The sequence below is a fragment of the Prosthecobacter sp. genome, assembly GCF_044226605.1.
Lineage (GTDB): Bacteria > Verrucomicrobiota > Verrucomicrobiia > Verrucomicrobiales > Verrucomicrobiaceae > Prosthecobacter.
The window spans coordinates 230,687-288,357 of sequence record NZ_JBGAGS010000012.1; the positions used below are offsets into that span (position 1 = coordinate 230,687).

Consider the following 57,671-nt stretch of genomic DNA (forward strand, 5'->3'; position numbering starts at 1 on the left):
GAGGCAGGCGTTCATAGCAGTCTGAGCTGGTGATGAAAAGCCGTGCAGCCTCCAACGATGGGAGCGTGAAAGTCTCTATTTGATTCCCCCAAACCTCCTTCCAGGAGCTTTGACGATCAAAGTTGGCCCATGTTTCCACAAGCAGACCCTGTGCATAGATTTTTATTTCTATACCGGTGTAGTCCGTATCCGCGATCTCGTGATAGCTCCAGTGCAGTGTGACCATGCGCGAAGCATTTCACAGGCGTCCATGGACGATGAGTCAAGCTGCCCATGCGTGCTGCCATTTGCCCTGGTTGCCGAGTTGCCGTGCTTAGGTACGGCAACTCGGCAACCAAGAATTGGGGGCCGCGCTACGGGCGCGCGACCAGCACTTCGAGGGGCTGGATGGCGTCGGAGTCGGCGGGGAGGTGGAGGGGGCCGGTGAGCATGACTTGGCCGGCGGAGTTGAGCAGGTCCACGCGGTAGTGGCCGGGGGAGATGAGGGCGAAGGAGCAGTCGGGGTCTGTCTTCCGCAGGATGGGCGAGCGCTCCACGAGTCGCCAGGGCTTGCCGGAGGCGTCCACCGTTGGGTTTGTGCCTGTACCAATGGCGGTATCCTTGCTGGTGGCGGGTCGCAGCAGGAGGACATCGCCGCCGATGAGGGTGTAGCGCCAGTAGTCCGCCTCGCTCAGCTTGTGGTCGGCGATGCGGAAGGTGACGCGGAGGGCATTGCCGCCGACGGTGAGGTCCACGCGGCGGCTGTGGCGGGCGAGGGTGTCGAAGTCAGTGCACAGAATTTCGCGCTTCCACGGCTGGGGGATGCCCAGTTTGTCGCGCAGATCGAGGCTGAAGCCGGCGCACTCGGCGGGGTCGAGCGTCCAGACCTTGAGGTCGGGCTGGCTGAGGGTGGGCTCTGGCGTTTTGAACTTCCAGTCTCCCGCGCCTGTGTCTTTGCTGAGGTTGAGCTCCAGCATCTCGAAGTGCTGCCGTGAGAGGGGGCTGGAGTGCTGCAGGTGGAGGGTGATGACGAGCGGGCGTGGCTGTCGCTCGCGTGCATACCAAACTCCGCCTGCGACGAGGATGCCGATGAGCAGGCCCGCCCCGAGAAGGAGCCTGCGCCGGCTGCGGACGGGGCGGGTCACCGCGCTGGGCGGAGCGGGGGTGGGGGCGGAGGACATGGGGGAGAAGGATGAATTATAAAGGATGAAACCGGAGGGGGCTGCGGCGGTGTTTTCGCTTTGGCAAGATGTCTCAAGGGGACGGTTTGGAATGGATTGAAATGCCCACCCATGGCATCATTTGAAGATGGAGAATCTAGGCTTATTCGAGGGTTCACCCAAGCAGGTCTTGCCGAAAGAGCAGGCCTTGGCCTTGTTTCGGCAGAATCAGCAAGGCCGGACACTTACGCGGGTGCCGGGAGGGCAGTTCGAGTGTATGGCGAAGAAGCCCGACTTGAGCCGAGGGGACGAGATGGGCGATGCCAATCCGCAGACTCTAGACGTCTAGCATGGAGTTCTGGCCGCCACTCGCTTCGGCGGAGCGCTTTGATCGAGGACGAGTAGGAGTAGGAGGACGAGTAGGATTGGCAGCGTATCCGCCGCCGGGCTTCACGGCCTGCGCGTCTGCTGCAGGGCTTCTTCCTTGAGCTTCTGAATGGCTTCGTCGCCCTGGGCGATGAGGGGGTCGAACATGGGGATTTCTTTGGCGTTCTGGCCCTGCTCGTGTTTGCGGAAGCCGAAGAGGTAGGTCTCGTTGTGCGGACGCCAGCGGTTGAAGAAGAGGGTGTCTTTGGCGATGACGGCGCGGCGGAGATTCTCCAGCGCGGGGGTGGGGGCTTCGGGGAGCTTGAGGCCGAGGCCTTCGATGAGCTTGGCGCTGAGCTTTTCATACCCGGCCTTGGTGTAGTGCACGCCGTTTTCGGTGAGTGGCTGGCGGATGACGCCGGGCTTGGGCAGGCCGCCCATGAGCTCGAACCAGTCGATGAAATAGGCGTTCTGGGCGAGGGCGAATTTCCTCAAGGCATCGCGCAGGGAGGAGAGGTTTTTGTTTTCGGCGCTGAGGTCGGGCAGCGGGGGCGGGAGGGTCTCGAGGGGCGGCGGGGTGGCGATGATGATGCGGACGCCGGGGGACTTGGCGCGGATGAGCTCGATGAGGCTGCGGTAGCCGCTGAGGAAGTCGGGGAGCTGGCCGAGGCGCTCGAAGGCGAGCTCGCTGCCGTAGCAGAGGAGGACGACGGTGGGCTTGAGCATCTCCAGGTGGGTGGAGAGGCGCTGCAGGCCTTCTTCGGGCGGGCCGAAGTAGGAGCGGGCGTGGCCAAAGACGGTGTCGCCGCTCCAGGCGAGATTGCGCACGGTGACTTTGTCTTCGCCGAGGGCGAGATCGAGCCGCGGCTCAAAGGAGCCGTAGTCGTGCTCGCGCTCGAGGACGGTGTTGCCGAGGAGGACGAGGCGGTCGCCGTCTTTGAACTGAAAGGTGGCGGGCTGCGCAGGGGAGCCTGTGCCGTCAGCGGAACCAGCGGCTGCAGGTGCGGCGGCGGCACCAGGGGCCGCAGGCTCTGCGGGGGCTTGGGCGCACGCGGCGGCGGGTGCCAGTGCCAGTGCGAGTACGGATGCGAAGGTCGCGCCAGCGAGCGCGCTGTGTCCGGCCAGGGAGGTGAATTTCATGCGGGGCGTATTGGAGCGGAGAGCGCGGGAGGTGTCTAGGGGGAGTTTGGGGTGGATGGCGGTTGTTTGCGGTGGATGGCGGTTGTTTGCGGTGGATGGCGGTTGTTTCTCGGAGGCGCTTGGGCGAGGTGCGGAATGGTGAGTGCTGCGGGGCGTTCCCAGAGCGAACTAAAGTTCGCGAGTACTTTGCTGCGGCTTGCGGTGCGCCTGGTTTGCGGTGGATGGAAGGCGGAATCTTCCTCCTCCTCTTACTCCTACTCCTCCTCCCTTTTTCGAGTGCTTCGTGTGGCCGAAACGTGAACGCGACGCCCCCAGCTTCCCCAAACCAAGGGAGTAGGAGGAAGAGCAGCGCCCCAGGTGCGGCAGTGCGCTGACATTCCTCATTCCATTCTCGCACAGCGCCGGGTTTGCTCCATCATGCGCCCATGCCCACCACTTTGCGCGACTGGTATGACACGCCTCTTTATTACGACATCGTCTTTGACGACGGCACGGTGCGGGAGGCGGATTTTTTGGAGGGTGCCTATGCGCGTTATGCGGTGGCAGCGGCGGCGGGTGGGCGTGGTGGTCGGGTGCCGCAGCGGCGGCGGCTGCTGGAGCCTGCGTGCGGCAGCGGGCGGCTGGCGCTGGAGATGGCGCGGCGCGGGTGGGAGGTGTGCGGCTTTGACGGCAATGCCAACATGATCGCCTTTGCCCAGGAGCGCCTGGCTGAGGCCGGGCTGCGGAAGAAGGCGCGGCTGTGGGAGGACTGGATGCAGAGCTTTACGCTGCCGAAAGGGGTGAAGGGCGGCTTCGACATGGCGCACTGCCTGGTCAGCACGTTCAAATACCTGCTGGCGGAAAAGGATGCCGCCGAGTGCCTGCGGCGCGTGGCGGCGGCGCTGCGCCCGGGCGGTGTGTTCTTCCTCGGCCTGCACCTGACGGATTACGATCGCGAGGGCGATGAGCACGAGCGCTGGGTGGCCCGCCGCGAGGACGTGCATGTGGTGTGCAACACCCATACCTGGGCCCCGGACCCCAAGGCGCGCCTGGAAAACCTGCGCACGCGTTTGAAGATCACCGATGCCGGCCGCACGCACACGCAGGAGACGCGCTGGCAGTTCCGCACCTACAGTGCCGCCCAGCTCAAGGCCCTGCTGCGCAAGGTGCCGGAGCTGGAGTATGTGGAGTGCTACGATTTCACGTATGACCTCGCGGAACCGCGCCGTTTTGACGATGCGTACGCGGATGTGCTGCTGGTGCTGAGGAAGCGGGTGGGGTGAGAGGGGGGCGGTCGTAGCGATGTCCGGAGGTGGGCAAACTCTCGCGCCGTGAGCTCGCGGCGGCGGCTTTTTCCATGCGGCAAGGACGGCGGACCTTTTTGGGCGCCTGCGTTGACATAGAGCATTTTAAATAATTATATAGCCATTGTGGCGATGACATGCTATGAAGGCACATGGCCACACTCTCCCTTGATTTGCGTGAACGCATCCTGAGTTCTTATGACAAAGGCGAAGGCAGCCGCGATGAGATTGCGCACCGCTTTCAGGTCTCCCTTGGCATGGTCAAAAAGCTCCTGCAGCAGCGGCGCCACACCGGATGCATCAAGCCACGGCATCACCTTGCCGGGCGCAAAAAGCTCATTGTAGCCGCACACCGCATGGCCATTCGGCAGCATCTCAAGGGCAAGCCCGACATGACACTGGCCGAACTGCGTGATGCATTGGGGCTGGAGTGCACCCTGCCCGCGATCCACTACGTGCTCGTGGACATGGGGCTGACATATAAAAAAAGACGCTCCGCGCTGCCGAGCAAGAACGCGAAGACGTCCGCAAAGCGCGCCGCCTCTGGAAGCGCAAGCAAGGCGGGCTAGAGCCTTGGCGGCTGGTCTTTCTCGACGAGAGCGGTGCCAAGACCAACATGACCCGCCTGCGTGGCAGAGCTCCGCGCGGTCATCGGCTGCATGCAGCAGCGCCGTGTGGCCGGTGGCAGAGCACCACCATGATCTCCTCCATCCGTCTCGATGGCACCACGGCTTGCATGCACCTCTCTGGAGCGGCCGACACCGCCGCCTTCGTGGCTTACATCGGCCAGGTGCTCTGCCCAACGTTGCGGCAGGGCGACATCGTTGTGATGGACAACCTCGCGGTGCACAAAAGTCCCGTAGTTTTGGAGCTGGTGAGGGCGGTTGGCGCTGAAGTGCGGTTCCTGCCGGCCTACTCACCGGATCTCAACCCGATTGAGAAGATGTGGAGCAAGATCAAGGGGCTGTTGCGCAGCGCGGAGGCACGCACGCCCGCGCAGCTTGATGAAGCCATCACCATGGCGTTCTCAAAAATCACGGCCAAAAACGCCATGGGTTGGTTTGCCTCTTGTGGCTATAGTATTTTTTAATATGCTCTAGACCCGGATCTACGGACCCGGCGCAGCGGTTCCCTACCAGTCCTGTGGCTGCGCGCTGTCGCGGGCGGGGGTGCGACCGCTCAAAGCGTTGCGCGCCCTCCAGCGCGGGTAGGGACGCGTTGCGCCGCGTCCCTGGAATCCTCGTCCCAGCGCAGGCTGCCGCCCCTTCGCCATCCCCCTTTCCAAAAACTCCCGTCGCCCAGCGCCTGCGTGCGCGCCCGACCGGAGCATCTCGTCCCCGCAGCTCACATCGCGGCATGAAAATTTCTTTTTGGGGTCTGTCCCGGCTGCCGCCACTTCTAGTCTTGCCTTTTCGGCCACGTTCCGGCTATAACGGCTAAAGATTTTCCACCCGCGGATTCCGAAATCTTGAACAAATGTTCTAATAAATCGGACAGCTGTTGGTTGAATCTTCTGACGCCCAACCAACCACCATGCGTTTTCGTGCTTTTTTGATCCCTTTCGCGGCTCTTTTCGTCGCCGCCGTATTCTATGTGTTTTTTGTTCATGAGCCTGCCGGGCCGGAGGGCGGGGCAAGCAGGGGACGGGGCTTGCGGGGGCGGCCTGCGGCGGGCGGCGTGGACTTGAGCGCGACTGCCGAAGGAGTGGCACGCACGGCGGCGGCGGAGGCTGCGCCGGCGGACCTGGATGAGAAGGTGCGCATGAAAATCAAGGCGCTGGGGGAGATGGCGGCTTTCACGGAGTGGAGCCAGAGCTACCTGAAGGCGGATGACGCGCAGAAGGCGAAGCTGCTGGCGGAAGGCGTGAAGCTGGCGGAGGCGCGCCGCCCGGTGATGAAGGCGCTGATCAAGGCGGACCCGCGCAAGGCGCTCACGGACGCGGTGCCCATGGTGGTGCGCCAGAAGCTGCCGCCGGAGGTGCTGCAGCAGCTGGAGCAGCGCCTGAACCAGCGCATGGCGGTGACGGTTTACCAGGGCACGCCGCCTCCGGGTTCTCCGCCGCTGGCGCCGGGGGAGACGCTGACCCACCGCATCGCGCAATCGGAGAGCGACGGGGCTTTCAATCTGTATGTGTATGGCCGGCGCGACCAGATCGTGATCAACACGCCAAACGCCGCCATCAATGGCGTGCGGCTGGACCGCGAGATCGCGGCCAATGAGTCGCCTCTGCGCGTGCTGGAGGTGGGCGAGGTGCCGGACGCTTCGAAGGCGCAGGTCACGGTGTGCCCCATCAGCGGCATCACCTCGGCGGCCGAGGATCAGACCTCGCAGGCGGTCACGGAGGCGCAGGCGGACACGGTGGTGGAGACGCCGGAGGAGGTCGTGCATCTGTGCGGTGGTTATCACCGCGATGCGTACTCGCAGCAGCTCGTCTATGGCGAGGGCGCCACGGGCGGGCCCACCAGCATCAGCGGGCCGCTGCCGGCGGCTCCCACGCCCGCGCTGGGGCAGCTGAAGGTGCTGTACATTCCGCTGACCTTTCAGGACACCAATGCCGTGCCCTCCACCGAGGCGGCCAGCTACCAGGTCATGCGCGATGTTTCCAACTACTACCTGCAGTCCTCCTACGGCAAGCTGACCACGCTCACCACCGTGACGCCGCCGATCAAGCTGCCGAAAAACGAGGCCTGGTACGTGCAGCGGGACACCTCCAATGGCGGCGATGTGGACGGCCTGGGCCTGGAGATGACGCATGCGCGCGAGGAGGCGCGGCGCATCGGCTTTGACTACAATGACTACGACGTGACCGTGGTGCGGCTCAATGGCGGCGCGCGCCCCACCGGCGGCTGGGGCGGCGGCAGCAATGTGTGGGTGTATGCAGACAGCGTCGGCATCTGCGCGCATGAGATCGGCCACTCCTTCGGCCTGGCGCATGCCAACTACTGGGACACCTCCGGCACCAGCGCCATCGGCCCAGGCACCAATGCGGAGTATGGCGATGTGTATGACGTGATGGGCAGCGGCGGCGTTCCGATCGATCAGTACAACGTCTCCGCCAAAAACCAGATCAAGTGGCTGCCGGACAATTTCGTGCAGAACATCACCACCAGCGGCCTGTATCGGCTTTATGCCTTTGACCAGCCGAGCCTGGACCCGAAAAACCGCTACGCGCTGACCATTACGAAGGACAGCACCCGCGTGTATTGGGGCGAGCTGCGCCAGCAGTACACCGGCAATGCCACGCGCCCATGGGTGGACCAGGGCATGCTCCTCGGCTGGAAGTTTCCCGCCGGAGCCTCCGGCAGCCTGCAGCTCATCGACACCACGCCCGGCTCCCCTTATGGCAAGGACGACGCGCCCATCGCGCTCGGGCAGACTTTTGCAGACACCGAGTCCGGCATCTACATGACGACGGTGAACGTCAGCAGCACCACGCCGAAGTACATCGATGTGCAGGTGAACCTGGGCGACTTCAGCAGCAACACCGAACCCACGCTCACGCTCGCCTCCTCGGCAGACTCCATTCCGCTGGGCGGCACGGTCACCTTCACCGCCACCGCGGCGGATGTGGACGGAGACACGCTGGCCTACCAGTGGCAGCACTGGGGGGACACCTCCGTGCGCATCGTTTCTCCGAACTCAGCGGTGATCTCCCGCACCTTTCCGACGGCCGGCGCTTATGTGGTGAGCTGCACGGTGAGCGACATGAAGGGCGGCAGCATCACACGGGAGAAAATGGTCATGGTGGGAGCCTACACCACGAAGTTCACCATCTCCGGCCGCGTCACCTCCGGCGGCGTGGGCCTGCCGGGCGTGCTGCTCAATGCGAACGGCACCAATCCGGTCATCACCGACCAGGACGGCTACTACACCATCACCAATCTGGCCGCGAACACCTATGCGGTGACACCCCTGCTCTACGGCTACACCTTCAGCGAGCTCTTCAACAACGCCATCACCGTGGGGCCAAACTACAGCGGCGCGAACTTCACCGCAGACACCCTGCCCACGGTGGCCCTGAGCGTGGTGGACGGAACGGCCACGGAGAATTCCGGCGCGGCAGACACGGCGAAGTTCCGCCTCACGCGCACCGGAGACACCTCCCTGAGCCTGGACGTGAGCGTGGCCACGGCGGTGGGCACCGCCAGCACGGGCGACTACACGCTCTCCCCCGCGCTGGCTGCGGGCTCGCCTTTCAGCACCTTCACCATCCCCGCGGGCAGCGCCACGCTGGATGTGGTGCTCACCACGGTGAATGACTCCACCGCGGAAGGGCCGGAGACGATGACCCTGGTGCTTGCCAGTGGGTCCGGGTATCTTGTGGCATCAAATACCGCCGCGGGCACCATCACGATCGTGGACGATGACACCACGCTGCCGCAGGTCGGCGTGGTGGCGTATCCTTCGGCCATCAATGAGAACGGCACGCCCGGCGCCTTCACCTTCACCCGCACGGGTGCCACCACGAATCCGCTGAACGTCGTGTTCACCATCAGCGGCTCCGCGGTCAATGGCACCGACTACAGCGCCATCAGCAGCCCGGTCACCATCCCCGCCGGCGCCAGCAGCGCCACGCTGACGGTGACCCCGGTCGACAACACCACCATCGAGTCCATGGAGACGGTCACCGTGACCATCCCCACGGCGGCGGGTTACGTGCTGACCAGCGGCCAGACGACGGCGACGATCAACATCCTCGACGATGACACGCCGACGGTGAACGTGACCGCCACGGACAGCATTGCCGCGGAGGTGGATCTTTCGCAGTCCGGAGCCATCGCAGACACTGGCACCTTTGTGGTCACGCGCACCGGAGACACCAGCCAGTCGCTGACGCTTTACTACTCGGTGGCGGGAAATCAGGGCTCCGGCGTGCCAGCGCTCAATGGCGTGGACTACGAGGCGCTCTCCGGCGTGGTGGTCATCCCCGCAGGAGCCACGCAGGCCAGCATCACCATCATCCCGCGCTGGGACAATCTGGGGGAAGGCACCGAGCAGGTGGTGCTGCAGCTGGGCGCGGGCCCCACCAACTACCTCGTGGGCAGCTCCGCCTCCGCGGCTGTGACGATCACCGACGCTTCTGCCAACACGCCGGACATCGAGCTGGAAAACATCTCCAGCGCGGCCGAGCCCTCCACCAGCGGCACCTTCCGCCTCACCATCCGCGGCGGCACCGGTGCGCCGCTGGTGGTGCGCTACACCATGGCGGGCACCGCGCTCAATGGCACGGACTATGACAATCCCGCCACGTGGAATGCCGAGAGCTCCGGCGTCAGCACCGCACTCTATGGCGTGTGGGCCGCCAGCACCAGCAGCCAGTGGGCGGTGGGGGACGCGGGCGTCATCCTGCAGGGAAATGGCAGCGTGTGGGCCGCGCAGACCTCCGGCGTGGCCACTCCGCTGCGCGCCGTGTGGGGTGCGGATGCCAGCAATGTGTGGGCGGTGGGAGATGGCGGCGTCATTCTAAAATGGAACGGCACGCTGTGGAGCGCGCAGACCTCCGGCACCACGCAGAACCTCCGCGGCGTGTGGGGCGCAAACAGCACCAACGTGTGGGCCGTGGGAGACAGCGGCACCATTCTGAAATGGAACGGCACCGTCTGGGCGGCGCAGACCTCCGGCATTTCCACCACGCTGAACGCGCTGTGGGGCACCGCCGCCAACAGCGTCTGGGCGGTGGGAGACGGCGGCGTGGTGCGCTTCCACAACGGCACCACCTGGGCCGCGCAGACTTCCAACACCTCCCAAGCCCTGCGCGGCGTGTGGGGCAGCAGCGCCACCAGCGTCTGGGCGGTGGGCACCGGCGGCACCATTTTGAAATTCGGCGGCAGCACCTGGGCCGCGCAGACCTCCTCCTCCACGCAGGACCTGAACGCCGTCTGGGCCGCGGATGCGAACAACCTCTGGGCCGTGGGCACAAACGGCACCATGCTGCGCGCCACCAATGGCAGCAACTGGTCCGCGCAGATCTCCAACGCCGCCTCCGCCCTCTACGGCGTGCGCGGCACGGACGCGAACAACGTCTGGGCCGCGGGCGCCGGCGGCGCGATCGTGAACAACACCGCCGTGGCGGGCCAGCCTTTCAGCGGCACGCTCGTGGTGCCATCAAATACCACAACCTATGACCTGACGGTGCGCCCCATCAATGACGGCGTGGCCGAGGACATCGAGACGGTCATCCTGTCCATCACCCCGGACGCGGCGTACCAGACCTTCAGCGCCACCAGCAGCGCCTCCATGTGGCTGCGGGACAGCAGCAACCCCACCGTGTGGGCGGACGCGCAGATCAACACCGGCGGCAGCGTGGTGAACCGCATCACGGAAAACTCCGCCACCTCCCCGCGCAAATATTACATCTCGCGCACCGGCGCCACGACGGCGGCTCTCGCGGTGAATTTCCAGATGCTGGGCAGCGCCACGGCGGGCACGGACTACAGCATCGTCACCAGCGCCACGCTGACCTTTGACAATGCCACCAGCACCGGCGTGCTCACCATCCCCGCCGGCAGCGCGGGCGCGGACGTGGCGTTCAATCTCATCGACGACCTGGCCTTTGAAGGCACGGAGACGATGATCTTCCACACCACGGACGGCGCCTACTCCAAGACGGCGGACGCGCTCATCTACATCGATGACAACGAGACCAGCTCCCAGACCGTGCAGTTTGGCACCGCCGGAGTGGGGTCCAGCGGCGCTGCCGGAGCGGAAGGCGTCACGACGGTGAATGTCCCGGTCACGCTCACCACCGCGGCGGCGGGTCCGGTGAGCGTGGACTACATCGTGGACAGCGGCTCGCGCAGCTCCACTTCCGGCACCCTTTCCACGCTGTCCCCTCCCTACTGGGTGCGCGTGGTGCGCAGCGGCACCGCGCTGAGCAGCTACTACTCCATGGATGGCACGGCATGGACTCAGGTGGGCACGACGCAGACGGTCTCCTTTGCCGCCAACAACTACACCGCAGGCATCTGGGCCGCGTCAAACTCCAGCGGCACCTCCTGCGTGGCCACCATCGACAACGTCAGCGTCACCGGCCTGGACGCCGGCGTCACGCCCGGCGCGCTCACCTCCGTGACGGTGGGCACCTCCAATCCCACCAGCAGCAGCACCGGGCCGGATGCCAATGGCGTCTACACCATCACCGCAGGCGGCACGGACCTCTCCCAGAGCAGCACCACGGACATCTGCCGCTACCTGGAGTTTCCCATCACAGGCTCGGTGGGCTGCACCGTCACCGCGCGCGTGGTCTCCATCACCGGCGGGGTGAACACCTCCAAGGGCGGCGTGATGATCCGCGAGACCACGGCCAACACCTCCAAGCACATGGCCATGGCGGCGGAAAAGACAGGCTCTGCGCGCACCGTGTACCGCAGCGGCACCACCGGGGCCAACGCCGCCGTGACGGTGCAGCGGCCCTACTGGGTGCGGCTTACCCGCGCAGGCACCAGCTTCAGCGGCCACATCTCCACAGACGGCAGCACCTGGCAGCAGGTGGGCAGCACGCAGACCCTCCCCCTCAGCAGCAAGGTGCAGGCCGGTCTGGCCGTGAGCGCCCGCAGCGACGGCACGCTGGAGACGGCCGTGTTTGACAACGTAAGCATCAGCACCGTGGCCAGCCCCAGCCTCGTGGGCCGCACCATCGGCTTTGTGAATGCGCAGGGCTCCGATGCGCTGAGCGGCGGCGTTTACACCGTCATCGGCTCCGGCGCACAGATCGGCGGCACGGAGGACGAGTGTCACTTTGTGGCCATGCCCGTGACGGGGGACTTCACGCTGGTGGCGCGGGTGCTCAGCCAGAGCGGCGGCGCCGCCAATGCGCAGGCCGGGGTGATGATCCGCGAGTCCAACACCTACCGCTGCCGCAGCGTGTACATGGGCCTGGTGGAAAATGCGCTGGGAGAGTTCATCTCCCGCAGCTCCACCGTGACCACCGCCTTTGGCGATGGCATCGACTACACGCTGCCCAGCGGCTCCGTGACCTTCGCCGCCGGAGAGCGGGACAAAAACATCGTGCTCGCCATCAACCAGGACTCCCTCCCCGAGACCGATGAAACGCTCGTGCTGGTGCTGCGGGACCCCAATGGCGCGAGCCTCGGCACCGCCTCCACCTATACCTACACCATCATGGATGACGACACGCCGCCGCAGGTGCCCAGCGTGGGCTTTGCGGCCAGCACCAGCTCCGTGGCGGAAAATGCGGGCACGGCGGGCATTCTCGTGTCTCTCAGCGCAGTCTCGGCCGCCAGCGCCAGCGTGGACTACAGCGTGACCGGCGGCACCGCCACCAGCGGGACGGACTACGTGCTGGCCAGCGGCACCGTGACCTTCGCGCCCGGAGAGCTGGTGAAGTCCATCCCCATCGCGCTCACGGACGACTCCAGCATCGAAGGTTCCGAGACGGTGGTGCTGTCTCTGGCCAATGCCATTGGGGCCAATGTGGGCACGGTGACCGTGCACACGCTGACCATCACCGACGATGACTCCCCGGTGGTGAGCATCTCCGCGACGGATGCCAACGCCTCCGAGGCCGGTCTTGATCCCGGCACTTTCACCGTCACCCGCACCGGCCCCACCACGGCCTCTTTGACGGTGACTCTGGCACGCACGGGCACGGCCACTTCCGGCACCGACTTCACCGCCATCGCCACACCGCTGAGCCTCACCATCCCCATCGGAGCTTCCAGCGCCACGGTAACGGTCTCCCCCCTCCAGGACACCACCGTGGAAGGTCCGGAGACCGTCATCGAAACCATCAGCGCCAATGCCGGCTACATCGTCGGCACGCCCTCCACCGCCACCGTGACCATCGCCGATGACGACCGCAGCACGGTGAATCTGGTGGCGAATGACGACACCGCCACCGAGACGCCTGGCAACACCGGGCAGTTCACCCTCACCCGCACCGCGCCCTCCACCGCCGCGCTCACGGTGAACTACACCATCGCCGGCACGGCCACCAACACGACGGACTACGCCACGCTCGCCACCAGCGTCTCCTTTGCCGCCAATGAGACCAGCAAGACCATCACCGTAACGCCGGTGGATGATGCCGTCACAGAGGGGGATGAGACGGTGGTGCTCTCGATCACCACCAACGCGAGCTACGACATCGGCGCGGGCGCCTTTGCCACCGTGACGATCAAGGACAACGACTCGCCGCCCGTGGTGTACATCACCAGCCCGGCGGGCAATGCGCCGCTGGTCTCCAGCGGGCAGGGCCTGATGGTGGGCGCCAGCGTGACCGATGACGGCCTGCCGCAGGCGGTGACCATGCAGTGGACGCAGGCCAGCGGCCCCGGCACCGCCACCTTTGCCACGCCCACGCAGGGCTCCTCCGCCGTGACCTTCAGCGCGGACGGCGTCTACGTGCTTAAAATCACCGCCACAGACACGCAGTTCACCGTGAGCGATCAGGTGACGGTGATCGTGGGCAGCGTGGTGAATGCGGCGGACTACATCGCCGAGGACATGAGCCCCACCACGCAGCAGCGCGGCGCCAGCTGGAAGGTGGGCACCAGCTACATCCTCACCGGCATGGGCGCAGGCTACGCCAGCACCGGCACCGATGGTGCGCACATCATGGCACGGCAGGTCGCCGGAGACGGCAGCGTGGTGGCGCGCCTGACGAGCCTCGGCGGCGCTGCGGCCACACCGCTGGCGGGCGTCACCATCCGGGACAGCTTTGCGCGCTCGTCCAACCGCGCCGTGCTGGGCTACAGCGCCGGCGCCCTGCAGTTCCGCACCCGCACCACCCTCAGCGCCAGTGACACCGTGGTCACGCAGAGCAGCGTCACGCTCCCCGTGTGGGTGAAGCTGGACCGCACCGGCAGTGTCATCACCGCCTCCTACGCGCCGGATGTCAGCGGCTCGCCCGGCTCCTATACCGTCATCGGCACCGCCACCACCATCACCATGGCGGACGCAAACACGCAGATGGGCCTCACCGCCACCGGAAACAGCAGCACCGCCGGCCAGCTCTGCACCGCCACCTTTGACAATCTCACGCTCACTCCCACGCCCACCGGCCCTGCCGTGCTCACGGAGGATTTCGGCACCACCACGCCCACCGCCAGCACCTTCGGCTACAATTCCAGCACCGGCACCTACAGCATCGGCGGCAGCGGCAGCATCGACGGCCAGGGCGCCTTCTACGGCTGGCAGTACTACGGCGATCTCATGGTCACCGCCAAGCTCGCCACCGCCAGCTCCTCCGCGCTCAGCGCCATCTCCGGCATCGAGCTGCGGGAGAGCATGGACAGCACCGCCGGGTACATCCACATCGGCCGCAAGCCCTCCACCGCCTTCGGCGGCTTCCAGTGGCGCACCCTGGCCAGCGGCGGCACCGGCAGCGTGCCCGCCTTCAACAACACCGTTCGCTGGATCCGCCTGGTGCGCCAGGGCAACCGCGTCACCGGCTACCACGCTGCGGACAATTCCGGCAGCCCCGGCGCCTGGACGCAGCTCGGCCAGCCGCAGACCATCATCATGCCCGCCGCCGTGCTCGTCGGCTTTGGCGTGGACAACAGCGGCGGCACTGCCGGTGTGCTGAACAACTGCACCTTCACCAACCTCAGCATCGTGCCGCTGAACAAGGCCCCCGTGGTCGCCTTTGCCAGCATGGCCACCTGGCCGCTCTCCCCCGTCAGCCTGCCCGGCACCGTCACCGACGACAACTTCCCCGCCCCCGTCTCCCTCACCAGCCTGTGGAGCAAGGTCAGCGGCCCTGGCACCGTCTCCTTTACCAGTCCCACCGCGCCGACCACCACCGCCACGCTCGGCCAGGCCGGAGCCTACGTGCTGCGCCTCACCGCCACCGACAGCAGCGCCCAGACCTTCCGCGACCTCTCCTTCACCGGCTACACCAGGCAGTTCGAAATCTGGCAGGCGCAAAACTGGATCGCCAACGGCTTCGCGGACCCCAACGCCGCTCCCGACTACGACGCCGACCGCGACGGCCAGGCCAACCTGCTGGAATACGCCTTCGGCACCGCGCCCCTCGCCGTCAACCGCTTCCCCGTGGTCTATGACACCGCCACCGTCAGCACGGACAAATACCTGCGCATGACCGTGCCGAAAAACGCCGCCGCCACGGACGTGACCTTCACCGTCGAAGCCACCAGCGACCTCAGCGATCCCCTCGGCTGGAGCAGCGCCGGCCTCGTCATCGAACAAAACACCGCCACCCAGCTCATCGTCCGCGACTCCCAGCCCATGACCAGCAGCGCCAAGCGTTACATGCGCGTGAAGGTCGTACGCAACTGATCCGGCTCCTGCTCCAGGCTGGTCCGGAGCGGCCACTCCGGCTCCCTCTCCCCGCCCCTGAAAAACGAAAGCCACCAGTGTTCTCTTCGGGGAGAGGGGATACGGCCATCCCCGCATCCCCATCCGGCAATCCACCACTTCTTTAGCCCCAAAGTAGCGCCCTGACCCACACGCCAGCCAAAAAACTCGCCATGGCTGGCACCCGAAATGCTGCTTGATTGTTGGTGACAGGTGGAGATTGGTTGCGCCCCCGTGCCTTGCCTCCCTTTCCCGATATGATTGTGTGGGATAACTTCTTCTGGTTTACCAGCTATATACTAGTGTTCACCGCCCTGTCCGCCTTCGGCGCGCACAGAATCAAGGTGTTATACCATTTTTGGAAGCACCGCAAAGACGTGCCCGTGCCCCAGCGCGAGTTCGCGGAACTGCCCGTCGTCACCGTGCAGCTCCCCATCTTCAACGAGCTCCACGTCGTCGAAAACCTCCTGCGCACCGTCAGCGCCCTCGACTACCCGCGCGACCGCCTTCAAATCCAGGTGCTTGACGACTCCACCGACGAGACCGCCCCCCACGCCGCCAAACTTTCCGCCGATCTCAAAGCCCAGGGCTACGACATCGAGTACCGCCACCGCACCAACCGCAACGGCTTCAAGGCCGGTGCCTTGGACGAAGGCATGGCCACCGCCAAAGGCGACTTCATCTGCATCTTCGACGCCGACTTCCAGCCGCAGTCCGACTACTTGAAGCAGGTCATCCACCACTTCACCGATGAGAAAGTCGGCATGGTGCAGGCACGCTGGGGCCACCTGAACAAGAACTTCTCCCTCCTCACCAAACTGCAGGCCCTCTTCCTCGACGGCCACCTCGTGCTGGAGCAGACCGCCCGCAGCCGCCACGGCGAATTCCTCAACTTCAACGGCACCGCCGGCATCTGGCGTAGAGCCGCCATCGAAACCGGCGGCGGCTGGCAGCACGACACCCTCACCGAAGACCTGGACCTCTCCTACCGCGCGCAGCTCAAAGGCTGGAAATTCATCTACCTCAAGGACGTCGTCGTCCCCGCCGAACTTCCCCCCGACATGGACGGCTTCAAGAGCCAGCAGCACCGCTGGACCAAGGGCAGCATCCAAGTCTGCAAAAAGATCCTCCTCAACGTCTGGCGCAGCGACATCCCGCTTCGCCTCAAGATCGAAGCCACCTCCCATCTCACCTCCAATTTCGCCTACCTGCTCACCCTCTGCACGCTGGTGCTCATGTATCCCGCGAATTTCGTCATGGGCAGTTCCTGGCACAAGGCCGTCTTTGTGGACGTGCCCGTGTTCTTCTTCGCATCCCTTAGCGTCATCATCTTTTACATGACCGCGCAGGGCGCGCAGCAGCGCGGTGGCTGGCTCAAAACCCTGCCGTATGTGCCCATGCTTCTCGCCCTCGGCATCGGCATGAGCATCAACAACGGCAAAGCCGTGCTGGAAGCCCTGCTCAACCAGTCCTCCGAATTTGTCCGCACGCCGAAATACGGCATGGAAAGCAAAGCCCAGGCCTCCAAGCAGCGCTCCCGCTACAAGGCCGGCAAATCCATCGCCCTGTGGATCGAAGTCCTGCTCACCGGCTACTTCGGCTGGATGATCGGCCTCGCCGCCCAGCGCGGCCAGTGGGGCAGCATCCCCTTCCTCCTTCTCTTCCTCTTCGGCTTCGGCTACGTCGCCGCCGGCTCCCTCATGAAACGCTTCTCCATGGCCGCCTTCCAGGCCCCGCAGCCCGTGGCGGTGGAGGCGTGAGGAAAGTTGGAACTCCCCTTGGTGTCAGATCGGAAGCGCGTAGCGCTGGCACAACGGTAGCCGTGGGTGAAACCCACGGCAGGCAGGCAACCCACCGTTGCCAGAACGGTGGAACCGCGTAGCGGTGACACAAAGCTCCGCCCCACCCATCGCATTCGCCGTGGCCAACACCTAAACGCAGATCCTGTGTCACATCGTGTTCTCCACCAAGGAGCGTGCCACGGTTTTGCGGGAAAACCGGCGGGAGGAATTCTTTCGCTACGCCTGGGGCGTTCATCAGGGACTGAACTGCCACCTTCACCGCATCAACGCGATGGATGACCACGTGCACATTCTGATGTCCCTGCATACCTCGCTGTCGGTGGCGGATTACATGCGCGAGCTGAAAGCGAACACCAGCCGCTGGATTAAACAGGAGGGCATCTTTCCTGGATTCGACGGCTGGTAGGACGGCCACGGTGCCTTCACAATTTCGGTTCGCGAGAAGGATGCCGTGATCCGCTACATCAAGGATCAGCAGGTCCATCATCAGCACACGGATTATCTGGGAGAATTGCGGCACATCCTGGATGAGGCGCGGATCAAATACGACGACCGATACATCGCGTAATAGTGAACATGGGCTGAGCGGAGATTTGTGTCACCGCTACGCGGTTCCCGGGATTCGAACATTATTGAGCACGCGATTCCGTGGGTTGCACCCACGGCTACCGTTATGCCAGCGCTACGCGCTTCAGATCCCCCATTCCAGCCCGATCGTTCCCATTCCTCCGCCGAAACAATTCCCTGACTTTCGGCCAAACGAATTAAGCCTCCGTTGGCACCACCTGCCCCAATTTCCAGCGATGCCTGGCCTCAAATCAAACTGCGGTGAACGGATCAATCACAGCCAGCCCGGGGAAATCAGCAACGTTTCGCGTGATGATGGTAAGACCGTAAGCGAGGGCCGTGGCAGCGATAAGACTGTCCATGACAGCCACAGAACGACCTTCCTCATGGGCGCGCTTGCAATAGCGTGCCCACTCCCAGGCGGCGGCATCGTCGAATGGCAGGATGGCATCGGCGAAGTCTTCCTGCATAAACCGCAGCAATCGTAGAAGTTCATTCTTTCGTTTCCCATCGGCCACGGCTTCTGCTCCACGGGCCAGTTCGGCAAGAGTCAGTGCGCTGATGGCGGAGTCTTCCTGATGCGCATCCAGCCACTCAATCACTTTGGGGTCGGGATGCGGCTCATGCCTTCGGACAAGACGTTCGTGTCCAGGAGGTAGATCATAGCTCCAGGGGAGGGCCAAGACACTCACGGTTCAAGGCAAGTTCCAGTCCTTGCAGCCCGCGCAGATGTTCGACGAGCGATTTTTGGCGTGGCTGACTGGGGCGCAGGAGCATTGCGCCTGACGGCTTCAGGATCACACGAAACTCCATGCCATCCTTGAAGTGTCCTTGGGCAAGAACATCTTCAGAAAGCGAGAGTTTGTGATCGGCTTCCAGAGTGGCAGTCATGGTGCAGAGCTTAATGACGGCTGGAAAAATAACAACCGTGATGATGCATGTCCGCGTAGTGACCGCCAGGCGTCTCCGGACCTCTAAAATCAAAAATCGATTGCTCGACAATCGTCAATCCCTCCGGCTCCCGAACACCCTGGCCATGCTCGATTGACGATCGATGAACAACGATTGTTGATTTTAGAAGTGCCCACCTGCGGCATGCTACTCCCCCACCGTAACATTCCCCCGCCATCGGGGTTATGCACCCCCACATGCACCCGCTCCGCAGCACTCTCTCGATTTCCCTCGCCCTCGCTCTCACCACCGCGTCCCTCCGCGCCGCTACCACCGACTGGCCGCGCTTCCTCGGGCCCACGGGCGCAGCCGTCGTGGCAGATTCCAAAGTACCGCTGAAATGGGGAGACACGCAAAACCTGCTGTGGAAGGCGGACATGCCCGGCCCGGGCTCCTCCAGCCCCATCGTGCTCGGAGACAAAATCTTCGTCACCTGCTGGACCGGTTACGGCGCCACGGAAGGCGCGAACAACATGCGCAACCTCACGCGCCATCTCGTCTGTCTCAGCCGCGCCGACGGCAAGATCCTCTGGGACGCCAAGGTGCCCAGCGCTGCCACCGAGGATCCATTTCAGGGCTACATCACCGAGCACGGCTACGCCACGCACACCCCCGTCACGGACGGCGAGCGCGTGTACGTCTTCTTTGGCAAGACCGGCGCGCTGGCCTTCGACCTCCAGGGCAAGCAGCTCTGGCAGACCTCCTGCGGCACCAGCTCCGGCCAGAGGCGCTGGGGTTCCGGCGCCAGCCCCATCCTGAGCGGAAACGTGCTAATCGTGAACGCCACCGATGAATCGCAAACACTCTACGGCCTCGACAAAGCCACCGGCAAAGTGCTGTGGAAGGCCGAGGGCGACTACGGCATGGCCTACGGCACACCCAGCCTTCTCAAACGCAATGGGCAGGAGGACCTCGTGCTCGCCATCCCGCAGGAGCTCTGGGGCATGAACCCGGAAACCGGCAAGCTGCGCTGGTACGCCGCCCACGGCCTCACCGGCAATGTCTCCCCCAGCCTCGTGCCCAGCAGCAGTGGCGATCAGGTCTTCGTCTTCGGCGGCTTCCCCGCCACCCGCAGCGTCGGCGTGCAGATCGGCGGCCCGGCCAAGGGCGACCTCGGCACCAGCGCCATTCTCTGGAACAGCAGCTCCAGCAGCTACGTCCCCACGCCCGTTTACAAAGACGGCCACCTCTACGTCATCAATGACCAGGGCTTCGCCCTCTGCATCGATGCCAAGACCGGCAAGGACGTGTATCGCGAGCGCGTGACCATGGGCTCCCGCGGCGGCGGCAAACCCTTCTACGCATCTCCCGTTCTCGTCGGAGATAAACTCATCTGCGTCTCCCGCCGCAACGGCGCCTTCATCCTCGCCGCCAAGCCCAAGTATGAACTCCTCGCGACGAACGAATTCACCCAGGATCAAACCTACTTCCACGGCACCCCCGCCGTCACCGGCGACCGACTGATTCTGCGCAGCAACCAAGCCGTGTACTGCGTGGGAACGAAGTGAGCCCTGTTCCTGCGGAACAGGGGAGCGCTGACATACCATCCACGGTGCCCGAAGTCTGAACACTTTGTCCGAGGCGGAGCCCTTCCTTGTTGCACAGCAACAAGGCTACTTGGCTGGAGCGACACACCAGACTGGGCCGCCTCCCCAAACGAAGCAGGCGGCCCCTCGCGAGGCCGCCTGCTCAAAGTTGCTCAGTTGCGCCGCAACGGAGTCCTGTCGATTCCACGCCCCATCAGAACTTATACCCCAGGCGGATGCTTCCAAAGTGCGACGTCATCCCTTCGCGGAAGATCTGCGTCTGGTAGTTCAGCAGAAGGCTGAGCGCGGGCGTGATCTGGAAGTTCACGCCGCCGCCGATGACCATGTAGTCGCGGCCGGGCATCTGCGTGCCGCCGACGGCGGTGAAGGGCGCATTGAGCACCTGCACGCTGCTGCCGTTGTTGTGAATGTTCTGCCGCTCGTAGCTCACGCGCAGCTGCGGGGTGATGTCCGCCCAGTCCGTGTGCAGCTTCTTGGAGACGGACCAGCCCGCGCGTGCCACCAGAGACTCAAAGGTCTGGCGTGCATAGGCCAGCGCACCCACACCGCCGCCGGTCTCGCTGTACGCATCCAGACTGCCGTGCAGGTAGTCGATGCCGATGAACGGCCCCGTCACCAGCGTGCGGTCCTGGAAGTAGAAGTTGTAGCCGGTGTTGTACTGCAGGGAGTTCACATACGCGGTGGAGGAGCCGGAGGCCATGGGCAGGCCAAAGCCCGGATTGCGCTCGGAGCCCAGGTTGTAGTCTCCAAAGCTGTACATCAGGCTGGCCCAGACGCCTTTGCGTGCATACGCCAGATACGCGGAGAGCGTGGGCCCTTCCAGGTCCAGGCTGCCGAGTCCGCTGGTGTAGGTCTGGTGGCTCTGCAGGAAGGTGGCGGCAAAGCCCAGCGTCAGTCCGCGGCACACTCGGCGCTCCACTCCCACGCTGCTGGCCCAGGAGTCGATCTGCACACCGGCCTGGCTGTTGATGGGGTTCAGCCGCACATTGCCATAGGCCACGGTGGAGAAGATCTCCCAGCGCTCGTCGGCTTTGAGACGACGCACCATGGGGCTTTCAGGTCCATCCCCCTGCCCTTCCACCACGCCATAATCCAACGAGGCGGAGATGCTGCCATCTCCTTCATCTTCGTCACCGCCGCCGCTGCGCAGGTTGAAGAGGTGATTGTTCACGTCCGTCGTGGCCGTCTGCGCTGCGGCGATGATGCCCAGAATCTCCGCACCCGCCATGGGCAGGCCCGAATTCACCGCCGAAAGCTGTCCGCGAAAATCGGCGATGGAGTAGATGCCCGTGCTCTGGTCAAAGGTGCCCGCCATGCCTGCGGCCAGGCCGAGTGCGCTGTCGTCCACTGCCAGCGTCCCGACGATGCTGCCGTCATTGTTGCCGGCGTTCAGGTTCACAAGCTGCCACTGGTCGCCACCGGCAAAGGCGGTCAGGTTGTTCGGATTGTGAATCACCAGCGTGCCGCCTGCAGTCACGTCCAGCTTGCCATGCAGGCTCAGGTGGGTGGAGGAAAGGGCCTGGCCCGCGCCGGTGTTGTCGCCATCTCCCGCGCCGTAGTTGATGTCAAAGACGATCACGCTGCCCGCGCCCATGACGATGGAGCCGGTGCCGGAGGTGGTGAGCGTGAGTGGCCCGCTCTCATTGGGCGAATTCATGCGGCCCGGGGCGATGGTGCCGTAGATGTACATCGACTTGTCCTCCGCCAGCTGCACCGTGCCGTCTCCAGCCAGCGTGCCGGTGTTGTTCACCGTCAGGTCCGCGCCGCCACTGAGCGTCACGCCAAAGTTCACGGCCAGCAGCGCGTTCACCGTCGTCGCGTTATTCACCGTGAGGGTGTGCGGATCGTCGCTGCGGGAGATGGTGGTGTCGCTGTTGATGGTGAGGCTCTTGATGGTGAAGTCGGTGTCCAGAATCGTGTCCGTCGTGCTCGCATTCGTGGCGGCGAAGTACACATCCGTCGGCGCGGTGGGCAGCGCGTGGGTGTCCGTGGTGCCGTCCACCGTGGTGGCCCAGTTGCTGGAGCCATTGCTGATGTCAGACCACTTGTTGCTCACCGCACCGGTCCAGTAGGCCACGGGCACGGCGGTCAGATTGAGCTGCAGCGAGGTGCCGGTATAGACCAGCGAGTAGTTGGAAGGAATGATGTCCGGATACATGAGCGTGAAGGTGCTCGTGCCGTCCAGCCCGCTCGCCGCCGTGATCAGCGTGTAGCTGCTTTCCGTCAGATCATTGTCCAGCATCAGGTTCAGATAAGCCCCCTCGGCGATGCTCACCGCGCCGGTGAGGTGCAGCGTTGGCAGCGCCTCGCCGCTGCCATGCAGGCTGAAGACGCTGCCGCTCTCAAAGGTGGCCGTGGTGCCATTGAGTGTACCGCCCTCGTAGCCGGTCATGAGGTAGGAGCCGGGTGTCAGCGTGCCGCCCTGCTGCAGCACGAGGCCCCCGCCCAGCGTACCGGTGCCGCCCAGAATGCCGCCCGTCTGCACCGTGGTGGTGCCGGTGGCCGCGCTCTCGTTTCCATTGATGTAGAGCACGCCGCTGTTCACCGTGGTGGCACCCGTGTAGGTGTTCCGGCCTCCGATGTAGGTCAGCCCCGTGCCCGTGGCCAGCAGCCCGCTGCCACCGTTGTCCAAAATCGGTGCAAAGACAAAGACTGTGCCGTTGCCGAGGTAGTTGTTGAGCATCATCACTCCGCCTGCGGTGGTGGTGGTCAGGCCGTTGGTCTGCGCAAAGCTGGTGATCTGGTAGTTGTTTCCGGTGGGGGCACTGCTGCCGAAATTCCACACGTCCGCGCCCAGATTGGCACCATCCAGGGTCAGGGCACCGGTGGCAGCCGTGGTGTCCACCGTGATGCTGCGGGCGGACTCGTTCGCGGAGATGATCATGTTCAGGCTGCCGGGGCTTGTGTAGGTGCCATTGGCGTCATTGACGAGGTAGTCCACGCCCGGCAGCGCGCCGGTCACGGGAAGAAGTGACGTGCCGGTCAGGCGGATCACCTGGCCGTCAGAATCCACCGTCGCCAGGCCAAAGCCGGTGCTGTCCGTCACCGTGTAGCCGTTGCTGATCGGCTGGCCCGTCGTGAGGCCGTCAATGAAGATGCTGGAGGTGCCTGCATCCGCACCATCGGCACCGCCGGCGGCCGTGTTGAAATTCAGCGCGGACTGTGCGCCCACTTTCAGCACGTCCACAAAGATCGACTCATCGCTTTCGACCACGATGGCGCTGCCGGTGCTGGCCGTGGTGGTCAGGCTGCCGATGGACTGCGAGCCATTGCCGCCCGACAGCAAAAGGGTGCCGCCGCCGAGCACGACAGGCGAGCTGCTGGAAATGGCCGGATGACTGTCGATTTGCAGCTCCAGCACGCCGCCGTTTACGGTGGTGGCTCCCGTGTAGGTGTTCTGCGCCAGAAAGACCACCTGCCCGCTGCCCATCTTGTTGACTGAGATGTCGCCCTGCACCTTGGAGAAAACAAACTGGGGCATCGAATCCGTGTTGGAATCAAAATTCAGAGTGCTGCCGCCGTCCCCCGTCACGCTGTAAGCACCCAGAAAGCCTCCGGCCCCGCCCAGGCCCATGTTGATGGTGCTGCCTGCGCCCACGCTGATGGTCCCCAGCCCTTCGCCGATCAGCACGCCGCTGCCCTCCGTCACATTCAGCACGCCCGTGCCGGCGACACCCACAGCAAGGTGGGTGCTCATGTTCCAGTGGGCGCCATTGCGGATATTCACCGTGCCGGAGGAGCCTGCCTCAGAGCCCAGCACGCCGCCATCGCTCACCAGCGAGCCGCCATTCACGTCCACCACACCCGTGCCGCGCAGGCCCACCATCAGATCGTGGCTTTGGCTCATGTAGCCATTGGGTCCCACCATGACCGTCCCTGTGGAGCCCGCCTCCGTGCCGATGGCACCGTCAGCGCCAGCCCAGAAGCTGCCGTTTTTCACATTCAGCACCGCATGGTCCCCCGCCTGATAGCCCACGTAGGCTGAGGAGTTGTTGTGGATGTAGCCGCCGCCGTCAATCACCACCGTTCCGTGGGTCAAATAGGTCTTTCCTCTGTAGTTGCTGTCTCCCGTGAGGATCAGGGTGCCGGTGCCATTCACCTGCAGGCTGCTGAAGTCAGTGTCACGGATCGCCACCCCGAGCGTCACCGGTGCCTGATTCCAGTTGTTGATCTGCAGGGTCCCGCCCCCCGTTGTGGCGCTGATGCTGGCGCCGCCATCTGCTCCGGCGATCGTGTAGCCGTGAGTGCCCACGCCTCCGAAGTTCAATACATCCGTGCTCAGGCGCACGCCGCTGCCGATGGTAAGCACGCCCTCCCTGGCCGTGGTGTCCACCGTGATGCTCTGGGTCGATTCATCGCTCGTGATCAGCAGCGTGGCACCGCCAGCCGCCGCACTCCCGCCGTTGTTGTTGTCGATGAGGTAGTCCGTGAACTCATCTGCGCCGCTGGCTGGCAGCAGAGCCGTGGTGGTGTCCCGCACCACGTTTCCGGTGTTAAAATCCGTCACCGCCAGACCAAAGCCCGTGGAATCCGTGAGCGTCATCGAAGGGCTGCTGACCAGCGATGCCACAACGTTTCCGCTGCCCGCCGTCTGCCCATCCGCACCACCAGCGGAGGTGTCAAAGTGCAGCGCCGAATGAGCGCCCAGAGTGACCTCGACGAACTGGAGCGTCTCATTCGCCCCCAGCACGATGTTGCCGCCCGTGCGCGCCACCACATTCAGCCCCTGCAGGAACTGCGTGCCAGTGCCGCTCAGCTCCAGCGTGGCGCTGCCCAGCGTCAGCACGCCTCCCCATGCCAGCATGTTTGACGTAACACCGCCAAACGCCAGCTCCAGCTTGCCTCCCAGCACATTGAAGGCCCCCTGGCCGCCCTGCGTCAGCGTGGTGGTGCCACTGCCGATCTGATTGACGATGATGTCGCCCGCGAACTGCGGATTGAACACGATGTCATCCGTGTGGTTAAAATTCACCACCCCAGTGCCGTTGGCAGCCTCCACGTAGGCTGCATTCAGCGTGCCAGACATGCCCCCGGTGCCGATGTTCAGCGTGCCCGCAGATCCATAATTTGCCCCCAGATAAAGCGTGTTTGTCCCTGCGCTGCCCGCATTCACCACAGCGCCGTTCGTGAGGTTCATCACCGCTGTGCCAGAATCGCCGACCAAGAAAACGTTCCGGTTCACCGTCAGGCTGCCGCCGCTCACATTCAAAGTGGCGCTGGAGAACATGGCACCCGCGGCATCGAAATAGTCGGTGATCACGCTGCCGCCGCTCAGGTTCAGCACTCCCGTGCCCGCATTGCCGAACACGAGCGTCTTCTGAATCATGGACCCGGCGGTCATCGTCAATGTGCCGGTCGTGGAAGCATAGAAGCCCATCTGTGTCTCGTTCATCTGCACCAGACCACCGGAGATGCGCACCGTGCCAGCATCTCCCGCCACAAAGCCGAGCTGCAGGTTCGCAGCGCCGTTGCCGATGCCGCCCGTGCTGCTGATCTCCAGCACCCCGGCTTTCACGAGGGTGTCGCTCTCGTAGGTGTTCAGCCCGGATATAATAAGCGTGCCAGCGCCCGTTTTGTTGATCCCGCCGGTGCCGCTGATCACTCCGCTCTGAGTTGCTGTGCCAGCGTCCACAGTCAGCGTGGCCATGCCGCCGACCGTGTCCAGTCCGACGGTGCTGTTTTGCCCGTCTGTGTAATTGACGACAAGAGGCACGCCCAAAACCTGCAGGGGCATGGATGTCATGGCCGTGAAGCAACCGAAGAACAGGGCAAACTTACCAAAGAGGGGGCATTTCATGGGGGGGAGTTCAGGGGAGATGGGAATTCAGAAAAAAAACTGCGTGTAACGGGTGCTAAGCCGAGGCCAGACCTAGGAAATTGACTTGCGCTTAACCACTGAGAGGAGACTCATAAAACAGCCCAAAACGGTCCACATTAACCCGTTCATTAACAATAAAGTATGAACGTGTCGGCCACCTTCCACGAGTCGCGACCTCCTATAAAGCCTGAGTGCATGGAGGCAAGCAAATCAGGGGCCTGATGCCCCCTCCTGATACAACTATAGGCTTTTTCTTTATCAACCCTCTCCTTTTCGTACCTGTTTCAGTCCTTTTGTGCTGCGCAGCGGCGGTTTCCCCTACGCAGGCCGTTTTGCCCCTCAAAACCACCGCGAAAGGCCGCTGCGTGTGCTGCGTAGTCCTCGGCCATGATCCGCACCCTGCTCTTCGCCGTCGGCGCCTCCGCGCTGCTCTCCCTCCATGCCAGTGCCCAGAACATCCGCGCCGGCATCATCGGTCTGGACACCTCCCACGTGCTGGCCTTCACCAAGACGCTGAACACCACGCCGCAGAAGCCGGAGGTCATGGGCGTGCGCCTCGTGGCCGCGTATGCGCAGGGGTCCAAGGACATCCCCTCCAGCACGGAGCGCGTGCCTGAGTACACGCAGAAGGTCAAAGACCTGGGCGTGGAGATCGTCCCCAGCATCCATGAACTGCTCGACAAAGTGGACGTGGTCTTCCTGGAATCCAACGACGGCCGCGTGCACCTGGAGCAGGTGCTTCCGTGCATCGAGGCGCACAAACCGGTCTTCATCGACAAACCCATCGCGGGCACCCTCGTGGATGCCATCAAGATTCTCGATGCCTCCAAGAAGGCCAGCATTCCCGTGTTCTCATCCTCCTCGCTGCGCTTTGGCAAAGGCACACAGGCCGTGCGCGGCGGCAGCATCGGCACGGTGAAGCAGGCCAGCACCAAGAGCCCCGCCAGCCTGGAGCCTCACCACCCGGACCTCTTCTGGTATGGCATCCACGGCGTGGAGTCCCTCTTCACGGTCATGGGCACCGGCTGCAAAAGCGTGAAGCGCGGCACCGTCATGGAGGAAGTGACGAATGTGGACAAGGCCACCAAAAAGGAGACCAAGGAAACCGTCAGCCGCATCACCGTCACCGGCACCTGGGAAGGCGGCCGCACCGGCACCTTCACCGAAGGCAAAGGCTACGGCGGCAAAGCCATCGGCGACAAAGGCGAGGCCGACATCGGCACCTACGACGGCTACGATCCCCTGCTCTACGCCATCGTGCATTTCTTCCGCACCGGCGTCGCCCCCGTGACCTCGGAGGAGACCCTCGAAATCTACGCCTTCATGGAAGCCGCCGACGAAAGCAAACGCCGCGGCGGTGCTGAAGTCACGATCAAGGAAGTCATGGACAAGGCGCTGGCGGAGGCGCGCAAGTAGGCGCTCCAGCGACCTGTCATGGAGGACGGACGGTGCCGAATGCCCGCCCGTCCTTCCGCATGTACATTTCCTAATGCCATCCGCGAGATTGCACTCAGGAAACACCTTGCCTCAAAGCAAGGGTGGCTGCTATAAGCGGCGAGCATGATTTCCACCACCCGCCGTTTCCTCTGCTCGACCTGTGTCCTGCTTGCCCTGGCATTGACTGCAGAAGCCGCGAACGTCAGTGCCACCTGGAACACCGCCGCCGATGTGCCCGTGAGCGCCAGCGGCTACACGGCCACAGGCAGCACGGTAAATTTCACGCTCAACTTTGCCCCGGCTCCCGGTGCCAGCCTCACGGTGGTCAGCAACACGGGCAGGTCCTTCATCAGCGGCGAGTTTGACAACCTCGTGCAGGGTCAGGTGGTGAACCTGAGCTACAATGGATTGAGCTACCCCTTCGTGGCCACCTATTTCGGCGGCACCGGCAATGACCTCGTGCTCGTCTGGGCTCTCAACCGCCCGGTGGCATGGGGCTCCAATTCATCGGGACAGCTTGGACTCGGGAACTTCCTCATCAGCTACAACCCTTCACCCTCGCCGGTGATCGTGGCTGGCACGCCTCTGGCCAGCCGCACCCTCCTGGCGGTCTCGGCGGGCGGTGCACACAGCCTAGCCCTGTGTTCCGATGGCAGCATGGCAAGCTGGGGTCAAAATGCGTTTGGCCAGCTCGGCAACAATTCGACAAGCGACAGCCAGCGCGCGGTGAGCGTCACCACCGCAGGCACGCCGCTCGGTGGCAAAACGGTGGCCGCTGTCAGTGCGGCGGCCGTCCACAGTCTGGTGCTCTGCTCAGACGGCACCCTGTGCACCTGGGGCGCCAACCTCAACGGCCAGCTCGGCAACAATTCGACGACCACCAGCAAGCTGCCCGTCAGCGTCACGACCGCAGGCACCCCGCTTGACGGCAAATCCGTCGTCGCGATAACCACGGGCTTTTATCACAATTTGGCGCTCTGCGCTGACGGCACCCTGGCCACGTGGGGCATCAACGGCGACGGCCAGCTCGGCAACAATGGAACCGCCAACAGCAGCGTGCCCGTGGCAGTGACTACAACGGGCACGCCGCTTGCAGGCAAATCGGTGGTTTCAGTCGCGGCGGGCGCCCACCACAATCTCGCGCTCTGCTCGGACGGGACGATCATCTCCTGGGGCTACAATGGCTCGGGTCAGCTCGGCAATGGCACCACCACGAGCAGCAAGGTGCCGGTGGCCGTCTCGACGGCAGGCACCGTCCTGGAGGGAAAAACCGTCGTCGCCGTGGCCGCCGGAGCCTACCACAGCATGGCCGTCTGTGCAGACGGCACTGTGGCGAGCTGGGGGGACAACTCGAGCGGCGAGCTCGGATTCTACGGCTTCTCTGTGATCAGGTTTCCTCAAGCGGTGAATACCAGCGACGTGCTCTCCGGCAAAACCGTTGTCTCGGCGGCGGGCGGCACTCATTTCAGCGTGGCACGCTGCTCTGACGGACTGCTGGCGGCCTGGGGAAAAAACGACGCAGGCGAACTCGGGAACAACCAGGCAATCGGCACCTCCTACACCAGCAGTTTTCCCGTGGCGGTGGACAGGAGCGCGCTTGCCGTGGGAGAAAGCTACGTTCAGCACGCCACGAGTCCGGGCGCCTCCCACAGCCTGGGCTTGGTGGCATCTCCCCTGCCCGCTACTCCGACGGTGGTCACACTGGTGGCCTCCCCCGTCTTTGCCGGCAGCGTCACTTTGAGCGGCACGGTGGATGCGAATGGCGGCGCGGCATCGGTGTCTTTTGAATACGGCACTGGCGTCAACTACGGCTCCATCGCCGCGAGCACGCCGAGGACCGCTCTGGGCGCAGGGGCCACCACTGTGAGCTGCACGCTGCCGTACACCCAGGCGAATGCCACCTACCATTTCCGCGTCAAGGCCACCAGCAGCACCGGCACCGTCTACGGCAGCGACATGACCTTCACCACACCTTCCGACCTGCAATCCTGGCGGGAGATGAAACTCAACACCTCCAGCAACAGCGGCCTGGCAGCCGATGCCGCGGACTTCGATGGCGACGGCATACCCAACCTGATGGAATACGCCCTCTCCCTCAACCCCACGAGTGCCAGCACGCTGCCCACCACTTCGGCCATCAACGGCACCAACTTTGAGTTCACCTACTTTCGCAGTCTTTCCGCCTACGCTTACGGCACCCAGTACAACGTGGAATGGAGCACCTCGCTGCCCGGCGTCTGGAGCAGCGCCGGCGGGGTGGAAAGCGTGCTGAGCACCAACTACCAGACGCAGCAGATGAAGGTCGTGATTCCCCTGAACGGAGCCACCACGATGTTTGTGCGGCTGTCCATAACGGCCCCGCCGTAACTGGGAACGGATGGCACAGCCACGGCTGTCAGGCAGAGCGAAAAAACAGTCCTCACTGCCGGCGAAATCCCCGCAGACATCCGGGGTGGCGCCGCAAAAGAGCCTCTTTCTTTCGCGCGAATTTGTTCAACATTCCTCCGGTTACCACGTCTGTAAGTCATGCGCTCCCCATCGCACCGCTGAAAAAACACCAACCTCACACTCTCATGAACGCACCCACCCGTCTTCGTTTCGCGTTTACCTGCGCCGGCATGTTCGCCGCCGGGCTGCCGAGCCTTCGTGCGCAGCAGCAGCCGCTCCCGCCCGCGCCGGCACCTGCCCAGGCCGCGGCACCGAGCCTGCCTTCGGCCCCGCCTGTGGACAAGACTTCGCAACCCGTGGCCGGCTTTGCCTCCAAGATCCTCAAGGATCCCAGCCCCCTGCCCAACAGCGGCCAGGTGCTGATGAGCTACGCGAACGTGGTGGACAAAATCCTTCCCAGCGTGGTCACCATCTATTCTTCGGCTCCTATCAAGGCTCCGGGCGTGGAGCAGATCCCCCCGCAGCTCCGGCCCTTTTTCTACCGTTTCTTTGGCGGCCCGGACGGCTTTGGCATGAATGAAGACGATGAGCCGCAGTTCAATCCCCGCCGCCGCGGAGGCCCGCAGCAGCGCCCCCAGCAGCAGCCTGAAGACGACGCCCACCAGCAGCGCGGAGTGGGCTCCGGCGTGATCATCACCCCGGACGGCTACATCATCACCAACAACCACGTGGTGGCGGACGCCAAGAAGATCGAAGTCGCCGTGGACCACAACGGCACCACCAAAACCTACAAGGCGGAAATCGTCGGCGCGGATCCCCTCACCGATGTCGCCCTCATCAAGATCGAAGCCACCGGCCTCAAGCCCGCCACGCTGGGAGACAGCTCCAAGCTCCGGGTGGGAGACATCGTCCTCGCCGCAGGCGCGCCGATGGAGCTGAGCCGCTCCGTGAGCCAGGGCATCGTGAGTGCCCTGGGCCGCAGCAATGAGGGCATCGTCGGCGGTGGCAGAAGCAATGGCCGCGGCGGCAAGGTGGAAGGCTACGAAGACTTCATCCAGACCGACGCCTCCATCAATCCCGGCAACTCCGGCGGCCCGATGGTCGACGGCATGGGCCGTGTCATCGGCATCAGCACTGCCATTCTGTCCCGCACGGGCATGTACGCCGGCATCGGCTTTGCCATCCCCATCAACATGGCCCTCAACATCGTGGAGGACCTTCTCGATGACGGTGCGGTGCAGCGTGGTTTCCTCGGAGTGGAAATCCTCGACCTTGATCCCGAAACCGCCCGGCTGCTCCAGATCGAAGATCAGGCCGGTGCGCTCGTCAAAAGAGTGGGTGCCGAGTCACCGGCCGAGAAAGCGGGCATTCAGGTGGAGGACGTCATCGTCGCCATCAATGGCAAGAAAGTGGACAGCAGCAGCCGCCTCCGCCTCATCGTCAGCAGTTGCAAGCCCGGCACTCAGATCCCCATCGACGTCATGCGCGAAGGCAGGCGCCTCACGCTCACTGCCACCCTGCAGGTGCTTCCGGAGGAGGCCCTTTCCGAACTCGCCAACGGTACCGGCCGCGGCCTGCCCCAGCGCCCCGGCGCCGGTGCCGGCCCCTCCAACAAAGACACCGTCGGTGAACTCGTGAGCGGCGTCACCATCCAGACCCTCACCCCGGCCCTGCGCGAGCGCTACGACATCCCTGCCGCCGTTACCGGCGTCATCGTCACCAAAGTGGACGCCGACAGCCAGGCCGCCACCCGTGGCGTGGAGGAAGGCGACGTCATCTCCCACGTCAACCGCATGGCCGTCAACAAAGCCTCCGAGGCCCGCACCCTCGCCAAAAACAGCAACGGCAACGTCATGCTCCGCGTCTGGCGCAAAGGCGACACCATGCTCCTCATGATTGGCAACAACTGATCCTCGCCATCTTCCATCGCCCGCGCCTGCTTCGCAGCATGCGCGGGCTTTTTTTGTCCCCTCACAAATCGTAAATCATCAATTGCTCCTGTGCTCTACGACGCCCACAACCACCTCCAGGACGAACGCCTCGACCCATGGCGCGATGAGATCCTCGCGATGCTCCCGCAAACCGGTCTCGCCGAGATGATCGTCAACGGCTCCGGTGAGGACGACTGGCCCGCCGTCGCAGACCTCGCCCGCCAGCACACCTTCATCCGCCCCGCCTTTGGTCTGCACCCCTGGTATGTCAAAGACCGTACCGAGCACTGGGCCACCACGTTACGTCATTTTCTGGTATCCCACCCCCGCGCCGTCGTCGGGGAGATCGGCCTCGACCGCTGGATCGAAAACCCGGACATCGAAGCCCAGCTCGAATGCTTCCGCACCCAGCTCGCGCTTGCCGTGGAGCTGGACCGCCCCGCCACCATCCATTGCCTGCGCGCTTTCGGCCTGCTGGAGGAAACCCTGCGCAGCACTCCCCTGCCCCGCCGCGGCTTCCTCCTCCACTCCTACGGCGGCCCCGCCGAGATGATCCCCTCCTTCGTCAAACTCGGTGCCTACTTTTCCATCTCCCCCTACTTCGGCCACCCCCGCAAAGCCGCCCAGTTGGAAACCTTCGCCAAAGTCCCCTTCGACCGCCTCCTCACCGAAACCGACGCCCCCGACATGTGGCCGCCGGATGAGCTGAATCCCCACCCGCTGCAAGCCGCCGATGGCAAGGCGCTGAACCACCCCGCGAATCTCAAAGTCAGCTACGAACTGCTGGCCAGGGTGTGCGGCATGAACGTGGCGGAGCTGGCGGCCAGCGTCGCTAAAAACTATCGAAGGTTATTTGAATAGAGCCAACAGCGTTAAACTAGTTAATAAGCATGCCCGGATGGCGTGCCTTCAACGCCGTGCGCACCGCATGACTTACCAGAGTTCCACCCAAATGTAGAACTTTGAGTTGCGTTAGTTTGTCCACGTGTACCATCCCCGCATCACCAACTTGCGTTCCGTTTAAATAGAGGCTGGTGAGTTTTGTTAGTTTACCCAAGTGCGCCATTCCTAAATCGCCCACTTGAGTTCCACTCAAATAAAGGCTTGTGAGCTGAGTGAGCTTGCTCACATGCACCATTTCGGCATCTCCTACTTGCTTCCCACTCAAATAAAGACTTGTGAGCTGCCTGAGATTGCTCACATAAGCCATCCCCGTATCACCCACTTGCGTCTCGCTCAGATCAAGAATGGTGAGTTGCGTAAGTATATCAATACCTGCCAAATCTTCATCGGTCGCTCCAAGAGGAACCCACAAAGTCTCAACCCTCCTCAAGTCCGCAGGCGTCAACGGCTCGTCCCTGGGCTTCTGTAGCGTATTGAACACTGCGTCACGAAGTACCGGAGAAAGCTTATGCAGGGAAGCTTCGGAAAACGTGGACGAATTCGCGATCCTGCTCGGAGCACTTCGGGCAACCTGAGCAGAAAAGGGAATTCGTAACAAAGAGAAAACGATCCCATGTTCGAAACACGCCACCGGGATTGTCTGACCACGCTCCAATGCCGGCCGCTGTAAGACAATTTCATCATATTCTACCCGGACAGCTTCAATATCCCCCAACGCCCGCAGATTGTTTCGCCGCGCATCCTTAGCCTCCTCCTGTACTTTTCCGCCCTCCGATGTGCGGTTAGGCATCTGAAAATCCGCATGCCTACACAGAAAATTCGAAAGTCTTTCCAACCACATCAAGAAAGCATCCGTACGAAACAAGTAAGACACCACTTCACGTCCAAGCTGCTGATAGGGACCTTCAAAATGACGCTGCAGAAGGTAGAGTGTCACGCCTTGGGCAAAAAGAAGTGGTTGTTGCGTGCCGTATTCTCGCTCCGGAAGCCTCAACGCACCCAAAGCTGCCGCCAGTTCCTGACTCTCTTGGACAGTCTTCGCCGCTGCATGCAAACGCAAATTGTCTGCCGCCATACGTCCGCGTAAAAGAGCGCTGTTGAGGAGACGCTTGATCTCTCGAGGATTATGTCGCGCTAAGTGCTCCAATCCTCCATGGAGACGCTCGCGTGCAGTTCGAGCTTTTTTTGCTTCCGACAGACCAGCGAAATCGTCCCCCCCCAGCATATGATCCAGATACTGTCCAGTCTGGCTGTTCATACTACTCAATGTATGATTCAGGAAAGCTTGCACTTGAGTTTCGCTGGGCGCCACATCCACCTCCACTTGGAAGATTTTATTCAAATAATGTTCGCTCTTGTGACCGTCCTCTAGGCCATGATCTTTGTACCGCTTCTTCACCACTGCATCCACTACGGTGCGATCCAAACCGCACACAAAGATGAGAGGTTTGATACTCAGATAAAGCTTAATCGCCTCCAATACCTCCAAAGTTACTTCGGGCAAACAACGGTCTAGGTCATCAATGAAAAGCACAATGCGATCGGTGCTGACAGTTTTGACCTTGCCTTTGGTCTCCGTGCGCCTGGGTAAAAAACGCTCCACCCAATCGGCCAGTGTGGTTTCGAACTGGTTGAGATAAGGCTTTTGAGGCTGAGAGACTTTTTCCCATTCGTCGTAGATGTCGCGGAAGACCTCACCCGAGATCTCTTTTTCATCTCCCACGCTGAACTTGAGTGCGCTAAGCGCGTGCAAAAAGCTGCGTCCCAGAAAGGAGCCAAACTTTTTGGCGGCCTCTTTGAGGCCGTTCACCAAGTGTTGGTGATCGAAGCCTTTGACGCTGAACATCGCCAGAATAACTTCGGATATGATTCCACGCCATACATCCTCTCGGGTATGATATTTCCATGGCTCAAACCACACAGGATGAACATTCGGATGTCCGTCCTTCCGCTCATTATTCATGAGATTCCACTCATTGAGCTTTCCCTCCAGCCACTTCATAGCCGACGTCTTGCCCGTGCCCCAGTCACCATAGACCGCCACTGTTAGCGGACATCGGGTTTCCTTGTGGCGTAGGATGTCGAAAATGGCGGAGAGGCGGGAGGCAAGTTCAAGATTGTCCGGCAACGCGGCATCGGCTCCGTCAGTGGCTACATCATCAACGGGATGATCCGAGAGAATAGTCATCCGAGGGGGCACTACCTCGAACCGTGGCGGTTTCGTCGTTGCTGGCGGCTTGCTCATAAAATCACCTATTTATCAACAGTCTGTTTAGCAGAGGCATCTCGGGCACGAAACCTTTTCCACGCACGGAAGCTTTTTTTCCCACAGCTCAGTCACTTCTGAACCAAAATCGATTGCTCGACAATCGTCAATCCTTCCGGCTTCAGAGCGCCATGGGCACACGCCATTGACGATTGTCGAACAACGATCGCTGATTTTTGAAGTATCCCCGGCTCTCCGATGTTCTAACACCGCCGCTAGCTGCCCCTTGCATCCGGGCGCATCAGGAGCGTACGCTGGCCCGCCACCTGCTCTCATCATGCCAAACATGCGCAAAACCAAAATCCTCTGCACTCTCGGCCCTGCCACGGAGAGTCCTGAAGTCCTTTCCAGTCTCATCGCCAAAGGTGCCGATGTCATCCGCCTGAACATGAGCCATGCCTCCCACGACTGGGTGCGCACCGTCTATGCTCGTGTGCGCGATGCCGCCGCGGCCTCCAAGCGCGAAATCGCGGTGCTCATGGACCTCACGGGCCCGAGCATCCGCACCGGGGATGTGGAGCAGCCCTGGCAGCTTCAGGTGGGGGATGTGGTCGAGTTCCGCTGCAAGCCGGATGCGCCGCCCACGACCCAGTACTCCGTCGGCGTGAACTACCCGGAGCTGGGCAAGGATCTCAAAGTCGGCGACACCATCATGGTCGATGGCGGCATGATCCAGGTCAAGGCCACCGAAGTTTCCACCATCCGCGTCATCGGCACCGTCATGACGAAGGGGGAGATGAAATCCCGCCGCCACATCAATCTACCCGGCGTGCCCGTGCGCCTGCCTCCGCTCACGCAGAAGGACTACGCCGATCTCGACCTCGGCGTGGAGCTGGGCGTGGATTTCTTCGCGCTCAGCTTTGCCCGCGAGCCCGGCCACCTGCAGCACCTGCAGCTTCTCCTTGAGCAAAAGCAGAGCAAGGCGCGCGTCATCGCCAAGATCGAAAACCAGCAGGCCATCGACAACATCGACGCCCTTGTGGAGGCCTCCGGAGGCATCATGATTGCCCGAGGGGACCTGGGCAGCGAGTGTCCCATCGAGGACCTGCCGCTCATCCAGCGCCAGATCGTCGAGCGCTGCTCCTACCACGGCCGCAAGGTCATTGTGGCCACGCAGATGCTGGAAAGCATGATCGAAAACCCCGTGCCTACCCGCGCCGAGGTCACGGACATTTTCAATGCCGTGATCGAGCAGGTGGACTGCGTGATGCTCAGCGGCGAGACCAGCGTGGGCCGCTATCCGGAGAGGTGCGTGGAGGTGCTGGACACCGTCATCAGCCGCATCGAGCAAAAATATCCCTCAGGCCGTTTCGCCAGCGATGCACCGCTGAAGACCAACAAGCACAAGACGGTGAAGGCCGCCATCCTGCTGGCCAACAGCATCCCCGGCAGCAAGCTGCTCGTCTTCACCATCAAAGGCGTCATGGCGCATCTGCTTGCGCATCAGCGCCCCGAGTTTGCCCCCATCTTTGCCTTCACGCCCAATCTCCACGTGAGCCGCACGCTCGTCACCGCGCGCGGCGTCAATCCTTTCGTGCTCCCCTTCATCGAAGGCCAGCCGGAGGACAGCATCCGTGGCGCCCTGGACCTTCTGCGACGTGAAAAACTCATCAAGCATGGCGACCCGCTCGTGATCCTCAGCGATGCCCTCTACGACGGCGTGAATGTGGACGCCATCCTCCTGCGCCAGGCTTGAAAGACGGCGGTGCCAAGGCAAAATAAGCCCCAGCCCGCCGTATTTTCCCCAACGATGCGTTTCATCCGCCTGTTTTTGCTGCCCCTCATCCTGGCCTCTTCCGCCCAGGCGGACACACGCGTGTTTGTCAGCCTCGCGGGCACGCTGATGGAGGCGGAGATCACCGCAGTCTCCGGCGACAGCGTGACGCTGAAGCGTATGAACGATGCACAGACGCTGGTGGTGAAAATCAAAACTCTCTGCAAAGAAGACGGGGCCTACATCGCACGCTGGCTGGAACAACATCCGGATCAAACCGCAGCGCCCACGACACCCACTGCCGCCAGCAGCACGGCAGCGCCGGCCGCGCCCGCGCAGAAATACCGGCTCGCCTGCCAGACGCTTCCTTCCAAAAGCAACCGGGGCCCCGGAGACACCGACATACGCGTCTTTGAGTACACCTACAATTTCAACCTCAACAACCTTGAGGTGAAGCGCGACCTTGAGAACGCGAAAGGTCTGGCAGTGACCCTCGGCAAAAATGTCGGAGAAACCAACGGTGATCTCATTGTGCTGCAGAAGGAGGAGTTTGATGTCAACATCCGCGCGCAGTCCAAAATGGTTTACACCACCCAGCCTGTGCGGCTGACCTACAGCCAGGACCCAGACGCCCCCTTTGGCGTGAAAAATTACGGCTACGTCCTCATCATCCGTGATGCAGCAGGCGCCATCCTCCTCGTGGAGGCCAGCCCGGACACGAGCGCGCGCTTCACCAAAGAACTCCTGTCTTTGGAGAAGGCGCCCTGCGTTGTGGACCGCGACTTCAAGCTGAGAGCCAGGTCAGACGCCCCGCTGTCCTACATCAGTTTTTAACAAACCGTCCGCTCCTTATTTTTCCATCAGCAGGAGCACCCCCGCCACGATGGCGAGAATGGGAACAAGCACGCTGAGCGTACCAAGCTTGATGCCAAAGGCACCACAGACACCGATGACGATGAGATAACATGCGAGGGCAAAAATGCCGCGATTTTTAGGAAGGGTCATACACGAGTTCGATTGGAGTTTTGCTCACTTACTGCAGCCCGAGCGCCTGCAGCAGCGCCGGAACAATCGACTGGGTGACGCTCATTCCATGGTCCTGCTGATACCGCGCTATGGCGCCCAGGGTCTGCGGTCCGATGCGGCCGTCGATCGGCCCCTGGTAGTAACCCAGCCGCGCCAGCGCCTGCTGCACGGCGAGTTCATCCGCAGCGCGCTGATCGTAGGGCTGGAGAGCATATCCCGGCGGAAAATCCTCACGCCGTGAAAAGAACCTCACATTGGGGCTTTCATAATAATAAGCCGAATTTGGCGGGCCATAGTAGTAGCCTCGGCCTGCGTAACCCACTCCGGGGGACAGGACAAATTTTGAACGTGGGTATGCCATGTAAACCACCTTGTTGTGTTCGTTCACGTGCGGAGGCTTTGGCACCACCTTCGGCTCAAATTTCTTTGCGAACTTCGGCTCAATCTTCTTCTCAAACTTCGGCTGGTGCTTGGGGTCAAACTTGTGGTCGAATTTCGGCTCATGCTTCGCCATCGGGCCGGCGTGCTCGTGTTTGCCGTTGTTGCCGTGACCGTTGTTCCCATGACCTTTGTCCTTGGCCATGGTTAGAGATGCCGCCGTCAGAGAAAGGACCGCGGCCAGTGTCGCCGAACTGAAAGTTCGCAGACGAATGTTGGGGTGTGTTTTCATAGGGGTTAGGGGAGGTTCGAGTTTGGAATTTGTGGGCGCAGTGCCCGCTCATGGCTCAATGCTCACCGGCGTGCCCACTTCCACCGAGCGGTAAAACGCCTCCGCCATGTAGCCCGGCATGCGAATGCAGCCGTGGGAGGCAGGATAGCCTGGAAGGTAGCCTTCATGCATGCCCGTGCCGCCTACGATGCGCATGAAGTAGGGCATCTTGGCACCATCGTACCGCGCACCCTTCGGCTTCGGGTCCTTGCTGGTGTCCACGTCTTTCTGGATCACGTTGCCATCGGCATCCACGTAGTCGCCGAACAAGGATGACACATGATGCAGGTCTTTTTGAATGACGTGGAAATTCCCGGTGACTGTGTTGCGCCCTTCGCGGCCCGAGGAAATTTCAGACACACCCGCGAGCTGACCATCCTTGTAGAAATAGGCGCGCTGCTCGGAGAGATTGATGCGCACCGAAGGCTTGCCCGTCATGTAGTCGCCATTCCAGAAGGAGGCGCTTTGCGGAGGCGGTGGGGGCGGCGGCATTGGTTCGACGCAGCTCGCCCCAAGAAAAAGCATGGCGGTGGCAAGCAGGCAGGGGCAGAGGGTGGAGAGGATTTTTGTCATGATTAAGCGTGTATGAGTGAGCAGAAAGGTGCTGCCCATTGAATCGCACGTGCGTGTTCAAGAGGTTTTGTGGTTGCAGTGGATTGTTCCCAAGCACCCCGCCGAGGACCGCCGGGGTTAGAATTATAACGCTCGTGCATCCGCCCTCCAGGCAGCGTCCGATTCGTGAGTTACAAGCGGCCACTCAACCTGCCCATCCCACCATGAACCTTCTTCTCATCCTCCTCATCATCCTTCTCATCGGCGGTGGCGGCTATGGCTTCCGCTCTGGCAACCACTACGTAGGCGGCGGCGCCAGCCTGCTCGTGATTGTACTCGTCGTTCTTCTGCTCACCGGCCGAATTTAACCACCGCCTCTCCTATGAAACCTCATGCTTTTTGCCTTCTTCTGGCCGCCTGCCTGCTGGCCTCATGCGAAGATCCCTCCATGCCCGCCAAAACCTCCAGCAGCCAGCACTCCGGCAGCAACAGCTACGCAAAGCTCCCGTCAAACTTCAGGGGCAGCGCTTACTATCACAAGGGCAGGTACTACACCGGCGGCCAGTTGCAGAAAGGCAGCTACGCCTATCAGGGCCGCACCTACACCACCCGCTACTACCATGGCGGAGAGTACTATTATGGGGGCCAGCATCAGAACTTCCCGCATGAAAATCATGACTTCCAGCGCGGCGACTTTCCCGCAGGCAACTATACCGACGGCAACTACCAGGGCGTGAGCTGGAACGGCCCCAACGGCAACCCGGATCATTGATCGTCCGCACCCGGGGGAAAGGGCGTCCTCCGCACCATTGAAATCGCAGCCTGCATCACGTGCGCCGGAGAAATGCATTCCCGGCCGCACGGTTATCACTCCTTCGTCACTGCCTCGTCCAAATTCAGCAGCATGAGGCACAGGCCCGTCCACGAGGCGTGCTCGGTCACCTCGATGCTCTCATCCCGTTTGGATTCGCCTACGTGAAGCAGTTTCGCCGCGGCGGCCGGATCGGCTGCCTGCTGTGCCTTCAGTTTGCCGAGCTGCACCTTTAACAGCGCGGCTTCCGCCACGGATGGCTCACGACACGTCACGCTCTGAAACGCCTGCGTCAGGGCAGCGTCAGCGTTGCCGGGGTTTGCCAGCAGCACACGCTGCGCCAGCGCACGGGCGGCCTCCACATACGTCACATCATTCAGCGTCACCAGCGCCTGCAGCGGCGTGTTGGTGCGCGTGGCTTTGATCACACAGGTCTGCCGCGCTGAATTGTCGAACAGCATCGTCGGTCCCACGATGCGCCGCCAGAAGACATACAGCGTGCGCCGGTAGAGAGCGGCGCCATGATCCTGCACGTAGCTCTTCTTGCCAAAGGTCGCCTCCTCCCAGATGCCCTCCGGCTGGTAGGGCTTCACGGCCGGGCCGCCCAGCTGATCCTCCAGCAGACCGGACACAAACAGGGCCTGGTCCCGCAGCATCCAGGATGGCATGCGAAAGCGTGGCCCGCGTGAGAGATAGCGGTTTTCAGGGTCCGCCTGCGCCTCGCGGATTTTTGATGACTGCCGATAGGTCTCGCTCGTCACGATCAGCCGCATCAGCGCCTTCACATCCCACCCGCTTTCGATGAATTCGGCCGCCAGCCAGTCGAGCAGTTCGCGCTGTGGCGGCACCTCCCCCTGCAGGCCGAAATCCTCCGCCGTCTTCACCAGTCCCACGCCGAAGAAGGCCTGCCAGAAACGGTTCACCGTCACCCGCGCCGTCAGCGGGTTGTCACGGTTCACAATCCACTGCGCGAGGCCGAGACGGTTGCGCGGCGCATCGGCCTTCATCGCAGTCAGGCTCGCAGGCACGTTGAAGCTGACCTTCGTCGTTGTGGGCTTGTCATAAGCGCCCTTTTCCAAAGTGAAGGTCTCCCGCGGAACGGGCAGCGTGTCCATGACCATGACCTTGGTCACGGCGTTCGTGGCGGAAACGCGGGCGCGCACGGCATTGAGGAGCTTCTGCAGCAGTTTTGTGTATCCGGCGTCCTTGTCTTTGAAATAGTTCACCGCCTCCAGCAGCGGATCCACGCCGCGGTTCTTGGGCTCCGTTTTGGCGATGTAGCTCGGCAGGTTTCCCGGCAGCTTGATGGCGTCAGATTCCGTCAGAGGCTTGCCGGCCTCGCGTGGAAATTTCTTCAGCTCAAAGGCCTCCACTTCCTGCGCCACCGCACTCACCGCCGCCGTCGTTTTTTTCACGCGCTCAAGTTCGGCTGGCGTGGAAATGTCCATGGCCGGAGCCGCCTGTCCGCTGCGCCCCCTGCCGTCCTCGCTTGTCTGGTTGAAGACATCGTAGAGGCCGTAGTAGTCCCGCATGGTCAGCGGATCAAACTTGTGGTCGTGGCACTTCGAGCAGCCCATCGTCAGCCCCAGCCACACGGTGCTGGTGGTCTCCACGCGGTCCATCACGTTCTCCACACGGGTCTCTTCCGCGATGCGCCCGCCCTCACCATTGATCATGTGGTTGCGATTGAATCCCGTGGCCAGTTTTTGCTCCGGAGTCGCGCCAGGCAGCAAATCACCCGCAAGCTGCCAGACCGTGAACTGGTCGTAGGGCATGTTCGCGTTGATCGCCCGCACCACCCAGTCGCGCCACGGCCACATGGTGCGCTCAGGATCGCCCTGGTATCCGTTGGTATCCGCATAGCGCGCCGCATCCAGCCAGTCCCAGGCCCAGCGCTCGCCAAAGCGCGGTGAGTCCAGCAGACGCTCGACGGCCCTGGCATAATCCTGCTTGAGGTCATCTGCTTTGGGTGGCAGCCCGGTCAGGTCCAGCGACACACGACGCAGCAGAGTCACGGCATCCGCCTGGGGCGAAGGCTGCATGCCCTTCTCCGCCAGCTTTGCGCGCACGAATGCATCGATGGGATGCTTCACGCCCACATCCGGCACCTTCGGCCGTTCGATGCGCTCAAACGCCCAGTGCGTGCCCCATTTCGCGCCTTCGTCAATCCATTGCTTCAGCAGCTGCTTCTGCGCCGCTGTAAGCGTGCGGTTGCTCTTCGGCGTGGGCATCACTTCATCCGGATCCGTGCTGAAAATGCGCCCGATCATTGAGCTGTCATGGCTGTTGCCAGGCTTGACCGCTGCCACGCCATCTTTCAGAGCCTTTGCATCCTTTTCCACATCCAGCCGCAGGTCTCCTTTGCGCTCCTTAGCATCCGGACCATGACAAAAGTAACACTTGTCCGAAAGGATCGGCTGAATGTCGCGCGAGAAGTCGACGGGCGCCGCAGCGAGGGCGGAAACAAGGCAGAATAGGACAAGGGCTGGACGGATCATTCGCAGCTTCTTTAAACGATGATCGAAGGTTCAGTATTGCCAAACAGGCGTCGCTAACACTAGCATGAGATTTAATGCACATCCCGACCCTGATCGAGCACAAGCGCGACGGCGGAGTCCTCACCTCTGAGGAGATCCATTACGTCATCGGTGCCTTCACCCGTGGGGAAATGCCGGATTATCAGATGAGTGCACTGGCGATGGCCATCTTCTTCCGCGACATGCGGCCGGAAGAAACTGCAGCGCTCACGGAGGCCATGCTGCACAGCGGCTCCATGCTGCTGTGGAACGACCACGATCCCATGCGCGTGGACAAGCACAGCACCGGCGGCATTGGCGACAAGACCTCCCTCGTCCTCGCTCCGCTGCTCGCCTGCGACAGCTTGTGGGTGCCCATGATCTCCGGACGCGGACTCGGCATCACCGGCGGCACGCTGGACAAACTGGAAAGCATCCCCGGATTTCGCACCCAGCTCAATGAGGTGGAGATTCATGAGGTCATTGATCGCGTCGGCTGCGTCATGATCGGCCAGACCGCAGGCATCTGCCCTGCTGACAAAAAGCTCTACGCCCTGCGAGACGTCACCGCCACCGTGCCGAGCATCCCGCTCATCACCGCGAGCATCATGAGCAAGAAACTCGCCGAAGGCCTGAACCGCCTGGTGCTGGATGTGAAATACGGCTCCGGCGCCTTCATGAAGACGCAGGAGGAGGCCTTTCGTCTGGCGGAGAGCCTCGTCACCGTGGGCCAGGCCATGGGCGTGCGCTCCAGCCTGCGCCTGAGTGAAATGAACGAGCCCACGGGCGAATCTGCAGGCAATGCTCTCGAAGTGGCCGAATGCGTGCGCTGCCTCAAAGGCGGTGGCCCGCAGGACCTGGAGAACATCGTGCTCGATCTCGCCTCCGCCGTTTCCATTTCTCCGCGCTCAGAGCTCGCCGCCATGCTGCACCGTGGCGATGCGTGGAGAAAGTTTCAGCAGATGGTGGCGGCGCAGGGCGGCAGTGTGGAGGCGCTGGAAAAAATGGCCTCCATTCACCGCGCCCCGTTCATCGGCGAACTGAAAGCCACGTCCAGCGGCATGCTCATACGCGTGGATGCCGGCGGCATCGGCCAGGCCGTCCTCGAACTCGGCGCCGGGCGTTCCAAAGCAGCCGACCCCATCGACTTCGCCGTTGGCTGCGACCAGATCGCGAAAACCGGGCGGCAGGTGCAGACCGGCGATGTGCTGCTGCGGGTGCATGCCCGCACCAAAGGCGCTCTGTTTCGCACGCTCGATCATCTGCAGGAGTGCATTGAGATCGTTTGACCCCTCGTGTGCGCAGGGCACGGAAAACGTTGCAAACGCACGTGAGCCGGAGAAAATATTCGCATGCCTGGACCGTCACCGAACCTACGCGAAAACCCCTGGCACCCTCCGACGGTCGAAGAACTGCAGAACCAGCTGCCACAATACGAGATCATCGCCCTTCTCGGACGCGGCGGCATGGGAGCGGTCTACAAAGGAGTGCAGTTGTCTCTGGACCGCCAGGTCGCGATCAAAATCCTGTCCCATTCGCTCCATGAGGCCGACGCGAGCTTTGCCGAGCGCTTCAAGAATGAAGCCCGGGCCATGGGGAGGTTGAAGCATCCGGGCATCGTCGGGGTGCATGACTTTGGCCTCACCGAAGGGGGCCTGCTTTACATCGTGATGGAGTTCATCGACGGTACGGATGTTTCCGCCATGATTGCCTCCCAGGGCCGTCTCCGCTCGGAGCAGGCGATGGCCATCGCCGCGCACGTTTGCGATGCCCTGGCTTATGCGCACGAGCAGGGGATCATTCACCGCGACATCAAGCCCGCCAACATCATGGTCAGTCGGAATGGCCTCGTCCAAGTGACGGATTTCGGCCTCGCAAAAATGACCCACGCAGGGCACACCGGCCCGACGCAGGACGGCGCCACGCTGGGGACCTTGCTCTACATGGCACCGGAGTCTCTGATGCTTGGCATCGAGGTGGACCGACGGGCCGACATCTATGGGATCGGCGTGATGCTCTACCAGATGCTCACCGGAACCCTCCCGCAAGGCGTGTTCAGACGGCCCTCCCAGGCGGTTCCGGGCCTCGATCCACGATTTGACCCCATTATCACCAAGGCGATGCAGGAGGACCGCGACCTGCGCTATCCCAATGCCATGACGATGCGCCGGGATCTGGATGCAATCCTGACGCAGCCGGTGATGAAAGTGGATGCCACCGAGTTCAGGGCGTTTTCCTCCATCGAAACACAGCCTTTGCCCCAAAGATCCACGGTTCAGCCGAGGCGCACGGCTTCATCCGCGGCAGCCACACCGCCTCGAAACAAGAATCTGCCGCTCCTTGGACTGGCATTCCTGGCCCTGATTGGATTCGCAGGGTGGGTGTTCTCCACTTTGCGGCCTCCGGCATTGCCCGCCAGCCCGCCGGCAGCGCCCGTCGCAACTTCGCCTGTGCCCCCATCTCCGCCTTTTCCTGCTCCCTCCTCTGGGGCGACATCAGCGTATTTCGTTTTTCCGCCACGCAATGAACCCCTCCCATCCACGCCTGCCCGAAGGGGCGCGGTCGCCGCCGTGACCGCCCTCGGCGCCAGGGTGCTTGTGAAGGAAGCAGCCCACTTGAAAACCCTTGAGGTCTACGGTGGCTCGCAACTTCCCTCCATGTTCATCATCTATGAAATCGACGCGGGGATCGATTTCACAAAGCATCCGCTCACCGACAACGACCTGGCCTTGCTGACCGTGTTTCCAGACCTCGAAATCCTGAACCTTTCGTTTCAAGAAAAACTCAGTCCCAAAAGTCTCGCAGGCCTCAGTAATCTGAAGCGCATCACGAATTTTCAGCTCAATGGCACGCAGGTGGATGACGCGACCACAACCCTCCTCGCCAAACTGCCCTACCTGAACGTCATCAATTTCGAAAACACCAAGATCACGGACCAGGCGGTGGAGAACCTTGCCTCCAGACTGAACTACGTGGTGCTGAGTTTCACCCACTGCCCCATCACCGATGCCTCCGCGAAAGTCCTCGCCTCGTTCAAGGGACTGAAAAGGCTCCGCCTCAGAGGCACGCTGTTGACACCTCAGGCAGTGGCCATGCTGCGCCAGACCCTGCCGGACTGCATCATCGAAGCAGAATAACCGGACGTTCCACCTGCAACAGCAGCCATCGAGAAATGCAGCGCTCAAATACATGCAAAGCCCCCGGCAGTGAAACCTCACAGCCAGCGATGAACAGCGAACTGATCTTGGAGAAAAGCCATCCCGCCACGTACGTCTTTCCATGAACCGCCGCCGCTTTCTCCAGACCACCGCCACCACCGCCGCCGCCTTGCTGCATGAAACCGCACAGGCAGCACCTCCAGCCACGCGCATCATCGACACGCACACGCATTTCTATGATCCCACGCGGCCCGGCGGCGTGCCATGGCCTGCAAAGGGCACGCCGCTTTTCCGTACCGTTTTACCGGCGGACTGGCTCGCAGTCGCAGCACCACATGGGGTCAACGAAACCGTCATCGTCGAAGCGAGCCCGCTGGTGGAAGACAACCAGTGGATTCTCGATCTCGCCGCCAGGGAGAAAAGCATCGTCGGCTTTGTTGGTCACCTCGATCCCGGCGCTGAGTTTGAAGCACACCTGAAGCGGTTTGCCGCCGATCCTATCTTCCGTGGCGTGCGCTGGAGCGGCGCCCATTTGCAAGATGCCACCAAGCAGGACGCCGTGCTCTCCGGCGCGAAGGCGTTGGCCAGTCACGGACTCGAACTCGATTTGAACGGCGGCCCCAGCTACCTGCCCCACGCCGCCAAACTCGCTGCGGATGTGCCGGACCTGCGCGTCCTCATCAACCACCTCGGCGCGTCCGGCGATCCCCAGTCTCTGCGTCCTGAATGGAAGGAAAACATCCGCGCGGTGGCGAAGCAGCCAAACACCTTCATGAAAGTCTCCGCCCTCGTGGAACAGGTGAAGTGCGACTACGGCAAAGCCCCGACCGACACCGCCTACTACCAGCCCGTGCTCGATCACCTCTGGGAGTGCTTCGGCCCCGACCGCCTCATCTATGGCAGCAACTGGCCCGTCTCTGACAAAGGTGCGGATTATGCGGGTGTCTTTAAAGTTGTGGACGAATACTTCCGCAGCAAAGGCAGCGAAGCCTGCGAGAAGTACTTCTGGAAGAACTCCAAGGAGGCGTATCGCTGGATCGAACGAAAGTAACCCATGGTCAGGATTAATCAGCGTCTCATTCGTGTCGTCTTCGCAGCCGTCGCACTCTTCGTGCTCGCCACCTTGGTTCTCTGCCTTGCTGGCCTGCGCGACGACATCGGCAAGGCAGACATCGCTCTCGTGCTCGGCAGCAAGGTCGAGCTTTCCGGAAAGCCTTCCCTACGCCTCCAGGCAAGGCTCGACAAAACCGTGGAGTTGTACAAAGCGGGCTGGTTCCCCTGGGTCATCGTCAGCGGCGGCCTCGGCAAGGAAGGCTTTGATGAGGCCGCCGTCATGCGTGACTACCTCGCCGCCCACGGCGTGCCTTCAGCCCACATCCTCCTGGACAGCGAAGGCAACACCACCTTCGACAGCGCCCAGAACACCCTTCAACTCCTGCGGCAAAAGCAGCTCAAAAGCGTCTTGGTGATCTCCCAGTATTTCCATATCCCCCGCTCACGTCTCGCCCTCGAACGCACCGGCATCGAAGAAATCCACTCCGCCTCCCCCAGCTACTTTGAGTTGCGCGATCTCTATTCCGCGCCGCGTGAACTGATCGGCTACTTCAGCTACGCAATGCGCAGCTTCGATAAGCAATAATTCTGACTCAACTTCGTCATTCGTCATTCTTCCCTCCATGCGCCTCGTCCTCCAACGCGTTTCCTCCGCCTCCGTCACTGTGGACGGCAGCATCACCGGCCAGATCGGCACCGGCTTCATGATCCTTGCCGGCATCGAACATGAAGACACGTTCGAGGATGCGACGTGGCTGGTGCAGAAGGTCACGCAGATGCGCGTCTTTGGCGATGACGAGGGAAAGATGAATCTCAGCGTCAAGGATGTCGGCGGAGACCTCCTCGTGGTCAGCCAGTTCACCCTGCATGCCAATACGAAGAAGGGAAACCGCCCCAGTTTCATCCGCGCCGCACGTCCCGAAACCGCCATTCCCCTCTACGAGCACTTTCTCTCGCTGCTGGAAGGGGAAATGGGCAGGCCGGTGGCGCGTGGCGTCTTCGGTGCAGACATGAAGGTAACCCTGGTCAATGACGGTCCGGTGACCATTTGCATCGACTCGCGGGCGCGCGAGTAACCAACGAAGAGGGGCGGACCGAAGTCCGCCCCTCTCGCTTGGGTTTCAGGTTTGTGGGGAAAATCAGGACAAACGTGGCTTCACCAGCGTTTCGAGGCGGTTCACGCCCCGGCGTATGCGAGCTTTGATCGTGCCAAGCGGCTCATGAAGTCGCTCGGCCACTTCGGCCTGGGTGAGCCCGCTGAAGTAGGTGAGTTCGATGGCCTCGCGCTGATCCTGGGTGAGCCGGGATACGGCGCTGTGCAGGATGGTGTCGCGTTCCTTGAACTCCAGGTTTTCATGCCCGGAGGGTTCAAACTCATACTGATCTTTCTTGTTTTCTGTCTCAAAATCGTCGTTGAGCCGGGACCGGCGCTGCTTGGAGCGGATGCGGTCGATAGCGCGGTTCCGGGCCAGGGTGGTCAGCCAGGTCAGCGGCTTGCCTTTGCGGGATTCGTAGAGGTGGGCTTTGTTCCAAACCTGCACGAGGACCTCCTGCATCACGTCCTCGGTGTCGTGGTGGTCGTTCAATACATTGGAAATCGAGGCGAAAATGAGTCCGCTGTATTTCTTGTAGAAGGTCTGGAAACTGGCCGAATCACGTTCCGAGATACGCTTCAGCAGGCGGATATCCTCGGCGACGTTGGGGTCTAACTCAGGGGGTGTTTCAGTCGCGTTCATGATGAGTGGAGGTGTCTGACAAGGTTTATATTTGCGACAAAATGCCGTTTCGTCAAAGATTTGTTTCGGTTTTGTCTAAGTTTATGTCGTTTTTGTCTAAATTGGTCCGCCTCTAGGATGATTCCACCGGATCCCGCTAAGGATGCGACGAACGGACCAACGATTTATTCCCCCTTGCTCAATGGACAGGAGAACTTGATCACCCAAGACCTCCTTCTTGTTATCCGCACACGGGCGGAATCTGGATGTACCAATCGCCCCTGCAGCCCCTCCCTTCGGCAGCGAGATCTGCATTGGCGCCATCCACCCCTCCCGCCTGCTTGACTCTGCCTTCCCCCTTGCGCAGCGGGCGAATCCGCCGACTCTACGCGCCCTTTTTTCCGCCATGATCCCCAACGCCTACCGTTCCCTTCACTGCAACGCCGTCCGCTCTGAGCACATCGGCCAGACCGTCACCCTGTGTGGCTGGGTGAATTCGGCCCGCGACCATGGCGGTGTGATCTTCATCGACCTCCGCGACCGCGAAGGACTCACGCAGGTCGTTTTCCGCCCGGAAGAAAACGCCGAGCTCGCCGCACAGAGCCATCACCTGCGCGATGAAGACGTGCTGCAGATCATTGGCAAAGTCGCCGCCCGTCTCAAAGGCACCGAAAACGCCAAGCTCGGCACCGGCGATGTCGAAATCGTCGCCACCGAGTGCAAAGTGCTCAACAAGGCCGATGTGCTGCCCTTCCAACTGGACCGTGAGCTGTCCAACGAGGACATGCGCATGAAGTATCGCTACCTGGACCTGCGCCGCGAGCGCATGAACCGGAACATCCGCACGCGCCACAAGATCACCAACGCCGCACGCAACCACCTCGACGCCGCCGGCTTCATCGAGGTCGAAACGCCGATCCTCAGCAACCCGACGCCTGAAGGTGCACGCGACTTCCTGGTGCCTGCCCGTTTGAACCCCGGCAAATTCTACGCGCTGCCACAGGCCCCGCAGCAGTACAAGCAGCTCATGATGGTGGCCGGCCTGGAGCGTTACTTCCAGATCGCCCGCTGCTTCCGCGACGAAGACCTGCGCGCCGACCGCCAGCCGGAGTTCACCCAGATCGATATCGAGGCCAGCTTCATTCAGCGCGACGACATTGTGAACCTCGTCGAAGGCCTGCTCGTGAGCATGTTCAAAGCCGGCACCGGCCGCGACATCCCCGCGCCCTTCCCGCGCATGACCTACCAGGAAGCCATGGACCGCTACGGCTCCGACAAGCCGGACACGCGCTACGGCAACGAAATCGTGGACATGGCCGATGTGTTTGCCAACAGCGGCTTCAAGATCTTCCGCAGCACCATTGAAAACGGCGGCGTCGTGCGCGCCATCAATGCCAAGGGCTTCGCTGGCATCACCACCGGCCAGATGATCCGCCTCAACGAGATCGCCACGCAGGCTGGCATGAAGGTGAAGCAGCTCGCTTTCATCAAAATCGAAAACGGTGAGTACAAGTCGCCGCTGTGGAAGTTCTTCGCTGGCGAAGAACAGCAGGCCATGATCAACAAGCTCGGCGCCGAAGAAGGCGACCTTATCTTCTTCTACGCCGGCACCTGGCAGGAGGCCTGCGACATCCTCGGCCGCGTGCGCGTGGAGATCGCCAACATGACGCAGCTCACGAAGGACAGCACTGCGCTGAACTTCCTGTGGGTCGTCGATTTCCCGCTGCTGGCTCACGACGCCGAATCCCAGAGCTGGGTGGCCGTGCATCATCCCTTCACCCGTCCGAAGACCGAGGACATCCCGCTCATGGAAGCCGGCGAATACGCCAAAGTGCGCGCCGAAGCCTACGACGTGGTGCTTAACGGCTACGAACTCGGCGGCGGCTCCATCCGAATCCACGAGAAGGATCTGCAGGCCAAGCTCTTCAGCGTGCTCGGCGTGAACGAAGAGGAGCAGGCCCACAAGTTTGGCCACATCCTCGACGCCTTCCGCTTCGGCGCCCCGCCCCACGGCGGCCTCGCCCTGGGTCTGGACCGCATCGCCATGCTGGTGAGCGGAGAGGACAGCATCCGCGAAGTCATCGCCTTCCCGAAAAACAACAAGGGCAGCGATTTGATGACCGACAGCCCGACGCAGATCGACTTCAAGACGCTGCGGGAGATTTACATCCAGAGCACGTTCAAGGAGAAGAAGCCGGAAGCAGCGGCGGCTGCGCCTGCGGCGTAAGGCAATCTTTTTGGCGAGTCACGCAAGATCAAAAAATCCTCCGTCCCAAAAAGGGCGGAGGATTTTTATTTTCTCAAAGCCCCCATCAGCGCATCCAGCTCCTCCCTCACGTCTCCCGCTTCTCCCACCGTCTGCGCGATCTCTTCCTTCACCGCTTCGCGAAAACGTTTTCGCAGTCGATGAATCGCCACTTTCACCGCCTCCACGCTCATGCCCAGCTTTGCCGCGGCATCGCTTTGCGGTGTTGCATCCGCTTCCGCCGTCAGCCAGGACTTGAGCACGTCAAAGTGCCCTGATTTGCCATCCTCGCGCATGTCGCACTCCAGCCTCTCCAGCGCGCGCGCCAGCAGGGTCAGCGCCCACTGGCGGTCAAATGCCGCGTCCGGTGCTTCCACACTCGCGTCCGCGATCTGCAAGCCCGCACTCGTCACATCATCTGCGGCATGGATCTCCGCATGCACCTGCCCGCCTCCGCGCTTCAGCGCATGATCACGCACACGCTGATCCGCCGCAAAGCGCTTCAAGGCCATGAGCAAATAGCTGCGAAATTTCCCGCGCATGGGATCCGCGCCGTCAATAAACCCACCAACGAGCAGCTTGGCGAAAAAATCGTGCGCCAGTTCACGAGCAACATCCTCCGCACGACCATCCCGCCGCAGAAAGGCAACCACGGGCGCGTAATAGGCCGCACACAGCTCGCTCAGCGCCGCACGCGCCTGCGCATCATCGCCACGAGAACGGGAGACGAGCGTCCAGCGGGTGTCGTGGAAGCCGTGCGTCATTCAGGAATGAAGATCTGATCTTCCGGTTCGAGCTCAAGTTTCATCTTGTCGCTTTGCCGCAAGTCAGCAGGGATGCTCTGACCGTGACGAATGACGAGTGCCTTCGAAGGTTTCGCATAGGTGGTGAACCCATCGGCCAGGGAAATGGCCTGCCCGATCGTCATCCCCGGTTTGAATCTTACCGGGCCCGTGTGCTTGCATCCGGAGAGCATGTGCACCACATGCGTCTGCGATATGGCCGACCGTTCACTGGCCCGTTCAGCAGCAGGCGGAAGAGGCGCACGGCCGAACGCTCCATCCGGCGAGTAATACGAAAACAGCATCTTCCCCATCACCTTGTCCCAAGGCACGGAGAATGTCTCTTGAGCACCACCACGTTTGAGGCGGAGGCCTTTGGGCTCCACGGCCACCACGCGGGCGAGCCAGGTCTGCCCGCTCTCATGCTGATAGGCGATGAGATCTCCTGCGGCAAATCCGGTATTGAGGCGGGAGGCCAGCCAGTGGCTGCCTTTGGCCACGCCAGGCTCGTTTCCGCCGGGTATAAAATAAGCGGCGCAGATGAATGACTTGATGAAGAAAGCCAGTACCAGTGCGGGAAACACGAGCTCGATGTTTCGCACCAGCCGGTGCGGCTTGATCTCCGGCGCAGCCACCGGGTGGCGGCGCATCCAGATCAGCGTGGACACCACCGATGCCGCCACACTCACCAGCGTGAGAGTCAGCGCCGCCCACCCATACGCATCCTGATGCCGCGGCAGTTGATAAAAACCCGCGATGCCCGCGGCGATGACACTGAGCGACCACCCGAACTGATGCCGCCCAAAGAACGCATTCACCTCATACCAGCGCTTTTCCGAAACAAGGGTCGAAGGCAGGCGCACACCATAGAAGGAATTCATCGGCACCAGCCGCAGCCAGAGCGGCACAGCCATCACGGCCAGCAGCACACCCGCGACTTCAATGGCGGAGGCGGTGATGGCTTGCGCGGTCAGCCCATCTCCATCGCTGCCCGTATGCCACCAGTGGTGGGACATCCAGGTGAGAGCCAGAAACAGCAGGAGTGAAAAGGGCAGCAGCCACAGCACGCGGGAGGGGCGCTCATGCCATGCGGTCCTTCTCTGAGCCCCGCCCTGCGCTTCAAATTCGAGCTGCCTGCGCGCCCACCATGGCATGAGGAGCGGGGGCACCATCAGCGGCAGCCACAGCCAGCCGATGATGAAAGCGCTTAGCCTGGTCACCCACACCAGCCATTGCAGCATGGGGGGCATCTCCACTACTTTCGTGAGCACCAGCGGCGCATGCACCTGGCCACCCACGCCGCTTACCAGTGCATAAACGTGCCCGCCACAAGCATGCACCCCTGCCGCATAGCCACCCAGGGCCTCCCACCCCAGCGCGATGCCCCCTGCGGCCAGCAGCCCCACGCTCAGTCCTCCATAGGCCAGCAGCAGCGCCAGCGCCACGCCACCCCACGAGATCAAACCGATGCTCATGCCGCCGACCGCCACGCCACCCACGGCCATGCCACCAAAGGCAAACAGGCCGCGCGCATAGCCTCCACAGGCCACCACGCCAATGGCACGATCGCCAAACGCAAAGAAGCCGCGTGCCGTGCGCTTCTGCCCTGTCACGGGATCAATGCCCTTCGTCACATGCACGAGCGGCCTGCCCAGCAGCGTGCGTTTGGATTTGTATTCAAAGCTGGCAAACTGCCACGCCAGTGAGTTCCGCGCCTGCGGCGGCATGGAGGCGATTCCTTCAATCTGCGTTTTAAATTCTCCCGCGCTCTGCTGACGCTGCGCACGGTCTTTGGCCAGCGCACGAAACACGACCTCGTCCATGTTTCCACTCACCGCGGCCTTTTCCGAAGGCGCGGCAAAGCGGCCCAGCGGCAGCTCCCCGGTGAGCATTTCATAAAATACCACGCCCAGGCTGTAGATGTCCGCACGGTGGTCCACGCTGCCGGGTTTTTCGATCTGCTCCGGCGCCATGTAGGGCGCGGTGCCCAGCTTCGCCCCGCTTTGCGTCAGCATCATGCCGCCATCCCCTTTCTCATCGAGGATCTTGGCGATGCCAAAATCCGCGATCTTCACCTTGCCCTTCGAGTCCAGCAGCACGTTCTCAGGCTTGATGTCCCGGTGCAGCACGCCCTGGCTGTGGGCATACTGCAGCGCCTCGCACATGACCGGGATGATGTTCAGCGCCTGCTCCGGCGTGAAGCGCCCCGCGCGCATGGCCTGGCGCAGGTTCACGCCGTCCACGTATTCCATGACGAGGTAGCAGAAGCCGCCGCTTTCCCCAAAATCATGCACAGTGACGATGTTCGGATGGCTCAGCCTCGCCAGCACCCGCCCCTCCCGTGTGAAGCGCTCCGCAAAGCCCGGCGTGGCTGCCAACGACTTTGGCAGCACTTTCAGCGCCACCACGCGGTCGAGCTTCGGCTGCCGCGCGCGGAAGACTGCGCTCATGCCGCCGTGGCCGATGAGATCGAGGATCTCGAGATCCGGAAACGCGGCGGCGATTTCTGCCAGCGAAGGCAGGTCGGCCCGTGACAGCGGCAGCGTGTCGGCGCCGCCATCCGTCGGCATGGCAGCAGCAGCCATGAGATCGGCGGGGTTCAGGCCGTGAAAGGGATCAGGAGAAGGAGGGGGAGAGTCCATGATGCCAGCTGCATGGGGAATGTGGCGGCGGAGGTTACACAAGATCATGTCCCCCAGGCCAGAAACTTCATCCCGCCGCATGGAATCCTTTCTTGCGAAAATCGGGCAACTCCGTCACACTCGCCACCCAACCACCTTACTTTCAATCATGCGCCTCCTCGCGCTGCCAACCTTTCTTCTGCTCCTCATGTCGATCTCCGGTTCGTCACCTGCCGCCAGCGTCGAGTCTTCCACCTGGGGCAAGACTTCGGCCGGAGAAGAGGTGAAGCTTTTCACCCTGCGCAACGCCAAAGGCATGGAGGCAAAAATCACCAACTGGGGCGGCTACATCGTCGCTCTCAAGGTGGCGGACAAAAAAGGCCAGTTCGCGGATGTGACTCTGGGCTTTGACAAACTTGACGGCTATCTCGGCAAGAATCCCTTCTTCGGCTGCATCGCGGGCCGATACGCCAACCGCATCGGCGGCGCGAAGTTCACTCTCGACGGCACCGAGTACAAAGTCACCGCCAATTCCGGCAAGCACCAGCTGCATGGCGGCAAAGAAGGCTTCGACAAGAAACTCTGGGCCGCCAAAGAGGTTCCCAATGGCGTGGAACTCAGCTACACCAGCGCCGATGGCGAGGAAGGCTACCCCGGCACCCTGAAGTGCTCCGTCACCTACACCCTCACGGAGGACAACGGCCTGAAGATCGACTACCACGCCACCACGGACAAGCCCACCGTGCTGAACCTCACCAACCACGCCTACTTCAATCTGGCCGGTGAAGGCAGCGGCGACATCCTGGGCCACCAGCTCACGATTCCAACCGATCAGATCACCGCCACCGATGACGACCTCATTCCCACCGGAGAGATAGCCAGCATCAAGGGCACTCCGCTGGATTTCACCACACCGCATGCCATCGGCGAGCGCATCGGCGCGGATTTCAAACCCCTCGTCCAGGGCATCGGCTACGATCACAACTACGTCCTTTCCGGCACTGGCCTGAAACGGGCCGCCGTGGTGAAGGAACCCACCAGCGGCCGCGTCATGACCGTGAGCACCACCGAGCCCGGCGTGCAGCTTTACACGGGAAACCACCTCAATGGCGTGCCCGGCAAAGCGGGCCACATTTATGCAAAGCGTCATGGCTTCTGCCTGGAAACGCAGCATTATCCCGACAGCCCCAATCATCCGAACTTTCCCAGCGTGACTCTGCGTCCGGGGGAAACCTTCGAAAGCACCACGATTTACCAATTTTCTGCCGAGTGAGCGCCACCACCACCGTCCTGACCGATCGAGTTCCCCTGTTTGAAACCCAGCCGCCTGCTTTCATTCAGGAGCAGGATTTTGCCGCCAGGCAGTACCGCGGCCGCCGGGACAATCAGGAGGACTACTACGCCTTTGCCGATGCCGCGGAGCCTGAGGAGCGCAGCCTGGAGCGCCTGCTGCTCGTCATTGGCGACGGCCTCGGCGCACATGCCGGCGGCAGTGTGGCCAGCTACATCGGCGTGAATGCCTTTGTGCGTGCCTACCACGAGCAGGACGGCCCTCACTCCTGGAAGCTCAAGCATGCCGTGGAGACGGCCAATGAGACCCTCGGCATCATCACCAGCCGCATGCCCAGCGTCGCTCCGCCCATGGGCACCACCATGGTGGGCGTGCTCATCACGCCCAAGACCATGGAATGGATCAGCGTGGGAGATTCCCCTCTTTTCCTCTTCCGTGATGGCGAACTGATCCGCCTCAACGCCGACCACAGCCTTTCCCCCCTCATCGATGCGCGTGCCGCACGCGGGGAGATCACTCAGGAGGAGGCCGCCAATCACCCGGACCGCCACACCCTGCAGGCCGCCCTGCTCGGCATGCCGCTCGCGATGATCGACACCCCGGCGGAGCCGTGGGTCCTCAAAAAAGGCGACATCATCATCGCCGCGAGCGATGGCATCTTCACCCTCAGCCACAAGGCCCTGGAGGAGCTCCTTAGCTTCGGCAAGCACACCACGGCCGACAAGATCGCCGACGCCATCATCTTCGCCATCCGCCGCATCAACAACGACCGCCAGGACAACACCACGGTCGGCGTGGTGAAGATCGGCTAAAGTACTCCCGAACTTGAGTTCGTTCCGGGTGGGAGTCGTCTCGCGCCAGATGCCTAACCATGAGCTAAAGCTCATGAGTACTTTGGTTCACAGCCCCAGCTCTTTCTTCACCATCCCCACACCCGCAACCATGCTGGCCAGCTTCTTCCTCGCGGCCCAGCGCGCGGTTTGAGACAGCCCGCAGTCCGGCGCTAAGACCAGCTTGTCCGCAGGGGCGTGCTTCAGGCACGCCCGCACTGCATCGGCGATCTGCTCCGGCGTCTCGATGTGGTAGCTCTTCACATCGATGATGCCCACCGCCACGTCATACCGTTCGGCCATCGGCTTGATGACCTCCAGCTCGGCGTATTCCCGGTTCGCCATCTCCACGTGCACCTCGTCGCAGTGCAGGTCCAGAAACGCGGGGAAAAGTGGCGCGTATTTGCGCCAGCCCACAGGGTGGCCTTTGAAATTCCCAAAGCACAGGTGCGTGCAGATGCGCGTCTTGCCATGGCCGCTGGCCACCGTGCGGTTGAAGATGTCCACAAAGCGCCTGGTATCCTCGCGGTAGCCGTAGCAGCTCATGCTTGGCTCATCCACGCAGATCTCCTCCGCCCCGGCAGCCACGAGATCGGCGATCTCTTGGTTCACGATGGGCAGAAGCGCCTCCGTGATGGCGTAGCGGTCTGCATATCGCGCATTCGGCGCCAGCCGCCCGCTCAGCGTGTACGGGCCCGGCACGGACACCTTCAGCCGCTTTCCGGCATGCCCGGCCAGACGCTGCAGACGCTTGAACTCCTCCACCACGCCAAGGCCTCGCGGCGCGCGCAGTTCGTCCACGATCTCATGCTTGCCCCGCTGATCATGCGCCGGCGGTCCAAATCGCCGCGGACTAGCGGGCTCCAGCGCGATGCCCTCGATAAACCCGTAGAAGGACAGGTTGAAATCAAAGCGCGTCTGCTCCCCGTCCGTGATGACGTCCAGCCCTGAGGCAATCTGGTCCTGAATGGCCACCTGCGCGGCGTCATCCTGCATTTCTGCAATGTCAGCGCTGCCAAATTCCGCCAGATGCCGGGCTGAAAACTCGAGCCAGCCCGGGAAGGGGTAACTGCCAATAACGGAGGTGCGGAGCGGTTGGGATTGCATGATGCGGCAAGCTTAACGACGCAAGGGACTCAGCGTCAAAGTCCAGCCGCAAAAGCACAACGACTCTGGCTGGAAGCTGCAATGCCTCATCCGGCCCTAAATTGAACCTTAGCTTAGATTACACTGGTTATACTAATCCTAGATAGTACTGAACCAACCATCTAACCTTATGAAGTTCAACCAACCGTTTATATTTGTGTTAGTTAATTACTTTACCGCAACCACGTTGTCTGCCCAAACCACGCTCGTGGGCTCTGGTAGCAGCTACAGTGACATTTTCCCGTCCTCCAGTCCCGTCCTGTATGACGTGCCCGGCGGCGGTCTGGCCTCGATCACCCTCTCCAACGGCTCCACCACAGCGACCCGGGGCCTCTGGGATCTCACTGCTCAAGGAGGCGCCAATGCGACGATCCTGCTGAGCCTCAGCGAGTCTGCTGCGCAGGTTTCTCTGACCGGCTCGGCATTGCAATTCGGCATCAACAACGACAACAACCTCCTGCTGGGACTCCTGGGCACCGGCACCAGCATTCACTATGCATGGGACGCCGTGGCGTATTTCGACACGCCGGGAAGCGTCCTCACCTACACTCCCGGCACGCAGTACAGTGTGACCTTCGATGTGGACGGCAGCAATGGCCTCCTCAGCTCTGTCCTCGGGCTCACTCCCAGTTTCACCTTTGAACTGATCGACGGCCTGGGAAACACTCTGGCCAGCGACAGCAGCGG

The 57,671-nt window shown here is 62.3% G+C and carries 37 protein-coding genes and 1 pseudogene (1 of these 38 cut by a window edge); 24 read left to right on the forward strand and 14 right to left on the reverse strand.

Going from position 1 to position 57,671, the window contains the following annotated elements; translation table 11 throughout:
* Positions 1-353: 353 nt before the first annotated feature.
* Together ACILSO_RS18190 and ACILSO_RS18195 are read right to left on the reverse strand one after the other, a co-directional pair.
* Positions 354-1,160 carry a hypothetical protein gene (locus ACILSO_RS18190; RefSeq protein ID WP_395738868.1) on the reverse strand — a complete coding sequence of 269 codons (807 nt, stop codon included), beginning with the start codon at positions 1,158-1,160 and terminating at the stop codon, positions 354-356.
* Between the two features lie 429 nt (positions 1,161-1,589).
* Positions 1,590-2,645 carry a GDSL-type esterase/lipase family protein gene (locus tag ACILSO_RS18195; protein WP_395738869.1) on the reverse strand — a complete coding sequence of 352 codons (1,056 nt, stop codon included), beginning with the start codon at positions 2,643-2,645 and terminating at the stop codon, positions 1,590-1,592.
* Between the two features lie 425 nt (positions 2,646-3,070).
* On the opposite strand from ACILSO_RS18195, the gene ACILSO_RS18200 reads away from it, so the two are divergent.
* From ACILSO_RS18200 to tnpA, 6 genes and pseudogenes are all read left to right on the forward strand, one after another.
* Positions 3,071-3,907 carry a class I SAM-dependent methyltransferase gene (locus ACILSO_RS18200; RefSeq protein WP_395738870.1) on the forward strand — a complete coding sequence of 279 codons (837 nt, stop codon included), beginning with the start codon at positions 3,071-3,073 and terminating at the stop codon, positions 3,905-3,907.
* Between the two features lie 173 nt (positions 3,908-4,080).
* Positions 4,081-4,497 (forward strand): hypothetical protein, encoded by a 417-nt coding sequence (locus tag ACILSO_RS18205; protein ID WP_395736237.1) that lies wholly within the window; start codon positions 4,081-4,083, stop codon positions 4,495-4,497.
* Positions 4,485-5,018: pseudogene (locus tag ACILSO_RS18210) on the forward strand (IS630 family transposase); the annotation flags it as partial. The gene ACILSO_RS18205 and the pseudogene ACILSO_RS18210, both read left to right, overlap by 13 nt.
* Positions 5,019-5,461: 443 nt before the next feature.
* Positions 5,462-15,187: a Calx-beta domain-containing protein gene (locus ACILSO_RS18215; protein WP_395738871.1), complete on the forward strand. Its 9,726-nt coding sequence runs from the start codon at positions 5,462-5,464 to the stop codon at positions 15,185-15,187.
* Between the two features lie 257 nt (positions 15,188-15,444).
* Positions 15,445-16,965 (forward strand): cellulose synthase family protein, encoded by a 1,521-nt coding sequence (locus tag ACILSO_RS18220; protein ID WP_395738872.1) that lies wholly within the window; start codon positions 15,445-15,447, stop codon positions 16,963-16,965.
* 184 nt (positions 16,966-17,149) lie between these two features.
* Complete coding sequence (gene tnpA / locus ACILSO_RS18225; protein ID WP_395738911.1) at positions 17,150-17,413, forward strand: IS200/IS605 family transposase; 264 nt, start codon at positions 17,150-17,152, stop codon at positions 17,411-17,413.
* A 412-nt stretch (positions 17,414-17,825) separates the two neighbouring features.
* On the opposite strand, the gene ACILSO_RS18230 is transcribed toward tnpA, so the two are convergent.
* Both ACILSO_RS18230 and ACILSO_RS18235 read right to left on the reverse strand, forming a co-directional pair.
* Positions 17,826-18,266 (reverse strand): PIN domain-containing protein, encoded by a 441-nt coding sequence (locus ACILSO_RS18230; protein WP_395738873.1) that lies wholly within the window; start codon positions 18,264-18,266, stop codon positions 17,826-17,828.
* Positions 18,235-18,465 (reverse strand): hypothetical protein, encoded by a 231-nt coding sequence (locus tag ACILSO_RS18235; protein ID WP_395738874.1) that lies wholly within the window; start codon positions 18,463-18,465, stop codon positions 18,235-18,237. Before ACILSO_RS18235 ends, ACILSO_RS18230 begins: the two co-directional genes overlap by 32 nt.
* A 257-nt stretch (positions 18,466-18,722) precedes the next feature.
* Here ACILSO_RS18235 and ACILSO_RS18240 point away from each other — a divergent pair, with 257 nt between their 5' ends.
* Positions 18,723-20,033, forward strand: coding sequence for a PQQ-binding-like beta-propeller repeat protein (locus tag ACILSO_RS18240; protein ID WP_395738875.1), 1,311 nt, complete (start codon positions 18,723-18,725; stop codon positions 20,031-20,033).
* 232 nt (positions 20,034-20,265) lie between these two features.
* On the opposite strand, the gene ACILSO_RS18245 is transcribed toward ACILSO_RS18240, so the two are convergent.
* Positions 20,266-25,869: an autotransporter-associated beta strand repeat-containing protein gene (locus ACILSO_RS18245; protein ID WP_395738876.1), complete on the reverse strand. Its 5,604-nt coding sequence runs from the start codon at positions 25,867-25,869 to the stop codon at positions 20,266-20,268.
* Positions 25,870-26,277: 408 nt separating this feature from the next.
* On the opposite strand from ACILSO_RS18245, the gene ACILSO_RS18250 reads away from it, so the two are divergent.
* From ACILSO_RS18250 to ACILSO_RS18265, 4 genes are all read left to right on the forward strand, one after another.
* On the forward strand, positions 26,278-27,306 hold the full coding sequence (locus ACILSO_RS18250) for a Gfo/Idh/MocA family protein (RefSeq protein WP_395738877.1): 1,029 nt from the start codon (positions 26,278-26,280) through the stop codon (positions 27,304-27,306).
* Between the two features lie 144 nt (positions 27,307-27,450).
* Positions 27,451-29,694 (forward strand): RCC1 domain-containing protein, encoded by a 2,244-nt coding sequence (locus ACILSO_RS18255; RefSeq protein ID WP_395738878.1) that lies wholly within the window; start codon positions 27,451-27,453, stop codon positions 29,692-29,694.
* 206 nt (positions 29,695-29,900) lie between these two features.
* Entirely contained in the window at positions 29,901-31,625 is a 1,725-nt protein-coding gene (locus ACILSO_RS18260) for a Do family serine endopeptidase (RefSeq protein ID WP_395738879.1), read from the forward strand.
* Between the two features lie 90 nt (positions 31,626-31,715).
* Positions 31,716-32,507 (forward strand): TatD family hydrolase, encoded by a 792-nt coding sequence (locus ACILSO_RS18265; RefSeq protein ID WP_395738880.1) that lies wholly within the window; start codon positions 31,716-31,718, stop codon positions 32,505-32,507.
* Between the two features lie 16 nt (positions 32,508-32,523).
* On the opposite strand, the gene ACILSO_RS18270 is transcribed toward ACILSO_RS18265, so the two are convergent.
* The gene (locus ACILSO_RS18270) at positions 32,524-34,794 is read right to left on the reverse strand and encodes a P-loop NTPase fold protein (RefSeq protein ID WP_395738881.1); all 2,271 of its coding nucleotides are present in this window, start codon (positions 34,792-34,794) and stop codon (positions 32,524-32,526) included.
* A 307-nt stretch (positions 34,795-35,101) separates the two neighbouring features.
* On the opposite strand from ACILSO_RS18270, the gene pyk reads away from it, so the two are divergent.
* Together pyk and ACILSO_RS18280 are read left to right on the forward strand one after the other, a co-directional pair.
* Positions 35,102-36,511 (forward strand): pyruvate kinase, encoded by a 1,410-nt coding sequence (gene pyk, locus ACILSO_RS18275; protein WP_395738882.1) that lies wholly within the window; start codon positions 35,102-35,104, stop codon positions 36,509-36,511.
* Positions 36,512-36,565: 54 nt separating this feature from the next.
* Positions 36,566-37,363 carry a hypothetical protein gene (locus ACILSO_RS18280; protein WP_395738883.1) on the forward strand — a complete coding sequence of 266 codons (798 nt, stop codon included), beginning with the start codon at positions 36,566-36,568 and terminating at the stop codon, positions 37,361-37,363.
* Between the two features lie 15 nt (positions 37,364-37,378).
* Here ACILSO_RS18280 and ACILSO_RS18285 read toward each other — a convergent pair whose 3' ends face one another.
* Genes ACILSO_RS18285 through ACILSO_RS18295 form a run of 3 tightly spaced genes read right to left on the reverse strand, consistent with a single transcriptional unit; the run spans position 37,379 to position 38,837 of the window.
* Positions 37,379-37,534 (reverse strand): hypothetical protein, encoded by a 156-nt coding sequence (locus ACILSO_RS18285; protein WP_395738884.1) that lies wholly within the window; start codon positions 37,532-37,534, stop codon positions 37,379-37,381.
* 28 nt (positions 37,535-37,562) lie between these two features.
* Positions 37,563-38,225, reverse strand: a complete 663-nt coding sequence (locus ACILSO_RS18290) for a peptidoglycan-binding protein (protein WP_395738885.1) — start codon at positions 38,223-38,225, stop codon at positions 37,563-37,565.
* A gap of 48 nt (positions 38,226-38,273) precedes the next feature.
* Positions 38,274-38,837 (reverse strand): L,D-transpeptidase family protein, encoded by a 564-nt coding sequence (locus tag ACILSO_RS18295; protein ID WP_395738886.1) that lies wholly within the window; start codon positions 38,835-38,837, stop codon positions 38,274-38,276.
* A gap of 203 nt (positions 38,838-39,040) precedes the next feature.
* Between ACILSO_RS18295 and ACILSO_RS18300 the strand changes: the two genes are divergently transcribed.
* Positions 39,041-39,184: a DUF3309 domain-containing protein gene (locus tag ACILSO_RS18300; protein ID WP_395738887.1), complete on the forward strand. Its 144-nt coding sequence runs from the start codon at positions 39,041-39,043 to the stop codon at positions 39,182-39,184.
* Between the two features lie 14 nt (positions 39,185-39,198).
* The gene (locus tag ACILSO_RS18305; protein WP_395738888.1) at positions 39,199-39,588 is read left to right on the forward strand and encodes a hypothetical protein; all 390 of its coding nucleotides are present in this window, start codon (positions 39,199-39,201) and stop codon (positions 39,586-39,588) included.
* Positions 39,589-39,683: 95 nt separating this feature from the next.
* On the opposite strand, the gene ACILSO_RS18310 is transcribed toward ACILSO_RS18305, so the two are convergent.
* Positions 39,684-42,125: a PSD1 and planctomycete cytochrome C domain-containing protein gene (locus ACILSO_RS18310; RefSeq protein ID WP_395738889.1), complete on the reverse strand. Its 2,442-nt coding sequence runs from the start codon at positions 42,123-42,125 to the stop codon at positions 39,684-39,686.
* 74 nt (positions 42,126-42,199) lie between these two features.
* Here ACILSO_RS18310 and ACILSO_RS18315 point away from each other — a divergent pair, with 74 nt between their 5' ends.
* The 5 genes from ACILSO_RS18315 to dtd all read left to right on the forward strand — a co-directional run bounded on the left by ACILSO_RS18315 (position 42,200) and on the right by dtd (position 47,430).
* On the forward strand, positions 42,200-43,432 hold the full coding sequence (locus ACILSO_RS18315; RefSeq protein WP_395738890.1) for a thymidine phosphorylase: 1,233 nt from the start codon (positions 42,200-42,202) through the stop codon (positions 43,430-43,432).
* Between the two features lie 63 nt (positions 43,433-43,495).
* The gene (locus tag ACILSO_RS18320; RefSeq protein ID WP_395738891.1) at positions 43,496-45,280 is read left to right on the forward strand and encodes a protein kinase domain-containing protein; all 1,785 of its coding nucleotides are present in this window, start codon (positions 43,496-43,498) and stop codon (positions 45,278-45,280) included.
* A gap of 142 nt (positions 45,281-45,422) precedes the next feature.
* Positions 45,423-46,352, forward strand: a complete 930-nt coding sequence (locus ACILSO_RS18325; RefSeq protein ID WP_395738892.1) for an amidohydrolase family protein — start codon at positions 45,423-45,425, stop codon at positions 46,350-46,352.
* A 3-nt stretch (positions 46,353-46,355) separates the two neighbouring features.
* Positions 46,356-46,940: a YdcF family protein gene (locus tag ACILSO_RS18330; RefSeq protein WP_395738893.1), complete on the forward strand. Its 585-nt coding sequence runs from the start codon at positions 46,356-46,358 to the stop codon at positions 46,938-46,940.
* A 37-nt stretch (positions 46,941-46,977) separates the two neighbouring features.
* Positions 46,978-47,430 (forward strand): D-aminoacyl-tRNA deacylase, encoded by a 453-nt coding sequence (gene dtd / locus ACILSO_RS18335; protein ID WP_395738894.1) that lies wholly within the window; start codon positions 46,978-46,980, stop codon positions 47,428-47,430.
* Positions 47,431-47,493: 63 nt separating this feature from the next.
* Here the strand turns inward: dtd and ACILSO_RS18340 are convergent, their stop codons facing one another.
* Entirely contained in the window at positions 47,494-48,090 is a 597-nt protein-coding gene (locus ACILSO_RS18340; protein ID WP_395738895.1) for an RNA polymerase sigma factor, read from the reverse strand.
* A gap of 385 nt (positions 48,091-48,475) precedes the next feature.
* On the opposite strand from ACILSO_RS18340, the gene aspS reads away from it, so the two are divergent.
* Positions 48,476-50,296: an aspartate--tRNA ligase gene (gene aspS / locus ACILSO_RS18345; RefSeq protein WP_395738896.1), complete on the forward strand. Its 1,821-nt coding sequence runs from the start codon at positions 48,476-48,478 to the stop codon at positions 50,294-50,296.
* Between the two features lie 65 nt (positions 50,297-50,361).
* On the opposite strand, the gene ACILSO_RS18350 is transcribed toward aspS, so the two are convergent.
* Both ACILSO_RS18350 and ACILSO_RS18355 read right to left on the reverse strand, forming a co-directional pair.
* Positions 50,362-51,078, reverse strand: a complete 717-nt coding sequence (locus ACILSO_RS18350; RefSeq protein WP_395738897.1) for an RNA polymerase sigma factor — start codon at positions 51,076-51,078, stop codon at positions 50,362-50,364.
* A complete protein-coding gene (locus ACILSO_RS18355) occupies positions 51,075-53,738 on the reverse strand; it encodes a protein kinase domain-containing protein (RefSeq protein WP_395738898.1) in 2,664 nt (887 codons plus the stop codon). The genes ACILSO_RS18350 and ACILSO_RS18355 overlap by 4 nt, the downstream gene beginning before the upstream one ends.
* A gap of 148 nt (positions 53,739-53,886) precedes the next feature.
* Between ACILSO_RS18355 and ACILSO_RS18360 the strand changes: the two genes are divergently transcribed.
* Both ACILSO_RS18360 and ACILSO_RS18365 read left to right on the forward strand, forming a co-directional pair.
* Positions 53,887-54,990 carry an aldose epimerase family protein gene (locus ACILSO_RS18360; RefSeq protein ID WP_395738899.1) on the forward strand — a complete coding sequence of 368 codons (1,104 nt, stop codon included), beginning with the start codon at positions 53,887-53,889 and terminating at the stop codon, positions 54,988-54,990.
* The gene (locus tag ACILSO_RS18365; protein WP_395738900.1) at positions 54,987-55,820 is read left to right on the forward strand and encodes a PP2C family protein-serine/threonine phosphatase; all 834 of its coding nucleotides are present in this window, start codon (positions 54,987-54,989) and stop codon (positions 55,818-55,820) included. Before ACILSO_RS18360 ends, ACILSO_RS18365 begins: the two co-directional genes overlap by 4 nt.
* 87 nt (positions 55,821-55,907) lie before the next feature.
* Here the strand turns inward: ACILSO_RS18365 and ACILSO_RS18370 are convergent, their stop codons facing one another.
* Positions 55,908-56,945, reverse strand: coding sequence for a methionine synthase (locus ACILSO_RS18370; RefSeq protein WP_395738901.1), 1,038 nt, complete (start codon positions 56,943-56,945; stop codon positions 55,908-55,910).
* A 226-nt stretch (positions 56,946-57,171) separates the two neighbouring features.
* Here ACILSO_RS18370 and ACILSO_RS18375 point away from each other — a divergent pair, with 226 nt between their 5' ends.
* Positions 57,172-57,671, forward strand: partial view of a hypothetical protein gene (locus ACILSO_RS18375; protein ID WP_395738902.1) — the 5' portion only. The gene runs 286 nt beyond the window's last position; 500 of the gene's 786 nt are visible here — the first part of the coding sequence; it begins with the start codon at positions 57,172-57,174; its stop codon lies beyond the right edge, outside the window.

What these genes read in the sequence shown, in the direction of transcription:
- ACILSO_RS18190 (WP_395738868.1), bottom strand. Translation starts at nt 1,160, where the DNA reads ATGTCCTCCGCCCCCACCCCCGCTCCGCCCAGCGCGGTGACCCGCCCC.
- ACILSO_RS18195 (WP_395738869.1), bottom strand. Translation starts at nt 2,645, where the DNA reads ATGAAATTCACCTCCCTGGCCGGACACAGCGCGCTCGCTGGCGCGACC.
- ACILSO_RS18200 (WP_395738870.1), top strand. Translation starts at nt 3,071, where the DNA reads ATGCCCACCACTTTGCGCGACTGGTATGACACGCCTCTTTATTACGAC.
- ACILSO_RS18205 (WP_395736237.1), top strand. Translation starts at nt 4,081, where the DNA reads ATGGCCACACTCTCCCTTGATTTGCGTGAACGCATCCTGAGTTCTTAT.
- ACILSO_RS18215 (WP_395738871.1), top strand. Translation starts at nt 5,462, where the DNA reads ATGCGTTTTCGTGCTTTTTTGATCCCTTTCGCGGCTCTTTTCGTCGCC.
- ACILSO_RS18235 (WP_395738874.1), bottom strand. Translation starts at nt 18,465, where the DNA reads ATGACTGCCACTCTGGAAGCCGATCACAAACTCTCGCTTTCTGAAGAT.
- ACILSO_RS18240 (WP_395738875.1), top strand. Translation starts at nt 18,723, where the DNA reads ATGCACCCGCTCCGCAGCACTCTCTCGATTTCCCTCGCCCTCGCTCTC.
- ACILSO_RS18245 (WP_395738876.1), bottom strand. Translation starts at nt 25,869, where the DNA reads ATGAAATGCCCCCTCTTTGGTAAGTTTGCCCTGTTCTTCGGTTGCTTC.
- ACILSO_RS18250 (WP_395738877.1), top strand. Translation starts at nt 26,278, where the DNA reads ATGATCCGCACCCTGCTCTTCGCCGTCGGCGCCTCCGCGCTGCTCTCC.
- ACILSO_RS18255 (WP_395738878.1), top strand. Translation starts at nt 27,451, where the DNA reads ATGATTTCCACCACCCGCCGTTTCCTCTGCTCGACCTGTGTCCTGCTT.
- ACILSO_RS18260 (WP_395738879.1), top strand. Translation starts at nt 29,901, where the DNA reads ATGAACGCACCCACCCGTCTTCGTTTCGCGTTTACCTGCGCCGGCATG.
- ACILSO_RS18270 (WP_395738881.1), bottom strand. Translation starts at nt 34,794, where the DNA reads ATGAGCAAGCCGCCAGCAACGACGAAACCGCCACGGTTCGAGGTAGTG.
- pyk (WP_395738882.1), top strand. Translation starts at nt 35,102, where the DNA reads ATGCGCAAAACCAAAATCCTCTGCACTCTCGGCCCTGCCACGGAGAGT.
- ACILSO_RS18280 (WP_395738883.1), top strand. Translation starts at nt 36,566, where the DNA reads ATGCGTTTCATCCGCCTGTTTTTGCTGCCCCTCATCCTGGCCTCTTCC.
- ACILSO_RS18285 (WP_395738884.1), bottom strand. Translation starts at nt 37,534, where the DNA reads ATGACCCTTCCTAAAAATCGCGGCATTTTTGCCCTCGCATGTTATCTC.
- ACILSO_RS18290 (WP_395738885.1), bottom strand. Translation starts at nt 38,225, where the DNA reads ATGAAAACACACCCCAACATTCGTCTGCGAACTTTCAGTTCGGCGACA.
- ACILSO_RS18295 (WP_395738886.1), bottom strand. Translation starts at nt 38,837, where the DNA reads ATGACAAAAATCCTCTCCACCCTCTGCCCCTGCCTGCTTGCCACCGCC.
- ACILSO_RS18300 (WP_395738887.1), top strand. Translation starts at nt 39,041, where the DNA reads ATGAACCTTCTTCTCATCCTCCTCATCATCCTTCTCATCGGCGGTGGC.
- ACILSO_RS18305 (WP_395738888.1), top strand. Translation starts at nt 39,199, where the DNA reads ATGAAACCTCATGCTTTTTGCCTTCTTCTGGCCGCCTGCCTGCTGGCC.
- ACILSO_RS18310 (WP_395738889.1), bottom strand. Translation starts at nt 42,125, where the DNA reads ATGATCCGTCCAGCCCTTGTCCTATTCTGCCTTGTTTCCGCCCTCGCT.
- ACILSO_RS18315 (WP_395738890.1), top strand. Translation starts at nt 42,200, where the DNA reads ATGCACATCCCGACCCTGATCGAGCACAAGCGCGACGGCGGAGTCCTC.
- ACILSO_RS18320 (WP_395738891.1), top strand. Translation starts at nt 43,496, where the DNA reads ATGCCTGGACCGTCACCGAACCTACGCGAAAACCCCTGGCACCCTCCG.
- ACILSO_RS18325 (WP_395738892.1), top strand. Translation starts at nt 45,423, where the DNA reads ATGAACCGCCGCCGCTTTCTCCAGACCACCGCCACCACCGCCGCCGCC.
- ACILSO_RS18330 (WP_395738893.1), top strand. Translation starts at nt 46,356, where the DNA reads ATGGTCAGGATTAATCAGCGTCTCATTCGTGTCGTCTTCGCAGCCGTC.
- dtd (WP_395738894.1), top strand. Translation starts at nt 46,978, where the DNA reads ATGCGCCTCGTCCTCCAACGCGTTTCCTCCGCCTCCGTCACTGTGGAC.
- ACILSO_RS18340 (WP_395738895.1), bottom strand. Translation starts at nt 48,090, where the DNA reads ATGAACGCGACTGAAACACCCCCTGAGTTAGACCCCAACGTCGCCGAG.
- aspS (WP_395738896.1), top strand. Translation starts at nt 48,476, where the DNA reads ATGATCCCCAACGCCTACCGTTCCCTTCACTGCAACGCCGTCCGCTCT.
- ACILSO_RS18350 (WP_395738897.1), bottom strand. Translation starts at nt 51,078, where the DNA reads ATGACGCACGGCTTCCACGACACCCGCTGGACGCTCGTCTCCCGTTCT.
- ACILSO_RS18355 (WP_395738898.1), bottom strand. Translation starts at nt 53,738, where the DNA reads ATGGACTCTCCCCCTCCTTCTCCTGATCCCTTTCACGGCCTGAACCCC.
- ACILSO_RS18360 (WP_395738899.1), top strand. Translation starts at nt 53,887, where the DNA reads ATGCGCCTCCTCGCGCTGCCAACCTTTCTTCTGCTCCTCATGTCGATC.
- ACILSO_RS18370 (WP_395738901.1), bottom strand. Translation starts at nt 56,945, where the DNA reads ATGCAATCCCAACCGCTCCGCACCTCCGTTATTGGCAGTTACCCCTTC.